The organism is Uliginosibacterium flavum, assembly GCF_040566545.1.
GTDB classification, from domain to species: Bacteria; Pseudomonadota; Gammaproteobacteria; order Burkholderiales; family Rhodocyclaceae; genus Uliginosibacterium; species Uliginosibacterium flavum.
This window is the reverse complement of the sequence record NZ_JBEWZI010000008.1, coordinates 113,324-170,994: the sequence shown is the minus strand read 5'-3', so window position 1 is coordinate 170,994 and position 57,671 is coordinate 113,324. Positions and strand designations below refer to the sequence as shown.

General features: G+C 61.3%; 50 protein-coding genes and 1 other RNA gene (2 of these 51 running past the window's edge). 31 read left to right on the top strand and 20 right to left on the bottom strand.

Annotation, left to right across the window (positions count from 1 at the left end; translation table 11 throughout):
* Positions 1–204, bottom strand: the 5' portion of a protein-coding gene (locus tag ABXR19_RS09525) for a YbdK family carboxylate-amine ligase (protein WP_354600889.1). Its footprint begins 915 nt before the window's first position; the window shows 204 of its 1,119 coding nt (coding positions 1–204); the start codon lies at positions 202–204; the stop codon falls past the left edge of the window.
* Positions 201–1,409, bottom strand: a complete 1,209-nt coding sequence (locus ABXR19_RS09520) for a cation:proton antiporter (RefSeq protein ID WP_354600888.1) — start codon at positions 1,407–1,409, stop codon at positions 201–203. Before ABXR19_RS09520 ends, ABXR19_RS09525 begins: the two co-directional genes overlap by 4 nt.
* 236 nt (positions 1,410–1,645) lie before the next feature.
* Between ABXR19_RS09520 and pyrC the strand changes: the two genes are divergently transcribed.
* The 3 genes from pyrC to ABXR19_RS09505 all read left to right on the top strand — a co-directional run bounded on the left by pyrC (position 1,646) and on the right by ABXR19_RS09505 (position 3,731).
* Entirely contained in the window at positions 1,646–2,695 is a 1,050-nt protein-coding gene (pyrC, locus tag ABXR19_RS09515) for a dihydroorotase (RefSeq protein ID WP_354600887.1), read from the top strand.
* 2 nt (positions 2,696–2,697) lie between these two features.
* Positions 2,698–3,120 carry a hypothetical protein gene (locus ABXR19_RS09510; RefSeq protein ID WP_354600886.1) on the top strand — a complete coding sequence of 141 codons (423 nt, stop codon included), beginning with the start codon at positions 2,698–2,700 and terminating at the stop codon, positions 3,118–3,120.
* A gap of 95 nt (positions 3,121–3,215) precedes the next feature.
* Positions 3,216–3,731 carry a YgjV family protein gene (locus ABXR19_RS09505; protein ID WP_354600885.1) on the top strand — a complete coding sequence of 172 codons (516 nt, stop codon included), beginning with the start codon at positions 3,216–3,218 and terminating at the stop codon, positions 3,729–3,731.
* A gap of 3 nt (positions 3,732–3,734) precedes the next feature.
* Here ABXR19_RS09505 and ABXR19_RS09500 read toward each other — a convergent pair whose 3' ends face one another.
* Positions 3,735–4,955: an HD-GYP domain-containing protein gene (locus ABXR19_RS09500; protein ID WP_354600884.1), complete on the bottom strand. Its 1,221-nt coding sequence runs from the start codon at positions 4,953–4,955 to the stop codon at positions 3,735–3,737.
* Between the two features lie 115 nt (positions 4,956–5,070).
* Between ABXR19_RS09500 and rnpB the strand changes: the two genes are divergently transcribed.
* From rnpB to dnaB, 19 genes are all read left to right on the top strand, one after another.
* Positions 5,071–5,480, top strand: an RNA gene (rnpB, locus tag ABXR19_RS09495) — RNase P RNA component class A.
* Between the two features lie 324 nt (positions 5,481–5,804).
* Complete coding sequence (mraZ, locus tag ABXR19_RS09490) at positions 5,805–6,257, top strand: division/cell wall cluster transcriptional repressor MraZ (RefSeq protein ID WP_354600883.1); 453 nt, start codon at positions 5,805–5,807, stop codon at positions 6,255–6,257.
* A complete protein-coding gene (rsmH, locus tag ABXR19_RS09485) occupies positions 6,254–7,216 on the top strand; it encodes a 16S rRNA (cytosine(1402)-N(4))-methyltransferase RsmH (protein WP_354600882.1) in 963 nt (320 codons plus the stop codon). The genes mraZ and rsmH overlap by 4 nt, the downstream gene beginning before the upstream one ends.
* Positions 7,204–7,479, top strand: a complete 276-nt coding sequence (gene ftsL, locus ABXR19_RS09480; RefSeq protein ID WP_354600881.1) for a cell division protein FtsL — start codon at positions 7,204–7,206, stop codon at positions 7,477–7,479. Before rsmH ends, ftsL begins: the two co-directional genes overlap by 13 nt.
* Complete coding sequence (locus ABXR19_RS09475; RefSeq protein WP_354600880.1) at positions 7,479–9,224, top strand: peptidoglycan D,D-transpeptidase FtsI family protein; 1,746 nt, start codon at positions 7,479–7,481, stop codon at positions 9,222–9,224. Before ftsL ends, ABXR19_RS09475 begins: the two co-directional genes overlap by 1 nt.
* 8 nt (positions 9,225–9,232) lie before the next feature.
* Complete coding sequence (locus tag ABXR19_RS09470) at positions 9,233–10,732, top strand: UDP-N-acetylmuramoyl-L-alanyl-D-glutamate--2,6-diaminopimelate ligase (protein WP_435594314.1); 1,500 nt, start codon at positions 9,233–9,235, stop codon at positions 10,730–10,732.
* Positions 10,729–12,096, top strand: a complete 1,368-nt coding sequence (locus ABXR19_RS09465; protein ID WP_354600878.1) for a UDP-N-acetylmuramoyl-tripeptide--D-alanyl-D-alanine ligase — start codon at positions 10,729–10,731, stop codon at positions 12,094–12,096. Before ABXR19_RS09470 ends, ABXR19_RS09465 begins: the two co-directional genes overlap by 4 nt.
* A gap of 17 nt (positions 12,097–12,113) precedes the next feature.
* The gene (gene mraY, locus ABXR19_RS09460) at positions 12,114–13,202 is read left to right on the top strand and encodes a phospho-N-acetylmuramoyl-pentapeptide-transferase (protein ID WP_354600877.1); all 1,089 of its coding nucleotides are present in this window, start codon (positions 12,114–12,116) and stop codon (positions 13,200–13,202) included.
* Between the two features lie 102 nt (positions 13,203–13,304).
* On the top strand, positions 13,305–14,699 hold the full coding sequence (gene murD / locus ABXR19_RS09455; protein ID WP_354600876.1) for a UDP-N-acetylmuramoyl-L-alanine--D-glutamate ligase: 1,395 nt from the start codon (positions 13,305–13,307) through the stop codon (positions 14,697–14,699).
* The gene (gene ftsW / locus ABXR19_RS09450) at positions 14,696–15,934 is read left to right on the top strand and encodes a putative lipid II flippase FtsW (RefSeq protein WP_435594309.1); all 1,239 of its coding nucleotides are present in this window, start codon (positions 14,696–14,698) and stop codon (positions 15,932–15,934) included. Before murD ends, ftsW begins: the two co-directional genes overlap by 4 nt.
* Positions 15,931–17,010: an undecaprenyldiphospho-muramoylpentapeptide beta-N-acetylglucosaminyltransferase gene (gene murG, locus ABXR19_RS09445; RefSeq protein WP_354600875.1), complete on the top strand. Its 1,080-nt coding sequence runs from the start codon at positions 15,931–15,933 to the stop codon at positions 17,008–17,010. Before ftsW ends, murG begins: the two co-directional genes overlap by 4 nt.
* Positions 17,011–17,179: 169 nt before the next feature.
* Positions 17,180–18,574, top strand: coding sequence for a UDP-N-acetylmuramate--L-alanine ligase (gene murC, locus ABXR19_RS09440; RefSeq protein WP_354600874.1), 1,395 nt, complete (start codon positions 17,180–17,182; stop codon positions 18,572–18,574).
* An 18-nt stretch (positions 18,575–18,592) separates the two neighbouring features.
* Complete coding sequence (locus ABXR19_RS09435; RefSeq protein ID WP_354600873.1) at positions 18,593–19,516, top strand: D-alanine--D-alanine ligase; 924 nt, start codon at positions 18,593–18,595, stop codon at positions 19,514–19,516.
* Positions 19,509–20,363: a cell division protein FtsQ/DivIB gene (locus ABXR19_RS09430; protein WP_354600872.1), complete on the top strand. Its 855-nt coding sequence runs from the start codon at positions 19,509–19,511 to the stop codon at positions 20,361–20,363. The genes ABXR19_RS09435 and ABXR19_RS09430 overlap by 8 nt, the downstream gene beginning before the upstream one ends.
* The gene (gene ftsA, locus ABXR19_RS09425) at positions 20,360–21,589 is read left to right on the top strand and encodes a cell division protein FtsA (RefSeq protein ID WP_354600871.1); all 1,230 of its coding nucleotides are present in this window, start codon (positions 20,360–20,362) and stop codon (positions 21,587–21,589) included. Before ABXR19_RS09430 ends, ftsA begins: the two co-directional genes overlap by 4 nt.
* A 157-nt stretch (positions 21,590–21,746) precedes the next feature.
* A complete protein-coding gene (gene ftsZ / locus ABXR19_RS09420; protein ID WP_435594313.1) occupies positions 21,747–22,883 on the top strand; it encodes a cell division protein FtsZ in 1,137 nt (378 codons plus the stop codon).
* Between the two features lie 220 nt (positions 22,884–23,103).
* Positions 23,104–23,796 carry a 2-C-methyl-D-erythritol 4-phosphate cytidylyltransferase gene (gene ispD / locus ABXR19_RS09415; RefSeq protein WP_354600869.1) on the top strand — a complete coding sequence of 231 codons (693 nt, stop codon included), beginning with the start codon at positions 23,104–23,106 and terminating at the stop codon, positions 23,794–23,796.
* Complete coding sequence (ispF, locus tag ABXR19_RS09410) at positions 23,793–24,278, top strand: 2-C-methyl-D-erythritol 2,4-cyclodiphosphate synthase (RefSeq protein ID WP_354600868.1); 486 nt, start codon at positions 23,793–23,795, stop codon at positions 24,276–24,278. Before ispD ends, ispF begins: the two co-directional genes overlap by 4 nt.
* Before the next feature lie 201 nt (positions 24,279–24,479).
* Positions 24,480–25,886, top strand: a complete 1,407-nt coding sequence (gene dnaB / locus ABXR19_RS09405; RefSeq protein ID WP_354600867.1) for a replicative DNA helicase — start codon at positions 24,480–24,482, stop codon at positions 25,884–25,886.
* A gap of 203 nt (positions 25,887–26,089) precedes the next feature.
* Here dnaB and ABXR19_RS09400 read toward each other — a convergent pair whose 3' ends face one another.
* The 11 genes from ABXR19_RS09400 to ABXR19_RS09350 form a co-directional block, all read right to left on the bottom strand.
* Positions 26,090–27,700: an ABC transporter ATP-binding protein gene (locus tag ABXR19_RS09400; RefSeq protein WP_354600866.1), complete on the bottom strand. Its 1,611-nt coding sequence runs from the start codon at positions 27,698–27,700 to the stop codon at positions 26,090–26,092.
* A complete protein-coding gene (locus tag ABXR19_RS09395) occupies positions 27,697–28,746 on the bottom strand; it encodes an ABC transporter permease (protein ID WP_354600865.1) in 1,050 nt (349 codons plus the stop codon). Before ABXR19_RS09395 ends, ABXR19_RS09400 begins: the two co-directional genes overlap by 4 nt.
* Positions 28,747–28,750: 4 nt before the next feature.
* Positions 28,751–29,791 carry a microcin C ABC transporter permease YejB gene (locus ABXR19_RS09390; RefSeq protein ID WP_354600864.1) on the bottom strand — a complete coding sequence of 347 codons (1,041 nt, stop codon included), beginning with the start codon at positions 29,789–29,791 and terminating at the stop codon, positions 28,751–28,753.
* A 4-nt stretch (positions 29,792–29,795) separates the two neighbouring features.
* On the bottom strand, positions 29,796–31,610 hold the full coding sequence (locus ABXR19_RS09385; RefSeq protein WP_354600863.1) for an extracellular solute-binding protein: 1,815 nt from the start codon (positions 31,608–31,610) through the stop codon (positions 29,796–29,798).
* 62 nt (positions 31,611–31,672) lie between these two features.
* Complete coding sequence (locus ABXR19_RS09380; RefSeq protein WP_354600862.1) at positions 31,673–32,605, bottom strand: response regulator; 933 nt, start codon at positions 32,603–32,605, stop codon at positions 31,673–31,675.
* 51 nt (positions 32,606–32,656) lie between these two features.
* Entirely contained in the window at positions 32,657–33,097 is a 441-nt protein-coding gene (locus ABXR19_RS09375) for a hypothetical protein (protein WP_354600861.1), read from the bottom strand.
* Positions 33,098–33,111: 14 nt separating this feature from the next.
* Positions 33,112–34,560 carry a DUF3999 domain-containing protein gene (locus ABXR19_RS09370; protein ID WP_354600860.1) on the bottom strand — a complete coding sequence of 483 codons (1,449 nt, stop codon included), beginning with the start codon at positions 34,558–34,560 and terminating at the stop codon, positions 33,112–33,114.
* A complete protein-coding gene (locus ABXR19_RS09365) occupies positions 34,557–35,021 on the bottom strand; it encodes a hypothetical protein (protein WP_354600859.1) in 465 nt (154 codons plus the stop codon). The genes ABXR19_RS09370 and ABXR19_RS09365 overlap by 4 nt, the downstream gene beginning before the upstream one ends.
* A gap of 23 nt (positions 35,022–35,044) precedes the next feature.
* On the bottom strand, positions 35,045–39,691 hold the full coding sequence (locus ABXR19_RS09360) for a DUF2339 domain-containing protein (protein WP_354600858.1): 4,647 nt from the start codon (positions 39,689–39,691) through the stop codon (positions 35,045–35,047).
* A 115-nt stretch (positions 39,692–39,806) separates the two neighbouring features.
* The gene (locus tag ABXR19_RS09355) at positions 39,807–40,235 is read right to left on the bottom strand and encodes a hypothetical protein (protein WP_354600857.1); all 429 of its coding nucleotides are present in this window, start codon (positions 40,233–40,235) and stop codon (positions 39,807–39,809) included.
* 200 nt (positions 40,236–40,435) lie between these two features.
* Positions 40,436–41,206 (bottom strand): metallopeptidase domain-containing protein, encoded by a 771-nt coding sequence (locus ABXR19_RS09350; protein ID WP_354600856.1) that lies wholly within the window; start codon positions 41,204–41,206, stop codon positions 40,436–40,438.
* Between the two features lie 148 nt (positions 41,207–41,354).
* Between ABXR19_RS09350 and ABXR19_RS09345 the strand changes: the two genes are divergently transcribed.
* A complete protein-coding gene (locus tag ABXR19_RS09345; protein WP_354600855.1) occupies positions 41,355–43,505 on the top strand; it encodes a WD40/YVTN/BNR-like repeat-containing protein in 2,151 nt (716 codons plus the stop codon).
* 126 nt (positions 43,506–43,631) lie between these two features.
* Here ABXR19_RS09345 and ABXR19_RS09340 read toward each other — a convergent pair whose 3' ends face one another.
* From ABXR19_RS09340 to ABXR19_RS09330, 3 genes are all read right to left on the bottom strand, one after another.
* Positions 43,632–45,416: a tetratricopeptide repeat protein gene (locus ABXR19_RS09340; RefSeq protein WP_354600854.1), complete on the bottom strand. Its 1,785-nt coding sequence runs from the start codon at positions 45,414–45,416 to the stop codon at positions 43,632–43,634.
* A gap of 110 nt (positions 45,417–45,526) precedes the next feature.
* Complete coding sequence (locus ABXR19_RS09335; RefSeq protein WP_354600853.1) at positions 45,527–46,216, bottom strand: pectate lyase; 690 nt, start codon at positions 46,214–46,216, stop codon at positions 45,527–45,529.
* A 692-nt stretch (positions 46,217–46,908) separates the two neighbouring features.
* The gene (locus ABXR19_RS09330) at positions 46,909–47,610 is read right to left on the bottom strand and encodes a pectate lyase (protein ID WP_354600852.1); all 702 of its coding nucleotides are present in this window, start codon (positions 47,608–47,610) and stop codon (positions 46,909–46,911) included.
* 743 nt (positions 47,611–48,353) lie between these two features.
* Between ABXR19_RS09330 and ABXR19_RS09325 the strand changes: the two genes are divergently transcribed.
* Positions 48,354–49,346: a beta propeller repeat protein gene (locus tag ABXR19_RS09325; RefSeq protein ID WP_354600851.1), complete on the top strand. Its 993-nt coding sequence runs from the start codon at positions 48,354–48,356 to the stop codon at positions 49,344–49,346.
* 192 nt (positions 49,347–49,538) lie between these two features.
* On the opposite strand, the gene ABXR19_RS09320 is transcribed toward ABXR19_RS09325, so the two are convergent.
* From ABXR19_RS09320 to ABXR19_RS09310, 3 genes are read right to left on the bottom strand one after another with little or no spacing between them, the layout of a single operon-like run.
* Positions 49,539–50,702 (bottom strand): ROK family transcriptional regulator, encoded by a 1,164-nt coding sequence (locus ABXR19_RS09320; protein ID WP_354600850.1) that lies wholly within the window; start codon positions 50,700–50,702, stop codon positions 49,539–49,541.
* Positions 50,703–50,705: 3 nt separating this feature from the next.
* Positions 50,706–51,239, bottom strand: coding sequence for a type II secretion system protein (locus ABXR19_RS09315; protein WP_354600849.1), 534 nt, complete (start codon positions 51,237–51,239; stop codon positions 50,706–50,708).
* A gap of 2 nt (positions 51,240–51,241) precedes the next feature.
* Positions 51,242–51,730: a type II secretion system protein gene (locus ABXR19_RS09310; protein ID WP_354600848.1), complete on the bottom strand. Its 489-nt coding sequence runs from the start codon at positions 51,728–51,730 to the stop codon at positions 51,242–51,244.
* A gap of 573 nt (positions 51,731–52,303) precedes the next feature.
* On the opposite strand from ABXR19_RS09310, the gene gspG reads away from it, so the two are divergent.
* The 7 genes in view from gspG to ABXR19_RS09275 are tightly spaced (at most 37 nt apart) and all read left to right on the top strand, a layout consistent with a single transcriptional unit that may run on beyond the window.
* Complete coding sequence (gene gspG, locus ABXR19_RS09305) at positions 52,304–52,744, top strand: type II secretion system major pseudopilin GspG (RefSeq protein ID WP_354600847.1); 441 nt, start codon at positions 52,304–52,306, stop codon at positions 52,742–52,744.
* Positions 52,745–52,781: 37 nt separating this feature from the next.
* A complete protein-coding gene (locus tag ABXR19_RS09300) occupies positions 52,782–53,966 on the top strand; it encodes a type II secretion system F family protein (protein WP_354600846.1) in 1,185 nt (394 codons plus the stop codon).
* Entirely contained in the window at positions 53,963–55,648 is a 1,686-nt protein-coding gene (locus ABXR19_RS09295) for a GspE/PulE family protein (protein WP_354600845.1), read from the top strand. Before ABXR19_RS09300 ends, ABXR19_RS09295 begins: the two co-directional genes overlap by 4 nt.
* Complete coding sequence (locus ABXR19_RS09290; protein ID WP_354600844.1) at positions 55,629–56,459, top strand: hypothetical protein; 831 nt, start codon at positions 55,629–55,631, stop codon at positions 56,457–56,459. The genes ABXR19_RS09295 and ABXR19_RS09290 overlap by 20 nt, the downstream gene beginning before the upstream one ends.
* Positions 56,456–57,031: a hypothetical protein gene (locus tag ABXR19_RS09285; RefSeq protein ID WP_354600843.1), complete on the top strand. Its 576-nt coding sequence runs from the start codon at positions 56,456–56,458 to the stop codon at positions 57,029–57,031. Before ABXR19_RS09290 ends, ABXR19_RS09285 begins: the two co-directional genes overlap by 4 nt.
* 5 nt (positions 57,032–57,036) lie before the next feature.
* Complete coding sequence (locus ABXR19_RS09280) at positions 57,037–57,603, top strand: GspMb/PilO family protein (RefSeq protein ID WP_354600842.1); 567 nt, start codon at positions 57,037–57,039, stop codon at positions 57,601–57,603.
* Positions 57,600–57,671 carry the 5' portion of a hypothetical protein gene (locus ABXR19_RS09275; RefSeq protein WP_354600841.1) on the top strand. It continues 477 nt past the right edge of the window, so the window shows 72 of its 549 coding nt (coding positions 1–72); it begins with the start codon at positions 57,600–57,602; the stop codon falls past the right edge of the window. Before ABXR19_RS09280 ends, ABXR19_RS09275 begins: the two co-directional genes overlap by 4 nt.

Below are 57,671 nucleotides of genomic sequence, written 5' to 3'. Positions count from 1 at the left end.
GGTCTGATGGATGCCGGTGCTGACCTCGATCATGCTCTCGGTCATCTCCGGCTTGAAATCGCCGCGATGCGCTTTGCGTTCGATCAGTGCGAGCAGCTCGGTGGCGCCACCGGTGAGGTCGCCATCCAGGCGGCTGACGATCTGCAGTTCCAGTTCGACGCCCAGCGAGAGCGGTGCGGAGTGGGAGAAGTCGAGTTCGCTCATGGCTTGTCTCCGGTTTCGTTGGCGCGACGCAGCGCAAATTGCAGCGCCGGCGGGGCGAGAAATTCCATGATCAGCAAGGCGGTCAGCACGATGGCCGCCAGCTGGGCACCCAGTTCTGGCCAGATTGCAGCGGTGCTTTCTACCCACAGCAACGCGGCGCCTGACATCGGCAGCAAGCCTATCGACAGCAGCGAAGCCTTGCGCAGCGACAGTCCGCTGGGCCGGGCGAACAGGAAGACGCCGACGCCTTTGGCCAGCGCGCGTGCGGCAAGCAGGCCGACAGCGGCAGGCAGCGCCGCCATGAATTGCGCCGGCTGGAGCAGGGCGCCGGTGGCGACGAAAACCACGATCAGGGCGAGGCGGCTGATCAGGCCGAAATCCATCGGTTGCAGACGGTGCTGGCGATCCAGACTGCGGCTGAGGATGCCGGCAAACAGCAGACTGATCACGACCGACAGATCCAGCGTCTTGGCCAGCGCCACGGCAATGATGATCAGCGCAATCGCGGCCAGAGTCTGGCTGTTGTCGCCGGGCTTGATGCGCGCGAGGATGCGCAGCACTGCCCACGCCGCCATGCCACCGAGCAGCATCGAGCCAAGTAGCAGGTAAAGCGGGTGCAGCACGGCGGCGAGTGGCTCGGTCGTTTCGCCATGTTGCCAGGCGTAGGCCACGCCCAGTACCACGAAGCTGTAGCAACTGCCCAGTGCGCTGAGCAGGGCCAGACGGTCGGTGACCTGGCCGCGCGCGGCGCTGTCCTTGCTCACGCCCAGCACCACGGCCGGGCCGGTGGAGGCCGTGAGTGCCGCGATCAGCAGGGCGAGAATGGGCGGCTGATCAAACAGCAGCATCAGCGCGCCGACTGCGACGAAGGCCAGCAGCGATTCGGCCAGACTGGTCGCCAGCAGCCAGGGATTGCGGCGCAGCCAGCCGAGATCGATGCGCTGGCCCAGTTCAAACAGGAGCAAGGCAAAAGCCAGCTCGAACACCAGATGGGCCGAGGGCAGCAGGCCGGCCAGCAAAGGCAGCTCGCGGCCGAAGCTGAGCACTACGCCGGTGGCGACATAGGCACTGATACGCGGCAGGCGCAGGCGACTGGCGATTTCGCCGAGAACGACAGCCAAGAACAGGACGAGGCCGAAGCAGGCGAGGGGATCCAGCGCCAGTGGCCAGTCCGGCCAGAATTGCAGATCAAGCAGAGAATCCATTGCGGGACTCCTTTCTTGTTGGAATGTGAGTGCTGCAAAGCCGCATGGGGCCTTGCCTGGCGAGGCGTATTGCCGGAGAGTGCCGCCGGCAGGCCTTCTTGGTGCTATGTCTGTGAAGACGCCCGTCAGATATGGTCGTAGGGAGTACGACTGCAGCCCGTCCTCAGAGTTCCTTGAGCTGTGCGCGCAACGATCCACTACAATCTGCACAGCTTAACCGTCTTTCGAGAGAACCCATGCAGCAAATCACTTCCGCTCTTACCCTCGTTCGCCCTGACGACTGGCATCTGCATTTGCGCGATGGCGCCTCGCTGCCGGCCACTGTTGCCGATGTGGCCGTGCGTTTTGGCCGCGCCATCATCATGCCCAATCTGCGTCCACCGGTGACGACAGTCGAGCAAGCTGCCGCCTACCGCGCGCGCATTCTCGCGGCAGTGCCCGAAGGTCTCAAGTTCGAGCCGTTGATGACGTTGTACCTGACAGACAACACCTCGGCGGACGAGATCACCCGCGCCAAAGAATCCGGTTTCATCCATGCGGTGAAGCTGTATCCGGCTGGTGCGACGACCAACTCGGATGCCGGCGTGACGTCGATCGAGAAGGTGACAGCCGTGCTGGAACGCATGGAAGAGCTCGGTCTGGCCCTGTGTGTTCATGGCGAGGTGACCCATGCTGACGTTGATGTATTTGACCGCGAGCGCGTGTTTATTGACCGCGTGCTGGCTCCTCTGGCGCAAAGATTCCCGCGTCTGCGTACGGTCTTCGAGCACATCACGACGCGCGAAGCGGCGCAATACGTGAGCGAAGCCGGGCCGCAGGTGGCCGCCACGATCACGGCGCACCACTTGTTGATGAACCGCAACGCGATTTTTGCTGGTGGCATCCGCCCGCATCACTATTGCCTGCCGGTGCTGAAACGCGAGACGCATCGCGAGGCACTGGTGGCGGCGGCGATTTCGGACAATCCGCGCTTCTTCCTCGGTACCGACTCGGCGCCACACGCGCAGAGCACCAAGGAAAATGCCTGTGGCTGTGCCGGTTGCTACACCGCACATGCAGGGATCGAGTTGTACGCCGAGGCTTTCGAGCAGGCGGGGGCCTTGCGCAAGCTGGAGGCTTTTGCGAGCCTGAATGGCCCGGACTGGTACGGCCTGCCGCGCAACGCTGACACGATCACGCTGGTGAAAGAGGCGTGGACGGTACCGGCGACGATTGATTATTTACCGGGCGATCCGCTGGTGCCGCTGCGCGCGGGCGAGACGGTGGCCTGGCGCATCAAGGGGTGAACATGAAGAGGCTGTTTTGTTTGCTAGTTTTGCCTGCCGCCGCGCTGCTGACCGGCTGCGAGAACAACGCGGCCTCCTATGTAATCGACAATACCAAGGATCATTCGATCAGCCTGGTGCGCGAGCAGAGTTTTGCCTGGGTCGGGCCTGTGGAGCAGCGTTTTGTCGTTTCGCGTTTTCCGGAGTGCCAGCGCCGTTATTCGATTGACTCTGCCACTACCACGATGGTGAAGATCGATCTCTACGAAGTGCGCCCGATGCTGTACGCCGCGCAGCAGGGCAGCGCCTGGTATGCACTGGGAACCGAAGAGTGTGTGCTGCAGAAGTTCAAGGAACCGCCACCAGTGATCCCGCCCGGGCGCTTGATTGGCAGCTTTGAGAAACAGGCCGACGGCAAGCTGGTGTTTACACCCATCAAGCCGTGAAGGCCTTCCGGCTTTGCCTACGTAACATAACGGATTGATCCAGACGGCATCTGCTGCGAGACTGGGCGCCATTGCATCATCACGTTTATCTCCCCTTGTCGTCAGATTTCCTTTCTCTGCCGCAGTTGTTTGGCTACGCCACTTTCGTGCTGGGTATGGTCACTTTCTCGCGAAAAAATGACGGCCATTTCAGGCTTTGGCTGACCGCGCAGAATCTGCTTTACGCCGTACACTTTTTTCTGATGGGAAATCCGGCTGCCATGGCCGGGATGTTTCTGTCGGTTATGCGCAATCTGCTGTCTATGCGCACCCGTGCATTGTGGGTCGCCCTGCTGTTGCTCGCCGCTAACGTGGTATTGGGCTTCTTTGTGGTCAAGTCAGTCTGGAATGTTGTTCCGCTGCTGGCTGCCGCGGTGGCGACCCTGTCGATGTTTCGCCTGCAAGGTCTCAATCTGCGTCTGGGTATGCTGACAGCAACCTTGTTGTGGCTGTTGAACAACATCCTGATCGGTTCGATTGGCGGGATCGCGATGGAGGTGGTGATCGCCATCGTCAGTTGCGTGACGATCTTTCGTTTGCGTCGGGATGGGCGGTTGCAGGAACAGGCGTAAATATCAGGCGGTGATGAAGGGGGTAGTGTCAATCTTCCACTTGGCAGGATCTTCGTGGTTGAGGATGCGGTCCGCGCCGCCAGAACCCATCGGGCGCGACAGGTCCAGTTCGTAAGGTTCGACGCGATTGCCTGTCTTGGCATTGAAAACGACGGTCAGTTTCGGTTGCAGCAGGCTGGCGTCATTCTGTTCGATAACGATGCCCAGACGCCCGGACTCCAGTTTGACCAGGGTGCCGACCGGGTAAATCCCCACGCAGCGGATGAAGGCCTGCACCAGTTTCGGGTCAAAGTGGAAGCTGCTCCATTCGTGCAGTTTGCGCAGCGCGTCGGTGGCGGGCATGCCCCGGTGATAGCTGCGATCCGAGGTAATGGCGTCGTACACATCAACAATCGATGACATGCGCACCAGATTCTGGATCTTCTCGGGAGGCAGCTTGTCCGGGTATCCGTTACCGTCCATGCGTTCGTGATGGTGCAGGGTGATGTCCAGCGGAATCGGACCGATTTCGGGCGAACGCAGCAGAATTTCGTAACCATCGCGCGGGTGACGCTTGATCAGGTCAAATTCCTCGTCGGTGAGCTTGCCCGGTTTGTTCAGTACTGAATCGGGCACCAGTGCCTTGCCGGTGTCGTGCAGCAGGCCGCCCATGCCGGCTTGGCGCGTGGTGTCCGCATCGATGTTGAGGGTGCGGCAGAAGGCGACGAGCAGCGCACAAACGCTGACGCAGTGCAGGAAGGTGTAGTCGTCCTTGTTCTTGATGGTCAGCAGGCCGAGGATGGCGCCGCTGTTGCGCAGGATGGATTCGGTGATGTTCTCCACCACATGGTCGATCTGCTCGGCCTCGACTGCACGGCCCAGCCGTGCATCGGCCATCACATTGCGCACCAACGCCTGGGCGCGGCCCTTGATGGCGTGGGCGCGCTGGATTTCTTCGTCGCGCGTAGCGTGGATGATCACCGGCTGCTCGGCGGTGACCAGATCAATCATTTCCTGCTGCAAGGCCTCGCGAACTTCTTCTTCGGTCGGTGCATCCGGCACATCCAGGCCCTTGTCGGTGTCGATGTAAACATTGTGGATGCCGGTGTCGACGATCTTTTCGATCTGTGCATCGTTGCTGATCTTGAACTGGTTCTTCAGGAAGGGGTGGGTCAGCCAGTCGCAATCCAGCTCATGGATGTACATGCCTACACGCAAATCGGAAGAATTAATTTTCTTGATCATGCTGGGCTTTCGCTGCGGATTTTGCGTCGATCACACCATAACGGCATTGGGGGTAAAAAATGAAGGCACAAGGTTTATCCGGCTCCGCAGCGTCACACCCGTATAATCGCGCCGGGAAGTTCGCCAGGCAGTCGCTGTGTGCGCGTGCGTACATGGAGGAAAGTCCGGGCCCCGAAGGGCAGGATGCCGGCTAACGGCCGGGCGCCGTGAGGCGACGGAAAGTGCAACAGAAAATACACCGCCGATGGCTCCGCAAGGAGATCAGGTAAGGTTGAAATGGCGCGTGACCTATAGGTCGCGGATGCGGCGCAAGCTGCATCGGGTAAGAGCCCACCGCAGGACTGGCGACAGGACTGGCTTGGTAAACCCCATCCGGGGCAAGGCCAAATAGGGGGGCGTTGATGTGGCCCGCAGAGCCCCCGGGTAGGCTGCTAGAGGGTTGCGGTAACGTAGCTCCCAGAGGAATGACTGCCCCGTCGGCGCAAGCCGGCGCGACAGAACCCGGCTTATCGGCGAACTTCCCACTTCGTTTATGCCCTCCTGTACAGCCGCGTCTGACGGCTGTCTTCAGGTATTGCCCTCGCAAAGCCACGTCAGTGGCTGCTCTGTGAGCAGGCATGCCGCAAAACCTGTTTTCCCCCGCATCGTCTTTGACGCTCCTTTCGGCTTGCGTGCTGCACGCAAGTCTTTGTTCGTCCATTGGTTTTTCGCCAGCCGTGCTTGACCCGTCTTTTTTTTCGAACTAAAGTGGGGTGACGTGGGATAAAAGGGGTGAAAGTAGGTTGTGTGGTCGCCAAAAATAGCGCCAGCGCCGCTTCACCGTTTTCCCGGGGATTTCGAGGGGATTTGATGTCTTTTCAGGGTGCAACCGCACTGAGTCTTGATGCGAAGGGTCGCTTGACGATTCCGGCGCGGCATCGTGACGCCCTGATGAGCCAGTGTGGCGGCAATCTGGTGCTGACCGCCCATCCTCACGGCTGTTTGCTGGTGTATCCGCTGCCGGATTGGGAGCCGATCCGCGCCCAAGTGCTGGCTGCGCCGAGTTTTGATCGGACCTCCGCGGCGCTCAAGCGCCTGCTGGTGGGGAATGCGCGCGACGAGGAAATGGATGCGGCCGGCCGTGTGCTGGTCGCCCCCGAATTGCGCAGCCTGGCGATGCTGGACAAGCAGGTGCGTCTGGTCGGGCAGGGGCGCGGCTTTGAATTGTGGTCGGAAGAGGCCTGGAGCGCGCAGCAGGCGGAGGCCTCAGCCTTGTTTGCCAGCGGCGCCTTGCCGGCCGGTTTTGAAAACCTCGCGCTGTGAGCGACGAATTCAGTCACATCACCGTACTGCTCGACGAGGCGGTAGCGGCGTTAGCGATCAAGCCGGACGGTGTGTACGTGGATGCGACCTTCGGGCGCGGCGGGCATAGCCGGAAGATTCTGGCCGCACTGGGTGAGCAAGGCCGACTGATTGCGTTTGATCGTGACCCGCGCGCGATTGAGGCCGGGCGGGCTTTGAATGATCCGCGTCTGACGCTGGTGCATGAGCCATTTTCCGAGTTTGCCACGGCACTAGACGCGCTTGGTGTGGCGGCGGTGGATGGGGTTTTGATGGATCTGGGCGTGTCGTCACCACAGTTGGACGACCCGAGCCGGGGTATGAGTTTCAGGTTTGATGCGCCGCTGGATATGCGCATGGATCCAACGCGAGGCGAAAGCGCCGCGCAGTGGCTGACCCACGCTAGCGTGGCCGAGATGTCTAACGTGCTGAGGAATTACGGTGAAGAACGGTTTGCTCATGCGATTGCAAAGGCGATTGATGCTGCTCGGCAGGGGGGCGATGTTGCAACCACAGGCCAGCTTGCCGAGATCGTGGCGGCGACAGTCCGCACACGCGAGCCGGGGCAGCACCCGGCGACGCGCACCTTCCAGGCTCTTCGGATTTGCGTCAACCGCGAGCTTGAGGAATTGTCGCTGATCCTGCCGCTGGCCGTGACGCGATTGAAAACAGGGGGAAGACTGGTGGTGATTGCCTTCCATTCGCTGGAAGACCGCATCGTGAAGCGCTTCATGCGCGATCACGCGAAAGCGCCTGCGCTGCCGCGTGGTTTGCCGGTGCGTGAAGCAGATCGCCCCCAACCGCCGTTGAATCTGGTTGGTGATGCCGTGCGCCCCAGTGAGGGCGAGGTGCGTGCCAATCCGCGCTCGCGCAGCGCCATCATGCGCATTGCCGAACGTAGCAATGCCCGCCTGAGCGGAGGCGACGCATGGCACGCGTGATGGCCGTTCTGATGCTTCTGGTGATTGCCAGCTCCTTGGGCGTGGTGAGCGCGCAGCATCGCTCGCGCACCTTGGTGACGGAGATCGAGCGTGAGCAGGTGCGCACCCGGAACTTGCAGGAGGACTTCACCCGACTGGATATCGAACAGCAAGCCGTGGCCGCCTTGCCGACGGTCGAGAGGCTCGCTCGTCGCGCTTTGCATATGGATACGCCTGGTAAGGATGCCCAGATTTCGCTCGATTTCCTGGGGGAGAGGCGTTAATGAAAAAAGCCTACACCTTCAATCACAATCCACTGCTGTCGGATCGACTGCCGCAGTGGCGTGCCCGCTTTGTGCTGGCGATGTTGTTGCTGGGCTCAGTGACTTTGGTCGGGCGAGCGCTGTATTTGCAGGGAGTGAACAAGGATTTCCTGCAGCGCAAGGGCGAGTCGCGTTATGCCCGTACGCTTGAATTGCCGGCGAATCGCGGCAAGGTCACGGATCGGCATGGCGATACGCTGGCGACCAGTTCTGCGGTCAAGTCTATCGTTGCAATTCCGGATTTGACCAAGGTGTCTCCAGCAGAAGTGGCCCAGTTGGCGCGAGCGCTGGAGATTGATTCGCGCGAAATTCGTCGCAAGCTCGATAGCGGCAAAGACTATGTGTTCATTGCCCGCGAGGTTTCTCCTGAAGTAGCTGAACGTGTTTTGGCGCTCAAGCTACCCGGCATTCAGGCTCAGCCGGAATATCGTCGTTACTATCCTAGCGGTGAAATGGCATCACATCTGGTGGGCTTCACCAATGTGGATGATCGGGGGCAGGAGGGTATTGAGCTGGCGTTTAATGCCGATCTGACCGGAAAGGCCGGCTCGCGTCGGGTGATTCAGGATCGGCGCGGACAGATCGTCGAGGATGTGGAAACCATTCAGCGTCCGCAGGATGGGCACGACATACAGTTGGCTCTGGACGCCAAGATCCAGTATCTGGCGTATAGCGCCTTGAAGCAGGCGGTGTTGACGCACAAAGCCAAGGCAGGGGCGGCTGTGGTACTGGATGCGCGGACAGGTGAGGTGTTGGCACTGGTTAATAGTCCGACTTTCAATCCGAACAATCGCAAGGGGCTTTCGGGCGAGCAGTTGCGCAATAGGGTAATGACCGACAGTTTTGAGCCGGGCTCGACAATGAAGCCTTTTGTTGCGGCGATGGCGCTCGAATCAAACCGGTTTCGACCCGATACGCTGATTGATCTGGGTAAAGGCCGCTTGACGATTGATGGTGCCACCATCGGCGATTCGCATGAGGGCGGCGGGGTGATGAGCGTGAGCCAGGTCATCCAGAAGTCTTCAAACGTAGGTTCTGCAAAAATGGCTCTGGCATTTTCGCCCGAGCATATGTGGGGCGTCTATGACACGCTGGGTTTTGGTCAGCCGCTCAAGATGGGTTTTCCTGGTGAGGTCGGCGGGCGTTTGCGCCCCTGGAAAACATGGCGTCCGATTGAGCAGGCCACCATGGCCTACGGACACGGTGTGTCCGTTACGATGATGCAGCTGGCGCATGCCTATATGGTGTTTGCGCGTGACGGCGAGTTGATTCCCTTGTCGCTGACCAAGGTGGAGGCCGCGCCTTTGCATGGCAAGCAGGTCTTTAGTCCCGAAGTGGCGCGTCAGGTACGCGCCATGCTGGAAACGGTGACTTTGCCAGGCGGCACTGCGGTACGCGCACAGGTGCCTGGCTATCGCGTTGCCGGCAAGACGGGGACGGCTTATAAATTGGTGAATGGGCAATACACCAACAAGTATTTGTCTTCTTTTGTCGGTTTTGCGCCGGCATCCAATCCGCGCCTGATCGTAGCCGTGGCCATTGATGAGCCGGGCGGTGCCCAGCACTACGGCGGCGATGTCGCGGCGCCTGTATTTTCCCAAGTGGTCGGTGGTTCGTTGCGCGCTTTGGGCGTTCAGCCTGATGCGCCGATTGTGCCGATGCAGATGGCACAGCAGGGCTACAGCACACCCAAGGGGGCTATGTGAGTTCGACTATGGCCAGTGCAATCATGGCGCTGTTGCGTGCCGAGGCGGGCGATCTGCATCGGATCTCGGCAGACTCGCGCAAAATCGGGCCGGGGGATGTTTTTCTGGCCTATCCGGGCCACACGACCGATGGACGCCTGCACATTCGCGATGCAGTGAGTCGTGGCGCATCGGCGGTGCTGTGGGAGCGCGAGGGTTTCGAGTGGGATCAGGATCTTCCGACGCCGAATTTGCCCGTGGATAACTTGCGTTGGCTGGCTGGTGACATTGCCGACGAGGTATTTGGCAGGCCGTCTGAAAAATTGTGGATGGTGGGCATTACCGGCACCAATGGCAAAACCTCGATCTCGCAGTGGGTGGCGCGTGCGTTCAATCAGCTGGGACGCAAGTGTGCGGTGATCGGCACTTTGGGTTCGGGCTTTCCGGGGCGTCTGAACGCTACGGGGAATACTACGCCAGATGCCATTGTGTTGCAGGAGGATCTGGCGCGATTTGCGGCGGAAGGGGCGCAGGCCGTGGCGATGGAGGTATCTTCCATCGGCCTGGATCAGGGACGTGTGAGTGGTTGTCACATGGATGTGGCTGTATTTACAAACCTGACGCGTGACCATCTCGACTATCACCACACCATGGATGCCTATGCGCTGGCGAAGGCTCGCCTGTTCGACGCGCCGGGGCTGAAATCCGTAGTGCTGAATTTTGATGACTTGATGGGCGTGGTGCAGGCGCGCCGCCTCGCTGGCAATAGTAATTTGCAGGTCATGGGCTATAGCCTGATTCCCGATAATGCGTCGGCAGCCCCGGCGCATCACATGCTGGTGGCGGAAAATTTGCGCACCCTGCCCAGTGGCATGCGCTTCAATGTGTTGTTTGAAGGCAAGCGTGCCGACATGTCGGTGGGATTGGTCGGGCAGTTCAATGTTTCCAATCTGCTGGCGGTGATCGGGGTGTTGATCCAGTCCGGCTACAGCTTCGAACAGGCCATCGATGTCGCGCGTGAGCTGACCCCGCCGGAGGGGCGCATGCAGACGATTGGTGGCATCGGTGAGCCGCTGGTGGTCGTGGATTATGCCCACACGCCGGACGCTCTTGAGCAAGCTCTGTTTGCACTCAGGAGTACTGTCACCTCACGTCAGGGCAAGCTGATTTGCGTTTTTGGTTGTGGTGGTGATCGCGACGCTGGCAAGCGACCTTTGATGGGCGAAGTGGCGGCACGTCTGGCAGATAAAGTCGTGATTACCAGCGACAACCCGCGCAGCGAGGATCCGCAGGTCATTCTGCTTCAGGTCGCTCAGGGCGCTCCGGCAGCCGAATGTGTGCTGGATCGCGCAGAAGCAATCCGTCGCAGCGTGCTGCATGTCGACGTCAATGATGTCGTGCTGATTGCGGGCAAGGGCCACGAGGATTATCAGGAAGTGCAGGGTCAGAAGCATCATTTCAGCGATGCAGACCACGCTATTGCGGCGCTGACACTATGGAATCGCAAGCAGCAGGAGCCGCGCCCATGATGTCTTTGCAAGAGGCCGCACTGGCGACGCACGGCAAGTTGCTGGGCGCAGATGCGCAATTTTTGGTGGTGAGTACGGATACCCGTGAGGACTTGCACGGCAAGTTGTTCGTCGCCTTGTGTGGTGAGCGTTTTGATGCACACGACTATCTGGATCAGGCTGCGGCGCAAGGCGCGGTCGCGGCGCTGGTAGATTGCCGCGAAGACTTGCAGGCGCCCTTTGGTTTGCCCTTGGTGAAGGTGGCGGATACACGTCTTGCTTTGGGTGCCTTGGCCAGTCACTGGCGTGACAAGTTTTCGATCCCGCTGATTGGCGTCACCGGCAGCAACGGCAAAACCACCGTCAAGGAAATGTGCGCGGCGATCCTGCGCGTCTGGCTTGGCGAAGAGGCGGTGCTGGCGACGCAGGGCAACCTGAACAACGATATCGGCCTGCCGCAGATGTTGTTACGTCTGAACGCTGCGCATCGCGCCGCCGTGATCGAGATGGGCATGAACCATCCCGGCGAGATTGCCTATCTGGCTGCCCTCGCAAAGCCCTCTGTAGCCATTGTGACCAACGCCCAGCGCGCGCATCTGGCCGGCATGGGCGGTCTGAAAGCCGTGGCCGAGGAGAAGGGCGAGATTTATCGCGCACTAGGCCCGCAAGGCGTAGCGATCATCAATGTGGATGACGAGCATGCGACCTACTGGTACGCCGAACATGGCGATGCCGAAGCGATCGGTTTCGGTCTGGACCACGCCGCAGATGTCACCGCGACTTGCGTGGCGCAGGGGCTGGGCAGCCTGGTGCGATTGCGTACTCAGCAGGGCGAGGCCGAGTTCGTGTTGCCGGTGCCGGGCGTGCATAACGTGCGTAATGCGCTTGCGGCCGTAGCCGCCACGCTGGCGGCTGGTGCGCCGCTGGATGCGGTGGTGCGCGGGTTGAGTGGATTCGTTGGCGCCAAGGGGCGTTTGCAGCGCAAGCATGGCTTGCGTGGCGCGACGCTGCTGGACGATACCTACAATGCCAATCCGGATTCGGTGCGGGCCGGTATTGATGTGTTGGCGGAAGCGCCGGGCTGCAAAATCCTGGTGATTGGCGACATGGGTGAGATCGGTGAAATGAGCGCCCAGTATCACGATGAAATTGGTGGCTACGCCAAGAGCGCCGGCGTGGATCGCCTGTTTGCGCTGGGCGAGCAGAGCGCACTGACCGCGCGCAATTTCGGTAGCGGTGGCGAGCATTTCGATACCGTAGAGGACTTGATCGAGGCTGTTCAGGCCGCGCTGGGGCCGGATGTGCTGGTGCTGATCAAGGGCTCGCGCTTCATGCGTATGGAACGTGTGGCAGAGGCTTTGACCCTGCTGAAGAACAAGGACTGACAAGGGTCTACAGACAGATGCTACTAAAACTTGCACTTTGGTTAGGGGAAGATGTCCGGGCATTCAATGTGTTCGGTTACCTTACCTTGCGCGCCATGTTGGCGGCACTGACCGCACTGATGATTTCCTTCATTTTCGGCCCACCACTGATTCGTTGGCTAGCGGCTAAAAAAATCGGTCAGGCGGTGCGTGATGATGGCCCCAAATCACATTTGACCAAAGCCGGAACGCCGACCATGGGCGGTGCGCTGATCCTCATTGCCATCGGCATCACGACCTTGCTGTGGGGTGATTTGTCGAACCGCTACATCTGGATCGTTTTGTTGGTGACTCTGGGTTTTGGCGCGGTCGGCTGGGTCGATGACTGGCGCAAGGTGGTACATCGTGATCCCAAAGGTTTGCCGAGCCGTTGGAAATATTTGTGGACCTCGCTGATTGCCTTGTCGGCAGCCGTGTTCATGGCAATGACGGCGACCACGCCCGAGCAAACCGGGCTGATCGTGCCTTTCTTCAAAGCTGTGTCCTACCCGCTGGGGATTTATGGCTATGTGGCGCTGACCTATTTCGTGATCAATGGCACCAGCCATGCGGTTAATCTGACCGATGGCCTCGACGGTCTGGCGATCATGCCGACCGTGATGGTGGCGGCGGCGCTGGCCATTTTTGCTTACGTTGCGGGTCACATCGGGTTCTCGAAATATCTGGGCGTGCCTTACATCGCCGGGGCCGGGGAGTTGGCTGTATTTTGCGGCGCGATGGTTGGCGCAGGCTTGGGATTTCTGTGGTTCAACGCCTATCCGGCGGAAGTATTCATGGGGGATGTAGGTGCGCTGGCGCTGGGCTCTGCTCTGGGTACCGTGGCCGTCGTGGTGCGTCAGGAAGTGGTGCTCTTCATCATGGGGGGGCTCTTTGTGGCGGAAACCCTGTCGGTGATGCTGCAAGTGGCTTACTTCAAATGGACCGGCGGCAAGCGCATCTTCCGCATGGCGCCCTTGCACCATCACTACGAACTGGGCGGCTGGAAAGAAACCCAGGTGGTGGTGCGCTTCTGGATCATTACCTTGATGCTGGTGTTGTTCGGTTTGTCCACCTTGAAATTGCGATGAGGAAATGATGCGCTTCAAGTGGCCGGGGCAATCCCGCATAAGCAAGCTGAATGCTGCACCCCGCAAGGCGTGCGGCATTTTGCGTTTGCAGGGGATGAGCAAATGAGACCGGATTACAGCGGACAAACTTTTCTGGTGCTCGGTCTGGGCGAGTCAGGGCTGGCCATGATCAAGTGGCTAAGCCGATGTGGTGGCAGGGTATGCGTGGCGGACTCACGTAGCCAGCCGCCGGGTCTGGATGACTTGCGCGAAGCCTGTCCGCAGACGGAAATCGTGCTGGGTGGATTTGCGACGGACTTGCTGGATGGCGTGAGCGCAGTGGCGCTCAGCCCGGGCTTGTCCATCCATACGCCCTTGCTGCGGGAAGCGCGGGCACGCGGGATCACGATTACGGGCGAGATAGAGCTCTTCGCCCAAGCACTGCGGGCGCTGGGCGAGCGTGAACGGTGCAAAATTCTGGCGATTACCGGCACCAATGGAAAGACGACCACCACCACCTTGGTCGGTGAACTTGTGCGGGCTGCGGGGCTGACTTGTGCTGTTGCGGGAAACATCTCGCCGGCCGCACTGGATGAGTTGATGCGCTGCCTGGATCTTGGACAGCTGCCACAGGTGTGGGCGTTGGAGTTGTCGAGTTTTCAGATGGAAACCACGCATGCGCTGAATGCAGATGCGGCGACCGTGCTGAACGTGACGGACGATCATCTGGATCGGCACGCATCAATGAGCCAGTACGCGGTCGAGAAGGCGCGGGTGTTTGAGGGCGTGGGCATGCAGGTGCTTAACCGGCAGGATGAGTATTCCATGGCAATGGCGCGCGCGGGCTGTCATGTTCTGAGCTTCGGTTTGGATCTGCCTTTGGGCGAGGATGACTTTGGCGTACGTGAAATCGCGGGCAAGGCCTGGATGATGCGAGGCGATGAGCCCTTGCTGCCTTGCTCCGAGATGCCCTTGGCGGGCGCCCACAATGTGGCAAATGCGCTGGCGGCATTGGCGCTGTGCACGGCGATTGATTTGCCGATGGCGCCGATGCTGGCGGCGCTCAAGGGTTTTCGAGGTTTACCGCATCGCGTTGAACGTGTCGCGCAGCGTATCGATGGCGTGGTGTTCTACGACGATTCAAAAGGCACCAACGTTGGTGCAACCCTTGCTGCTTTGCAGGGTCTGGGTCGCAAAGTCGTGCTGATTGCCGGTGGCGATGGCAAGGGACAAGATTTTTCTCCCTTGCGTGAAGCTTTTCGTCGGCATGCACGTGCCGTTGTATTGATCGGTCGCGATGCCTCACGCATCGAAGCAGAAACCGCAGGCTGTGGCGTGCCATGCGAGCACGCCAGCAGCATGGAGGACGCAGTGAAAATTGCTAATGAATTTGCGCAGACCGGAGACGCGGTGCTCTTGTCGCCGGCGTGTGCCAGCCTGGACATGTTCCGGAATTACGCGCATCGGGCCGAAGTCTTCGTCGCCGCGGTGCTGGATCTAGATGGAGTCAGTGTGTGAGAAATAGCGGCATTCTTTCCTGGTCAGGGCGCGGGGCGGGGCCGAATCCCTTTGCGAAGCGTGCTTCGAGTCTGGCTTCGGGGCGTCTTGGTGGTGGGGTGCTACGCCCCGGTGAGCTGGATCCGCTGTTGTTCTGGTCGTCTGCCGTATTGTTGATTTTTGGCCTGGTGATGGTTTATTCATCGTCGATTGCGTTTGCCGAGGGCAGTCGCATGTCCGGCCATCAATCGGGGTTTTTCCTGTGGAGGCATGTCGTTTTTTTGTGCATCGGTCTGGTGGCGGGGGCGTTTGCCTTTCAGGTGCCGGTGCGCACCTGGCAGCAGTTGTCGCCCTGGCTTGCAGCGGCTGGTGTGCTGATGCTGATTCTTGTGCTGATCCCGCATATCGGTCGTGAGGTGAATGGTGCGCGGCGATGGATTCCTTTGGGTATTGCCAATATTCAGCCGTCCGAATTGATGAAGCTTTTTGTCGTGCTGTACGCCGCCGACTACACCGCACGCAAGTTGCCAGACATGAAAAGCTTCAAAAGAGCCTTCCTGCCGATGGCCACGATGATTTTGCTGGTGGGCTTCCTGCTCTTGCGCGAGCCCGATTTCGGTGCGTTCGTGGTGATCAGCTGCATTGCTTTCGGCATCCTGTTTCTGGGCGGTTTGAATGCACGTATTTTTGGCCTGTTGCTGGTCGTCGCACTGGTCGGGTTTATTTTGTTGATCTGGCTGTCGCCGTATCGACGCGAACGTTTGTTTGGCTTTTCTGATCCCTGGAAAGATGCGCTGGGTAGTGGCTATCAACTTTCACATGCCTTGATTGCCTTTGGGCGAGGCGAGTGGTTGGGCGTGGGTTTGGGTGCCAGCGTTGAAAAACTCTTTTATTTGCCTGAAGCACATACCGATTTTCTGTTGGCTGTGATTGCCGAAGAGCTAGGGTTTGCCGGCGTTCTGGTTGTTGTCGGTCTGTTTGCGGTGATCGTGCATCGCGCTTTCGCCATAGCGCGCCGTGCGCATCAACTTGATAAACACTTTGCGGGTCTGGTCGCACAAGGCGTTGGCTTGTGGCTGGGCGTGCAGTCGCTGATCAACATGGGGGTGAATATGGGCATTCTCCCTACCAAAGGCTTGACCCTGCCCTTGATGAGTTTTGGTGGATCGGGAATCCTGGCGAATTGTCTGGCCCTCGCGATTTTGCTGCGGATTGATTGGGAAAACCGGCAGGTAACGCGTGGAGGCGTGACGTGAGTACGTCTGCGCCGAAACTTCTGGTCATGGCCGGCGGTACGGGCGGTCACATTTATCCCGGCGTCGCCGTGGCGGAAGCCTTGCGCGCACGCGGCTGGCAGATTGCCTGGATGGGGAATGCGGATCGCATGGAGGGTCGGATCGTGCCGCAGTACGGCTACGAGCTGGCGTGGATTCGTTTCGGGGCGTTGCGTGGCAAAGGCCTGTTGCAAAAACTGTTGCTGCCATTGAATCTGTTGCGTGGATTCTGGCAGGCCTTGCGTGCCATCCGGCGGGTGAAGCCGGATGTGGTCTTGGGAATGGGCGGGTTTGTAAGTTTTCCGGGCGGGATGATGGCGGTTTTGCTTGGCAAGCCTTTGCTGATTCACGAACAGAATTCAATAGCCGGCTTGGCGAATAAAGTCCTGGCCGCAGTGGCTGACCGGGTGGCGACAGGCTTTCCGGATGTGATCAAGGGCGGGCTGTGGCTAGGCAATCCGGTGCGTGCCGAGATCGCTGACGTAGAAGAGCCGGCAGCGCGCTTTGCAGGACGCAGTGGCCCTTTGCGGGTGCTTGTCGTGGGCGGATCCTTGGGGGCTCAGGCTCTGAATGGTGCCGTGCCGCAGGCCTTGGCTCTGCTGCCAGCATTGAATCGTCCCGTAGTGACGCACCAATCGGGCGCGAATCAGCTGGAGGATCTGCGCAAGGCCTACGTCGATGCCGGGGTCGAGGGAGAGTTGCTGCCCTTCATTGATGATATGGCGGCACGCTATGCTGCGGCCGATGTGGTGATCTGCCGTTCCGGCGCGCTGACCGTGGCTGAGCTGGCGGCCGTCGGCGTTGCCAGTGTGCTGGTGCCTTTCCCGCACGCCGTCGACGATCATCAAACCGGCAATGCCCGGTTCCTTTCGGAACGTGGCGCAGCAGAGCTGATTGCCCAGCCGGAACTCAGTCCACAGCGACTGGCCGATTGGCTTGGCCGCGCTACGCGTGAGCGTTTGCTGGCGATGTCCCAGGCCGCCCGCAGCGCTGCTCGCGCTCAGGCCGCAGAAGATGTGGCGAACTTGTGTGACGGTTTGCGTCGGGGCCAAAAATAATGAAATCGCCCATGAGCCAATACCAGCGCCAGAGAGAGTGCGGCAGCGCGTCCGTCAAGACGTGTATTGCAGCGCAAAATTTGCGAAACTGGGTATTTGCTCGTTTTTCCGTTTCAGGGACTCACAACTTGATGAACCACAAAATCAATGCTCGCACTGGAGTGCGCGCATGAAGCACAAGGTTAAACGACTCCACTTTGTAGGCATTGGCGGGGCCGGCATGAGCGGCATTGCCGAGGTGCTGAGCAATCTTGGCTATCAGGTCAGCGGTTCTGATCTGACCGCCAGTGCGGCGACACGCCGTTTGCAGTCCTGTGGCGTCAAGGTCACGATTGGTCATGCGGCAGAGAACGTTGCCAAGGCTGACGCCATCGTGGTATCTACCGCGGTGAAGAACGATAACCCGGAGGTGATCGAGGCGCGTAGTCGTCAGATTCCGGTGGTGCCGCGTGCGCAGATGCTTGCAGAGCTGATGCGGATCAAGCAGGGCGTGGCGATTGCCGGCACGCACGGCAAGACCACGACGACGAGTCTGGTCGCCAGCGTGCTTTACGCGGGCGGTCTGGATCCGACTTTCGTGATTGGCGGGCGGCTGAATGCTGCCAGTGCCAATGCCAAGCTGGGCAGCGGTGAGGTGCTGGTGGCCGAGGCCGATGAATCGGACAAGTCCTTCCTGTTCTTGAGTCCGGTGATATCGGTGGTGACGAATATCGACGCCGATCATATGGATACCTATGGCCACGATTTCTCGCAGTTGCGTCAGGCCTTTGTCGATTTTTTGCACCGCCTGCCTTTCTACGGTGTGGCCGTGCTGTGCGTGGATGATCCGCATGTGCGCGAAATCATTCCCTTCGTGTCCAAGCAGATCGTGCGCTACGGCCTTGATCCGTCGGCGCAGATTCGGGCCGAGAACGTGCGCGCGGTGGGCAGCGAAATGCATTTTGACTGTGTACGCCAGAATGGCATAACCACAAGCATGCCTGTCGTGCTGAACCTGCCAGGGCTGCACAATGTGCTGAATGCGCTGGCGACGATTGCAGTGGCAACCGAGTTGGGTGTGTCTGACAAAGCCATTCAGAAAGGCCTTGCCGAGTTTCGTGGCGTGGGCCGGCGCTTTGAACGTTATGGCGAGGCGAGCTTGCCCTCTGGCGGCAGCTGCACGGTGATCGATGATTACGGTCATCACCCGGTTGAGATGGCGGCAACGATTGCTGCGGCGCGCGGAGCTTTTCCGGATCGGCGCCTGTTGCTGGCGTTCCAGCCGCACCGCTACACGCGGACGCGCGATTGTTTTGAAGATTTTGTCCGGGTCCTCGGCACTGTCGATGCGCTGGTGTTGGCGGATGTGTATGCCGCTGGTGAAGCGCCGCTGGTGGCGGCGGATGGGCGCGCGCTGGCGCGGGCTCTGCGCGTGAGCGGGAAAATCGAACCGGTATTTGTTGAGGATATTGCCGACATGCCGGCCAGCATTCTGGATGCGGCTCGCGATGGTGATGTGGTGATCACGATGGGCGCTGGATCGATTGGTGGTGTGCCGGCGCAGTTGATCGCGACTGCAGCCTGATGGATTGAGGAAGAATTTGTGACGATCGCAGCAAAAAACTTCGGCAAGATTGCCGTGCTCATGGGAGGCCCCTCTGCAGAGCGGGATATATCCTTGCTCTCCGGCAATGCCGTCCTGACAGCCTTGCTGGGTGCGGGTCTTCAGGCACATGCCTTTGATCCGGCGGAACGTTCGGTATGGGAGCTCAAGGAGGCTGGATTTACCCACGCCTTCATCGCCCTGCACGGGCGCTTTGGCGAAGACGGTACGGTGCAGGGCGCGCTGCAGACTTTGGGCATTCCCTATACCGGCAGTGGCGTGATGGCATCGGCTATCGGCATGGATAAATGGCGCACCAAGCTGGTGTGGCTGGCGGCTGGCGTGCCGACCCCCAAGTTCAGGATGCTTGCCCCTGGCGTTGATTTCTCGGGCGTTATGGATGAACTGGGTTTGCCGCTGATCATAAAGCCGGCACGCGAGGGCTCGTCGATTGGCGTCAGCAAGGTCAGCTCGGCGGCTGAGTTTGGTCCGGCCTTTGATGCGGCTTACAAGCTCGATCCGCTGGTGATAGCCGAGGAGTTTGTCAGTGGTCAGGAGATGACTGCGGCAGTGTTTGGCGATGTTGCTCTGCCACTGGTGCGCATCGAGCCGCTGCAAGGCGATTACGACTACCAGAACAAGTATTTTACGGACAATGTGCGTTATCACTGCCCGGCCGGGATTGCACCTGAGATCGAAGAGGCTGTGCAGCAGGATGCGCTGCGGGCCTTTCAGGTGCTGGGTTGTCGGGGCTGGGCGCGCGCCGATGTGATTTTGCGTGCCGATGGCAGCTACAGCTTTCTTGAAATGAATACCTGCCCGGGCATGACGGGGCATTCGCTGGTGCCGATGGCTGCGCGTGCTGCGGGTATCAGCTTCGAGCAACTGTGCCTAAATATTCTGGAGCAGGCAAAACTTGACTGAACACCAACCCGCTTTTGGCAAGCTCAACGCCGCGCAAGCTCGCGAGGCAGGGGCACGTCATGCCAAAGTGGGGTTCTGGCAGCGGCCGGACTGGATGAATCTGGTGTCTGGCGGCCTGATTTTGCTGGCCTCAGTCATGTTCGGGATTGCTGGCGTCAAGGCCGCGATGAAGCAACCTTTGTTTGCGCTGCGCGAAGTGGTTGTGGTTTCGCCCCTGGGGCATGTGACTCACGCGCAGTTGCGCTATGTGGCGACATCGTCCTTGCGCGGAAATTTCTTTACGGTGGATCTGGATCGTGCGCGCAAGGCATTCGAAAACTTGCCCTGGGTGCGCAGTGCGCAACTGCGACGTTTGTGGCCGGGCTCAATTGAAGTGGTGCTGGAAGAGCAGGTTGCAGTGGCCTACTGGCGCAGTGTTGATTCCGGTGACACGCGCTTGGTGAATAGCTTTGGTGAACTTTTCGATGCGGCCGCGAATGACAGCATGCCGGTGTTCAGCGGCCCCGAAGATAGTGGCGCGCAGATGCTCACGCAGATGCGCCACTTCAATGAGGTCTTGCAGCCCATGCAGCGGAAAATTGTGGCGCTGACCTTGTCGGGGCGGCATGCCTGGCAGCTCAAGCTGGATGATGGCATGGTGATCGAGCTGGGCAAGGATATGAGCAGGGACAGGGAAGGGCGTGTGGTCAGGGCGACGCCGGAAGAGCGGCTGGCCCGCTTTGTCGCACGCTGGCCGCAGACGAAGGAAAAACTGGGGAGGCCGGTGCTGATGGCGGATTTGCGCTATCAGAGTGGCTTTGCTGTACGCGTAGCAGGCAGCGAACAAGGAAAAGGCAAACAACAATGAGCAAAGACAGCAAGGATCTGATCGTCGGCCTGGATGTGGGGACGTCCAAGGTGACTGCGATGGTGGCGGAGCTGCGCCCGGATGGCCGTCTGGAGGTCATTGGCGTGGCGACCCAGCCCTCGTCTGGTCTCAAAAAAGGCGTGGTGGTGAATATCGAAGCCACCGTGGATGCGATATCCCGCGTGGTGCAGGAAGTCGAGCTGATGGCCGACTGCAAGATCCGCGACGTTTATACCGGCATCGCCGGCAGCCATATTCGCAGCTTCAACTCGAATGGCATGGTGGCGATCAAGGACAAGGAAGTTACGCCGCTGGATGTGGAGCGGGTGATCGAAGTGGCGCGCGCGATGCCGATCCCGGCAGATCAGCAGATCCTGCACATCCTGACTCAGGAATTCATCATCGACGGCCAGGACGGCGTGCGTGAGCCGATCGGCATGAGTGGCGTGAAGCTGGAAGTCAAAGTCCACATCATCACCGGCGCTGTTTCGGCCGCACAAAATCTGGTTAAGTGTGTGCGCCGCTGCGGTCTGGAAGTGGTGGACCTGGTGCTGCAGCCGCTGGCGTCGAGTTTTTCGACTTTGTCAGAAGATGAAAAGGATCTGGGCGTGTGTCTGGTGGATATCGGCGGCGGCACTACCGATATCGCCGTTTTCACCCAAGGCGCGATTCGTCACACCGCGGTGATTCCAATCGCCGGCGACCAGATTACCAACGATATCGCCATGGCTTTGCGTACGCCGACCGCCGAAGCGGAGGGCATCAAGCTGGATTACGGCGTGGCCATGCAGCATCTGGTAGATCCGAGCGAGGCGATTGATGTGCCAAGCGTAGGGGATCGTCCCTCGCGTCGATTGACGCGGGAAAGCCTGGCCGCAGTGATTCAGCCGCGCGTGCAGGAGTTGTTCGAGTTGGTGCAGGGCGAGTTACGTCGCAGTGGTTACGAAGAATTGCTGTCTTCAGGCCTGGTCTTGAGTGGTGGCACGGCGCAGCTGGTGAGCATTTGCGAGCTGGGCGACGAAGTGTTTCATGTGCCTGTGCGCGTTGGTGTGCCGGCCTATCAAGGCTCATTGGCCGACGTGGTGTGTCAGCCGCAATACGCCAACGTGATGGGCCTGGTGCTTGAAGGCGCAGCCCAGCGCAGGCGTGGTTTACAGGCACGGGATACGCGAAGTTTCCGTCACTCTTTTGAACGCATGAAGTCCTGGTTCGAGAAAAATTTCTGATGCGACACGGACTTGAGCGGGATGTATGGCCGTTCGGGAATAAGTTGTATTCGCCCGGCGTATTTAGTAGTACACTCCGGGTCCATATACTACATTTAGGGTGTTTTGATTCCGGTCAAAATACTTTTACTTCGGCAGCAAAGGAGCGCATATGGATCTGATCGAGATTGTCGAAAAAGAATCGACTGGTACTGTCATCAAAGTGATCGGTGTCGGCGGTGCTGGTGGCAATGCAGTGGATCACATGATTCGCGAGGGTGTGCAGGGCGTCGAGTTCATCTGCGCCAACACCGATGCGCAGGCGCTCAAGCGCTCGCTCGCCTCCCGCAAAATTCAGTTGGGCCAGTCGGGTCTCGGCGCAGGTGCCAAGCCTGAAGCCGGTCGTGCTGAAGCCCTCGAAGCCCGCGATGCCATCGTCGCTGCGCTGCAGGGCGCACACATGGTTTTCATCACTGCCGGCATGGGCGGCGGAACGGGCACTGGCGCAGCGCCGGTCGTAGCCGAGATTGCCAAGGAACTCGGCATCCTGACCGTGGCTGTGGTTTCCAAGCCTTTCGATTTCGAGAATCGTTTCCGTGTTGCCGATAGCGGCGTGGAAGAGCTTTCCAAGCATGTCGATTCGCTGATCGTGGTCCTCAACGACAAGCTGATGGAAGTCTATGGCGACGACGCCAGCATGGAAGAGTGTTTCCGCAATGCTGACGACGTGCTGCGCAAGGCTGTTGGTGGTATCGCCGAGATCATCAATGTGCCCGGTCTGGTGAACGTCGACTTCCAGGACGTGCGTACGCTGATGGCCGAGATGGGTCGTGCCATGATGGGCTCCGCTGAGGCCTCCGGCATGGATCGCGCGCGTATCGCTGCCGAGCAGGCCGCGGCGAGCCCGTTGCTGGAGGGTGTCGAGTTGTCCGGTGCGCGTGGCGTGCTGATCAACATCACTGCCAGCCGTTCGCTGAAAATGAGTGAAGTGCGTGAAGCCGTGCAGACCGTGCGCGCCTTTGCGACTGAAGATGCGACCGTGTTCTACGGCACGGTGTTTGATGACTTCATGGAAGACAGCATTCGCGTGACCGTCTTGGCTACTGGCTTGGGTGCTGGCCGTGTGGTCGCGCGTCAGCCAGTGATCCAGATGGTCAAGACCGGTACGGATAACGTGTCGATGGAAGTCAATTACGACGATCTGGCCATGCCGGCCGTGATTCGCCGCAGCACCCGCAGCACGGTGCAGGCGATGAGCGAAAACGGGATCGGCACTTACGACATTCCAGCCTTCCTGCGCAAGCAAGCTGACTGATCCTGTCCATAAGCGCCAATACCTTTGTCGACTTCGGCTTGCCGTGCAATAGCACTGATCTGCGCCTCGTCTTCGCGGTCTTGGCGCTTCTGAACAGGACAGAAAACCGGGCCTAAGCGCCCGGTTTTTTTACGCCCGAAATTTGTTGGCGCTTGCCGCATAATTGCAGCACTCAGCACTCAGCACTCAGCACTCAGCACTCAGCACTCAGCACTTCTTCATGACACGCTATTTCGCCATCGTTCCCGCTGCCGGTAGCGGCAGCCGCATGGGTGCCGAGCAGCCCAAACAGTATCTGGCGCTGTGCGGCAAGCCTTTGCTTTGGCACGCCATCGCCGCTTTGGCCGCAGTGCCACGCATTGCCAAGGTGTTCGTGGTGCTTTCGCCTGAAGACGAGTGGTGGGAAAGTTTTGACTGGTCCACTTTCGGCACTCGCTTGCAGGTCTTGCGGGTGGGCGGTGCGACGCGGGCGCAGAGCGTCAGCAATGGTCTTTCGGCAGTAGCGGGTCAGGTCGCGGCGGAAGACTGGATGTTGGTGCATGACGCGGCGCGTGCCTGTCTGTCCGTGGCGCAGGTCGATGCCCTGATTGATACGCTGGCGGAGGATCCTGTCGGTGGCCTGCTGGCTGTGCCGGTGGCCGACACCCTCAAGCGCGCCGATGGCGCCGCGCGCGTGGCTGCTACGGTGGCGCGCGATGGCCTGTGGCAGGCGCAGACACCGCAGATGTTCCGGCATGCTTTGCTGAGTCGGGCGCTGGCGGCTTGCCCCGGCGTGACCGACGAGGCTGGTGCCATCGAAGCACTCGGACTGGCCCCGCGTCTGGTGGCGGCCGATGCGACCAATTTCAAGGTGACTTACCCGCAGGATCTGGCGCTGGCCGCGCAGATTCTGCATGCAAGGAGTACGAAATGAGCTTTCCCTTCAGGATTGGTCAGGGGCTGGATGTGCATCGTCTGGTCGAGGGGCGCAAGCTGATTCTTGGCGGTGTCGAGATTCCGCATGACAAAGGCTTGCTTGGCCACTCGGATGCCGACGCCTTGCTGCACGCGATTACCGACGCGATTCTTGGTGCTGCAGGTCTGGGCGACATCGGCCGGCTGTTTCCGGATACCGATCCGGCGCATGCCGGCGCCGACAGCCGTGAACTGTTGCGCGAAGCCATGCGCCGGGTGCGCGAGGCAGGTTGGCTGGTGGTGAACGTGGATGCTACGATCATTGCGCAGGCGCCGAAGATGGCGCCGCATGCGCCGGCGATGGTGCTCAATATCGCCGCCGATCTGGGCGTCGCGCCAGACTGCGTCAACGTCAAGGCCAAGACCAACGAGAAGCTCGGCCATCTGGGGCGTGGCGAAGGCATTGCGACGCAGGCGGTGGCTTTGCTAGCGCGCATTTGAACGCCGGGTAACGCTGCCTGAAGAGCCGCTTTCAGCATTGCTCTACAAGCGGCCTGCCTGTTCAGGCCCGCTGGGCGGTTCTGTGCTGCAGGCATGCCTGAAGCGCTTTGCTGAGCGCGCCTCTCCGCATTGCGCTACTTTCGGCGCACGCTGCCTTCCTGCAGCAGTTAAACTCCGTTCTTTAGAAAAACCGAAACGCCCATGGCCCGCTCTCGCGACAACGACTTTTCCAATCAGCCCCCCAGCTTTGATCCACAGATGGCGGCGCTCAAGCTTCCGCCGCACTCGGTAGAAGCCGAGCAGGCATTGATCGGCGGGGTGCTGCTGGATAACGCAGCTTGGGACCGGATTGCGGATCTGGTGCGGGAAGTCGATTTCTATCGCGACGAGCACCGGCGGATTTTCCATCACGTCGCCAAGTTGATCGAACAGGGCCGGCCCGCCGACGTAGTGACGGTGTTCGAGTCGCTCGACAAAAGCGGCGATGCGCAGCACGTGGGCGGCCTGGCCTATATCGCCGAGATCGCCAACAACACGCCCTCTGCGGCCAATATCCGCCGCTATGCCGAGATCGTGCGCGAGCGGGCCATCCTGCGCAAACTCGTCACCGTGGGCGATGAAATTGCCGCCAAGGCGCTGGCGCCGTCCGGCCGCGATGCGAGTCTGATTCTGGACGAGGCTGAAGCCAATATCTTGAACATTCGCGACGAAGGCAGCCGGCAGAACACCGGCCTGGTGCCCATCCAGCCCGTACTCGGGCAAGTGGTGGATCGCATCCAGGAACTGTACGACCGCGACAATCCGGCGGCCGTGACTGGCGTACCGACCGGCCTGGCCGATCTGGATCAGATGACCTCCGGCTTGCAGCCGACCGACATGATCATCGTCGCCGGTCGTCCCGGTATGGGCAAGACCTCGTTCGCGCTGAACATCGCCGAAAGCGTGGCGCTGGAAGCCCAGTTGCCGGTAGCCGTGTTCTCGATGGAAATGCCGGCCACTCAACTCGTGATGCGTTTCATCTCGTCCATCGGGCGGCTTGATCAGCACCGTCTGCGCACCGGCAAGCTCAATGATGACGAGTGGCAGCGCCTGTCCTACGCGCTGGGTAAGCTGCACGAGGCGCCGATCTATATCGATGAAACGCCAGGCCTCAATCCGATCGACTTGCGGGCGCGGGCGCGGCGACTGCATCGCCAGCATGGCAAGCTCGGCCTGATCGTCATCGACTACTTGCAGCTGATGACTTCGCACAAGGAAAGCGACAACCGCGCCGCCGAGCTGTCGGAAATTTCGCGTTCGGTGAAGTCGCTGGCCAAGGAATTGCACGTGCCGATCATGGCCCTGTCGCAGCTCAACCGAAGCCTTGAACAGCGTCCCAACAAGCGTCCGGTGATGTCCGATCTGCGCGAATCCGGCGCTCTGGAGCAGGATGCCGACATCATCATGTTCGTGTATCGGGACGAGATCTACAATCCGGACACCGAAGACAAGGGCAAGGCCGAGCTGATCATCGGTAAGCACCGGAATGGCTCGACCGGCGTGGTGCCGCTGACCTTCATCGGCGAATACACGCGCTTCGAAAACTACGCGCAAAGCTCGGGGTATTGAGCTTTGTAGATCCAGCCTGATGAAGTTGGAGCGCTGAGTGGAGTGTGCCCAAACGGCTCCTTCCCCTTTTTAGGGGGAAGGTTGGGATGGGGGTTGTCTCGTTCAACAAGGCCAGTCCTTAACTTAAAATTTTACCCCCACCCTTGCCCTCCCCCTTAAAAGGGGAGGGAATGTTAGGGCACGCTGAATTTTTGCGGGCCAGATCAGCAGATGTACGCCTCAGCGCTCGCAATCAGGCTGCGGGTGTAGTCGCTGCGCGGCGTGCTGAGGATTTCATCGAGGCTGCCGGATTCAACAACCCGGCTGTCCTTCATCACCAGCACCGTGTGTGCCATGGCGCGGATCACGTCGATGTCATGGGTGACCAGCACATAGGCAAGGCGGTACTTGCGCTGCAGGTCGGCGAGCAGCTTGAGCACCTGCTGCTGGATCGTGACATCCAACGCGCTGGTGGGCTCGTCCAGCACCACGATCTGCGGTTTCACGATCAGCGCGCGGGCGATCGCGATGCGCTGGCGCTGGCCGCCGGAAAACTCGTGCGGATAGCGCCCGAGCAGCGTGTCGATGCGGTCGTTCTCGTGCAAGCCGACATCCCGCAGTGCGGCGATCACGCGTTCACGGCGCTGAGTCGGCCGGAGTTTTGGCGCGTGGATTTCCAGCCCCTCACCGACGATCTGTTCGATTGTCATGCGTGGTGAGAGCGAAGACAAGGGGTCCTGAAAGACAACCTGAATGCGCTGGCGCAGCGAGCGTTCCTGTTCGCGCCGTCCCTTGCTGCCCGCATCGCCCCATTGCTCCTTGCCCAGCCGCACGACGCCTTGCGCGGGCGTGAGATTGAGGAGTGCGAGGGCCAGTGAAGTTTTACCCGAACCGGATTCGCCGATCACGCCGAGCGTCTCACCCGGCGAGAGCTGAAAGCTGAGGGGCTCGACGGCGGTGAAACTTCCCTTCTTGAACCAGCCCTTGAAGCCGGGCAGGGGAACCGGATAGTCGACGCGCACGCCCTCGGCGCAGAGCAAGGCACCGCGCGCCGCTTCAGCCACATCCCTCCGAGGCCGGCTATTGACGAGCTTCTGCGTATAGGGGTGCTGCGGATCGTCCATCAGCGCGGCTGTCGGGCCTTGCTCCACCAGAATGCCGTTTTCCATGACGACCACCTTGTCGGCAAAGCGGCGCACCAGATTCAGATCGTGGGTGATCAGCAGCACCGCCAGACCGCGCTCGCGGCGCAGTTCATCCAGCAGGTCGAGGATCTGGTGGCGGATCGTCACATCCAGCGCCGTCGTCGGTTCGTCGGCGATCAGTACTTTCGGATCGCAGGCCAGGGCCATGGCGATCATCGCGCGCTGGCGCTGCCCGCCGGAGAGTTGGTGCGGGAAGCTGTCGATGCGCCGCGCGGCTTCGGTGATACCTACGCGCTCCAGCGCAGCGATCGCCTGCTGGCGCGCCTCACTGCGATTCAGACCCTTGTGCAGCTGCAGGGTTTCGACGATCTGAGCGCCGACCGTCATCACCGGATTCAGCGCCGTCATCGGTTCCTGAAAGATCACCGCGATTTCGCCGCCGCGCAGTTGCTGCAGCTCGCGCGCGTTCATGCTCAGCACTTCGCGGCCTTCGAACTTGATGCTGCCGGAGAGTTTCGCGGCTTCGATCAGGCGCAGGCAGCTCATCGCGCTGACCGTCTTGCCCGAGCCGGATTCGCCTACCAGCGCCAGCTTTTCACCCGCAGCAAGGGTGAAGGAGGCTTTGTGCACGACTTCGCGCGGGCCGAAGGCAATCGACAGATCGCGGACTTCGAGCAGGGGCGTACTCATGCCGCGTCCTCCATCTGCTTGCGCGGATCCAGCGCATCGCGCAGCGCATCGCCGATCAGGATCAGCAGCAGGAGCATGCCGACCAGCACCGTGAAGGTCGCCAGCGATATCCACCAGGCATCCAGATTGGCCTTGCCCTGCGCCAGCAACTCACCGAGGCTGGGGGTGCCGGGCGGTGCGCCGAGGCCGAGGAAATCCAGAGCGGTCAGCGAACCGATGGCTCCGGCCATTTCGAAGGGAATCAGGGTCACGACCGGCGTCAGGGCGTTAGGCAGGATGTGGCGGAAGATGATCTTGCGCTTGCTCTGGCCCAGGGCGCGGGCGGCGCGCACGTAATCCAGCGTACGGTTGCGCAGGAATTCGGCGCGCACGTAGGCGGCGATGCCCAGCCAGCCGAAGGCCGCGATCAGCGTCACGAGCAGCGGAATGCTGGGCGAGAACAGGGCGGAGAAGATGATCAGCATGTAGAGCACCGGCATGGCGCCCCAGATCTCGACGGCGCGTTCCATGCCGATATCCGTCCAGCCAGCAAAGAAGCCCTGGATCGCACCGTAGACGACGCCCCAGACGGCACACAGCGCGGTGACGGCCAGCGCAAACAGCACCGAAACGCGGAAGCCGTAAAGCAGGCGGGCCAGCAGGTCGCGGCCCCGGTCATCGGTGCCGACCCAGTTGGCTTGGCTGGGCTGCGCCGGATTCGGTTCGGCCGAGAAATAGTTGATGCTGCTGTAGTGATAGGGATTGGGCGGGAACAGCGCGAAGTTGCCGGGCTTGGCAAATTGCGCGCGGATGAAGGGGTCGAGGTAATCCGTGGGCGTGTGGAAATCGCCGCCGAAAGTCGTCTCGGGTAGGGTCTGTACGATAGGCGCATACCAGTGGCCCTCGTAGCGCGCCAGAATCGGCTTGTCGTTGGAGAGCAGCTCGGCCGCCAGACTGATCACGAACAGTCCCCCGAAAATCAGCAGGCTCCAGTAGCCCAGATGATTGGACTTGAAGCGCTGCCAGGCGCGGCGGGCGGGGCTTTGGGAGGTGGAAGGCTTGCGCATTGCGTCACTCATACTTCACCCGCGGATCAACCCACAGATAGCTTAAATCGCGGATCAGGGTGGTGATCAGTCCGATCAGGGTGAACAGGAAGAGGCTGCCCAGCACCACCGGGTAGTCGCGACGCATGACGGATTCGTAGGAAAGCCGGCCCAGTCCGTCCAGAGAGAACAGGGTTTCAATTAGCAGCGAGCCGCTGAAGAAGGCGCCGACGAAAGCCGCCGGAAAGCCGGTCATGATCGGGATCAGCGCATTGCGGAAGACGTGGCGCCACAGCACCGTGCGCTCGGAAAGGCCCTTGGCGCGGGCCGTCATCACGTACTGTTTGCGGATCTCTTCGAGCACCGAATTCTTGGTCATCAGCGTGATCACGGCGAAGCTGCCCAGGGTCATCGAAATCACCGGCAGGGTGATGTGCCACAAATAATCAAGAATGCGGCCGCCCAGACTCAGGGTTTCCCAGTTGGCCGAGGTCAGCCCGCGTAGCGGGAACCATTGCACGAAGCTGCCGCCGCCAAGCAGCACCAGCAGCAGCACACCCATCACGAAGCTCGGGATGGCAAAGCCGAGCAGCACGATGAAGGTCGTGCCGGTATCAAAGCGCGAGCCCGCGCGCACCGCTTTGGTGATGCCCAGTGGCACCGAGATCAGATAGGTCAGGAAGAAGCTCCACAACCCCAGCGAGATCGACACCGGCAGCTTTTCCTTGATCAGTTGCCACACCGGCTTGTTGTGGAAAAAGCTCTTACCCAGATCGAAGCGCGCGAACTGGCCGATCATTTGCGTGTAGCGCTCCAGTGGCGGCTTGTCGAAACCGTACAGGGCGCGGATTTCTTCGATGCGTTTAGCATCAACGCCCTGGCGCCCGCGATAGGCCCCGCCGCCCGCACCACCGCTCTCACCCACCGCGTTGCGGCCCTGCAGTTGCGAGACCATCTGCTCTACCGGCCCGCCCGGCACGAACTGGATCACCAGAAAAGTGATGGTCAGCACCCCGAGCAGGGTCGGGATCATCAGCAGCAGGCGTTTGAGAATGTAGGACCACATGGTGTCAATCCTTCTTGGGCAGCGCCCACCAGCTTGCGGTGAGCCAGACTTCCGGCTGATAGTACGCGGGCATTACTTCGGGCTGACCGAATTTGCCGCTGCGCCAGGCTACGCGAAAACTGTTGCTGTACCACTGCGGCAGGCTGTAATGGCCAAAGCGCAGCACGCGATCCAGTGCGCGCAGGGCGGCGACCAGTTGCGGGCGGGTCGTGGCGGCCAGCGTCTTGTCCAGCAGGGCATCCACCGCAGGATCCTTGACCCCTGCCAGATTGGACGAACCTTCCGTGACGGCCGCCTGTGACGAGAAGCGGTCGCGCAATTCGCTGCCGGGGGCTTCGCGGCCGGGGATGCGCGTCGTGAGGATGTCGAAGTCGAACACGTCCATGCGCTTTTGCATGATGGCGGAATCGATGATGCGGATGCTCGCCTGGATGCCGAGTTTCTCCAGATTCTTGAACATCGGTGTCAGGACGCGGCCGAAGCTGCCGCCTTGCGATTGTGTTTCCAGAAACTCGATGGTGAAGGGCTCGCCCTTGGTGTTGCGCAGCGCGCCCTCGCGGTAAGTCCAGCCGGCTTCGGCGAGCAGGTCGCGGGCCTGGCGCAGATTGTCGCGCAGGCTGGCAGGGGCGTCGGTGCTGGGCGGCAGGGGCACGGGCTGCGTGAATACGGCTTGCGCAAGCTTGCTGCGCAAGGGTTTCAGCAGGGCCAACTCGTCAGGGCCAGGCAGTCCTTGCGCTTCGAAGTCGCCGCCCGGGAAATAGCCCTGCACGCGGGTGTAGGAGCCGTAAAACAGCTGGCGGTTCATCCACTCGTAATCCATCGTGGCCTCCAGCGCCTCGCGCACGCGCACATCCTTGAACTTGTCGCGTCGCGTGTTGAACAGGAAACCCTGAAAGTCGCTTGAGTTGCGGCTCGGCAGCCGGCGTTTGATGATCTCACCCGAATCGAATTTCGGGCCTACGTAGGCGCGTGCCCACTGCCGCGCAATGAAGACCTGGATGTAATCGAACTCGCCGGCCTTGAAGGCTTCGGTCTGTACAACCTCATCGCTGTAGATGCGGTAATTGATGTGATCAAAGTTGTACTGGCCGCGCCGCACGGGCAGATCCTTGGCCCAGTAATCCGGATTGCGCTCATAGCTGATGTCGCGGCCGAAGGTTTCCGCAGCGATGCGATAGGGGCCGCTGGCGATCGGCTTGTCCATGATCACCTCGTCGAACTTTTTGCCCGCCCCCCAGCTGTGGCTGAACACCGGCAGGCCACCCACGATCAGCGGCAGTTCGGCGCTGCCCTGTTTGAAGTCGAAGCGGATGCTGCGCTCGCTCAGAACGGTGGCGCTCTTCACATCGGCAAGCATGTTGGCATAGCCGGGATGCGCCTCTTTGCTGGTCAGGCGCTCGAAACTGTACTTCACATCCTTGGCCAGCACCGGCGAACCATTCTGAAAACGAGCCTTGGCATTCAGGCGGAAGGTCGCCGAGCGTTTGTCGGCTGCGACGCTCACGTCCTCGGCCAGCAGACCGTAGGCCGTGGTCGGCTCGTCCAGCGTGCCGGTCAGCAGGGTTTCGAAAACCAGATCACCCAGCCCCGGCGGCGAGGTTCCCTTGAGTGTGAAAGGATTGTACTTGTCATACTGGCTGGAGGTCGTCGGCGCCACCAGCGTGATCTCGCCACCCTTGGGCGCAGCCGGATTGACCCACTCGAAGTGCTGGAAGCCGGGCTTGTACTTGATGTCGCCGAACTGGGCGTAGGCGTGCGCGGCCCAGGCGGGAGGCAGCAGGGCGGGCAGCAGGAGTAGAGCGAGCAGGAGGCGATACATGAGGCGCATTCTGCCAAAGATCCGCCAATAAAGTGCACGTCGCCCAAACATCGGCAAGGCACTCATTCCGGCGAGCCCAGACGCAGGCGGTTCAGCGCCAGATTGGCGGCGGCCGTGCGTGTTTCCACGCCGAGTTTCTCGTAGACGTGTTCGAGGTGTTTATTCACCGTGCGCGGACTGGAGCCAAGGATCTCGCCAATGTCCGGGCTGGTCTTGCCTTTGGTAACCCAGTAGAGCACCTCGGCCTCCTTGCGGGTCAGCGTGAAGCCGCTGATCAGCGCTTCGATCTGCGTCGCATCGTTTTCCTCGCGCAGCACCAGCAGCCATTCGCCATCGGCGGTCTGATCGTGCAGGGTGAAAATCAGGCGGCGGCTGTCGCGCACAATGTTCAGCGGCAGGGTCGGCGCGCCGGGCTCGCGGCTCGCGGCCAGCCAGTTGAGGATCGCGTCCGGGGCGTGTTCCTGCTCGGCATCGAAATAGTTGGCGAGCAGGCGCCGGGCCAGCGGGGTTTGCCAGGTGATGCGGGCCGATTCGGGACGCACCGCGATCGTCGCCTGGCCGAAGGCATCCAGCGCACTGCGCGCCTGCTTCATCTGCCGCGCGCTGGCCAGATGGCTGTGCACGCGGGCGATCACTTCGCCGGTGCGTACCGGCTTGGTGATGTAATCGGTGCCGCCTGCGTTGAAGGCCGCGACGACGTGTTCCGTCTCGGTCAAGCCTGTCATGAAAATGATCGGGATATGGCGCGTGGAGAAATCAGCCTTGAGCCGGCGCGCCACCTCGAAACCATCCATGCCCGGCATCATCGCGTCGAGCAGGATGATGTCCGGCAGGCTCTGGCGCGCCCGGGCCAGCGCCGATTCACCATTGATGGCGACCAGCACGGTGAAGCCGGACTCATCCAGCGCATCGTGCAGCACGGCGAGGTTGTCCGGCACGTCATCGACGATCAGCACGATGTCCGTGCTGTTGCGGTCAAGATTCAGGGCGGGCATGGGTTTGGGGTGTTCCTTGGGTCGGAGCGCATTAGCGTGTGTCGGGCATTTTTAATCTCTTCCAATACACGATAACTCTTTGTCGTGTTCCCCGCTCCATGAGCGGAAAACGATTCTATTTGCATAGGGATAGTCGTCGTTGGAGCTTGGTAGCGCTGAGTTTTCGCAGAGACTGGAGCAGCAAAATTGCGCATCACGCCAGAATGAAACAATGCTGTATTGATCTGACGTGATTTTTTCTGCCAGTGACAAGGCGCCATCGTTTAGTTCGTTGAAGTGCCCGTGGTACGTATCGAAGAAGACAGAGACTTCTTGTTCTTCAGTTGTGATTACGAGGGGTTCTTTAATCCTAGGGTTTGGGGCGCGCAAGGACACAATCAGCGCATTTTCTCCGCAATCATCTTCGGCGCGAGCGAACGCTTGCCATTCGGGATGAATCGCAAATAGCTCCTCCGCAACCTGCCGATCAAACAATCCAAGTGATTCAATCATGGCTGGCTCTATCCTCAGGCTTTGTCTTTGTTCATCTGGGTGATCAACTGCCAGGCCATCGCGCCCATGCCCAGCACGCCCAGCACCAGCACGCCCCACAGGGCGATTTTCTTCCAGTCTTTTTCCTCTGACGGAGTCTGTGTTGCGGCCGGGCTGCTGCCTGAAGAGGCGCTCTGGGCGGCGATCTTCACGGCTTCGCTGGCAACGCTGGCGGCGACGATTTCCGGGCTGCCGGGCTGGCCGAAGCCGGGCACCAGCGTGGCAGCACCGAGGGCTGCGTCCTTCGCGTCCTTGTTGCCAACGGCCAGGGTGTAGGGCGGCGTGCCGCTGGCGAGGAAGACCAGCTGCGCCGGTTGCAGTGCGAAGCTCAGCTGCGGGCCTTCACTCAAGGGGTTCAGACGCGGATCGATGCGCAGCACGAATTCCTGCAGGGCGTAGCCGGGCAGGGCGATTTCGCTGTTGCTCCACTCGCGGCTCTTGTCGGTGATGCGGTAGGCCACGCTGCGGGCGAGGCTGCGCCAGTGTCGGCGCTCGCGCCCGGGCGTCAATATCTCGACAGGCAGCAATTGGTTGCCCGGCGGCAGGGTGATGCGCAGGCGCGCCAGTGGCAAGGGCTGCGCCAGACGGAAACGGTATTCGCCGGGCTTCAGATCCGAGTCGCCCTTGCTGGCGGCGAGCGGCGCGGACCAGGTCAGCGGCGCAGCCAGATAGCGCGAGCTGCTCTGCTCGACTTCGGCGCTGGTGAGCTGCGGCGCGTTCGCCGGGTCACGCCAGATCAGGCGCAGGTAGCGGTCACGAAAGCCGTTCAGGGCGATGCTGCGGTTCTCGATGCGCGCACCGTTGTAGTCGAGGCGGGCAAGCTGCACGCCACTCACGAGGCTGTGCCAGTTGCGCAGATCGTCGCTGGATTCCACATCGAGCAGCTGGAAGTCGGCGGCGGCCTTATCCCAATTGAGTTCCAGCGCACGCACCGCACGGCGATCCGTGATCTGGCTCGCGTCCAGCACATAGCCGCGCAGGGGCGCTGCGCTTGCCTGTGCAGCCACCCTGCCTGAAGAGCCTTGCTGGGCGCGGATCTCCACGAGGCTGCCATCGCCGGCCTGTTTCACCACCACCTGCAGCGATTTGCTCTCCGTCGCGCCCGCGGGTGCGTCTGCTGCCTCGCCCCGCAGCGGGAACCAGCGCAGCGTCTGACGCTGCACCTTTTCCTCGGTACTGCCGCTTGCCGCCAGCTGAGCGTAAGGCACCGGCTGGCCGCTGCCATTGAACACGCGCAGATCGCGCAAATCGCCATGCGCCGAGGCCAGGTAGGCCGCCAGCGGCACGCTCAGGCGGTAGTAGGGCGCTGCGGTTTCGGTGCTGATCGGCAGATGCGTGGCGAACTGCGCGGGCTTGTCTTGGGCTAGACAAGGGAGCGTCAGAGTTGCAGCGATGAGAAGCGCGAGGGTTCTTTGCATGATCATGGAGCTTTCTTCTGGACCTGCTTATGGTCTTTGCCAAGTTCTTGACGAAGTTCTTTGAGGATTGTTGTCTCGTCGCTGACAGCGTAACCATGCCATCTCAGCGAAAGTGAGTGGGTTGCTGTATCGAAATTGCCGAGGATCAGCCACTCTTGCCCTTCGCTTACCTGAGGCTTCGGCAGGGCTGGGTTCTCGATGGCCTGACAGAATTCGTTCGGATCAATCAGACCTTCTGCATTGAAGCGAATGGTTTGTGGCAAGGAACCCTTCAGCACTTCTTTTACAACAACCTCGATTTCTTGTTTTCCTGTCTTCAGAGGGCGGATGGAAATGACTCTGCCGATGAAAATCGCAGGGGACATCTTGGTCAATTCCGCTGGCGACCGCATCTGCGGCCGACAGGCTCCGGCGGAGTTCGAAAACATCGCCAGCAAAGCAAAAAATACGGAGCAAAACAATCGCATGACTATGCTCTCTGGAAGCTTGGCTAGGGTTGATCTGATGTTGCCGTCTCGTCTTTGTTCGGCGGCAGCGGCGCGAAGTAGCCCACGACCAGCAGCAGCACGCCCACGCCGATGAAGGAAATGATGCGTTCCAGCCCGCCGCGGTTCGACAGTTCGACGAAGAAGAGCTTGGCGACGACGACCGCGATCAGCACGGCCCCGGTGATCCACACGGCGCGGCGTGCGCGGCGGTGGCCGCTGATCATCAGGCCCAGCGCCAGCAGCGACCAAGCGATGGACAGACTGGCCTGCACGGTCATCGAATGGAGCAGGGCGTGCTGGCTCCAGGCGATGTCGCCCAGATGGTGCACGCCGCGCAACACGACGCAGGTGTAGGTCAGGAAGCTGCCGGCTAGCAGCGCCAGTTGCAGCGGTGTGTGCAGTGGCTGCCAGGCGACCTGTGCCGGATCTTGCACGCGCAGTTGCTGCAGCCATTGCCAGCCCGAGAAGAGGATCAGCACCAGCGCCAGATCCAGCGGATTGAGTAGCGGGAGGAAGGGCAGGGGCGCGGCGTTGCCGGTGGATTGCAGATTGGCCAGGGTCAGCCAGCCGAGCAGGATCATCAGCAGTGGCAGGGTGGCGCTGAAACGGTAGAGCTGCGGATGGGCGGCGGCCGGCCACAGTTTCGGCGGTGTTTTGCGCGCGTTCCACAGCAGCCAGGCGGCCAGTGGCAGCGTCCAACCCAGCCAGCGCCAGGTGCTGCCGGCTTCGCCGAGGGTGAGGAAGACGTAGCGCATTTCCAGTGCAGCCACGCCCAGCCAGACCCAGGTGTTGGCCAGATGCAGGATTCGGTCGCTGCCTTTGCTGAGCAGATTCTCTGCAATGCGCAGCAAGCCGAAACCAGCGATGAGGGCGAGGCCGAAAGCGGCCCAGCCCAAGTTGCCCAGCAGGTTCGTGTTCTGCTCGTAATCGAAGAGGGCCACTTGCGCGATCAGTGGCAGGAGTAGTCCGCACAGGCCGGCGAGCCGCGCCCAGCGCCACTTCGCGGCAATCGGCAGAAGCAGCAAGACGCTGGCCGCCATCACGGCGAGGAATTGATGGGCGAGGGCTTGATCGTCGGCTGCCGTCCAGCGTAGTTCCATCCACCAGCCAAATGCCCACCATCCTGCGGACCACAGCAGAGCCGGGAAGCTCAACCAGTCGCCATCAACCTGCAGTGCATCGGCATCCGTGGCCGCGGGCGAACGCGACCAGGCGTGCAGGCGCCAAGCGACGGCGAAGGCGGCGAGCGCGATGACGATCGGCGTCCAGAAACCGGCGTGGGCGAAAGGCGTGGCGCCCTCCGGTGGCGGCAGGTGGCCGAAGAGGAAGAACACGGCGCTGTTGGCCTTGAGGAAGGCGAGGCCAGCGAGGATTTCCAGCGCCAGCGCGAACCAGAAGGCGGGCTTCAGATTCAGGCGCATCGCGGCCCACATCAGCACGAAGCCGCAGGCCGCCCACACCGCCGTGGCTGTTTGCCAGGGCAGGACGAAGAGCACCGCCAGCGCGATGAAGCCGAGGCCGAAAAGCATGGCCCAAGCCAGACGTTTGACCAGCGCCGGATCGTTCTGCTTGCGTGCTTCGCGCACGGCCGTGCCCAGACTCACCAAGGACGCCAGGCCGATCAGCGAGGCGATGACCAGTCCCTTCCAGCCAGAGCCCGCCAGCACCAGTACGCCACCGGCATCGGCGCGATCCATGTGACTCAGGAACAGCACGCCAGCGGCCAGTTGCACCAGCAGCGCGTTGGCGAGCCAGCCACGGGCCTTGAGCTTCAACCCGACGAAGACCGTAAGCATACCGGCCAGCGCCCAGGCGGCGGCCGTGTGTTCGGCAAGCAGCGTGAGCGGCGCGATCAGGTACAGCGACCACAGACCGAAGCTGCTGAGCAAGGGCGGCAGCGGGCTTTGCGTAGTGTCTGTGCCTTGCTTCGCCAGCAGCGCGGCATTGGTCAGCAGGGTGATGCCGAGCAGGATCGCGGCATCCAGATTGCCGCTGAGGACGGCGTCTTCCGCATGCTGCAGCGAGGCGAGGAAGAGTCCGCCAGCCACCAGTTGCACCAGCAGCGCATTGGCCAGCCAGCCACGCGCCTTCAGGCGCAGGGCGAGGAAGACGGTCAGGCTGCTGGCCAGTGCCCAGGCGCAGGCGGTGTAATCACGCGCGAACTGCATCGGCGCGAGCAGATACAGCACCCACAGGCCCAGCGTGCCGAACAGCGGCAGCAGGGCGTTGTACTTGAACTCGCCATTGTCCTGCGCGCCGCGATGCAGGCGCAGCAGGGCGGCATTGCCCAGCAAGGTGACGCCGAGTAGCAGCGCGATAATCAGATTGCCGGAGATCAGTGTGCCCTCGCCCTGGTGCAGGGTGCCGGAATAGGCCAGCAAGGCGATCAGATGCGCCAGTACGGCGCTGTACACCCAGCCGGTGAGGCGCCATTGCAGGGCGGCGAACACGGCGACGAAGGCGCCAATGGCCAGCGCGGTGGCTGTGCCTTCGGCCAGATAGCTCATCGGGGCCATGGCGAACAGGCTCCACAGGCCGAGACAGCTGAAGACCGGGCCGAAGCTGCCGTCCCAGTTTTCGGATTCCCGTTCCGGGCTTACGTGCTTGCGCAGCACCAGCATGTTGGACAGGAAGGACAGGCCGAGCATCAGCGCGCCCAGCGCCGAACCGGTGAGGATCGTCTCTTGGCCTGCGTCGACTTTGTGGAGGAAGGCGAGCGTGGCGCCGGCCTGCAGCAGCAGCGCAAAGCCGCGTGCGAAGGGGCGATTCTGGCGATGGCCGATCCAGTAGATGCCGGCGGCCTCGACTGCCCAGGCGGCGGAAGTCCATTGCGCGTCCAGACCCAGCGGAATCGCCAGCGAGGCGAAGATCATGCCCAGCGCCAGGAATACTTCGGTGAGCAGGCGATGGCGAGCCGGGTTGCTGCTGTGCGTGAAGCGCGCCAGCACGAGGTAGAACATGCCCAGCGCCAGCGCGCTGAAGGCTGTGCCGTATTCGATATGCTTGATCAATCCGACCTGCAGGCTGAAAGCCACGATGGGCGTGCCGAAGAGGATCGTGCCATCCACGTAACGCTGGGCGGCGTGGCCTTTCTGGGCGAACCAGGCCGACCATTCGGCCGTATCGCGGCCACCCGGTGCGCTCGGGTCATTCAGCATGACGCGGCGCGCAAACAGCAGGCCGATGGTGACGAACATCAGGAAGAACAGGATCAGGAAGGGCTCGGTATTGGCGAAATGCAGGGCCGGATCGTAACTGCGCAGTCCCCAGGACAGGCCGATCAGGAAGGTGCCGAAGAAGCCGACCAGATTCAGCGGGCGCCATGCCTTGAACCAGGCGATGCCAAGGATGCCGGTATTGAGCAGGGCGAAATAGGTGAATAGTGCGACGTGATTGCCGCCGCCGGTCGATACCAGAATTGGCGTGGCGAAGCCGCCCAGCGCGCCGGCTACTGCCAGCGACAGGGAATTCTGCAACACCGCGAGCAGGCCGGACAGAGCCACCACGGCGACCAGCAGGGCAAAGCCGGCCTCGGTCGATAGCAGCGGCTGCTCATGCAGTTTGAGTGCAGCGAAGACCGTGAGGTACATCACCGCCACGGCGCCGCCCTGCATCAGCAGCGCGTAGTCCGGGCGCTTGAGGCGCAAACGCCAGCCCAGCGCCAGTGCGACGAGCGAGGTCGCAGCCACGGCGAGATAGCGCAGTTCCAGCGGAATCACCACGCGCTCCGAGGCGTAGCGCAAGAGGAAGGCCAGGCCGAGGAAGACCAGCAGCATGCCGACGCGGACGATGGTGTTGCCGCCGAAGAGCCAGTCCTTCGCGGCCTTGAAACCGCGTTCGATGAGGGAAGGTTCGGCCGGCGCGCGTGGCGCACGCGGCGGCAGGTGGCGTGCCGGAATGCGTTGTGCGGCGGGCTTTTGTGTGGAGGGTGGCTGTACAACCGCGCGGGGCGTGGCTTGTGGCGCTGATGTGCTGGAGACGCTTGCTGCATGCGGCTCTGCGGCCGGTGTGCTGGCTGGCGGTGTTGCCGGGGCTGTTGGCTCAAGCTTCAGCTCGGGATTGAAAGCCGGCGCTGGCGTGCTCGGGGCGGCCGACACGGTGGGCGTGGCGAGTGGCTTGGGCGGCTCCGCACTGCTTGGCGTTCCCCAAGGCAAGACCACATCGGCCGACGGCAGAGGTGCGTCGAGCAGCTCCAGCGGGCGCTCGTCCAGCGGAATATCCTGACGCAGATCCACGCGTAAAACGCTGGCGACCGGCTCGGCGTCGCGCTGCAGCGGCAGGGCCGGTTCGGGCTTGAGGATAATCGGGGTGACAGGCTGAGTCGCAGCTGCGACGGGATGCGCAGCGGGGGCGGTTGTGCTTCCTTCCCCTGTTTCGGCGAGAGGGACTGAGGGAGAAGGCGCCATTGCGCGGGCTAGCGGTTCTGGCGCAGCAGGCGGCGTCGCTATTGGCTGCTCGCGTAGCGTATCCACATTGCGCTGCAAATCCTTCAGCCGTAATTCCAGCGCTGTGCTGCGCGCCTCGGCGGCTTTCAGGCCTTGTTGCAGTTTGTGGATCTGCTTGTCCTGGCTGGAGCCGCGTGACCAGGCAATCAGGGTGAGGATCGGCAAGCCCAGAAAATAGGCGGCCCCTAGCAGAACCGATAACACGATCAAACCTTCCACAATCACTCCCCCGTCATGTTGTCACGGGATGGTAACAGAGCTGCGCGGAGGGCTTGGTGCAGGGCGGATGGAAGGGCGGTGAAGGCTGTTCCCCGAACGGCTACTCCTGCAACACAGGCGCGGGTGGAGTGGCGAGTTGTTGGGCTGTCCAACGCACTGCGGCATCGTGCGTTTCCACGATTTCAACAGGCATTACGCCCGCGTAGATGTCGCGCCAGATCCGGTCGGTGATGCGATAGCCCTCAACGTCCGGTCCGATCACGTAGCAGGTGCAGGCGCGTCGCCAGTTGCGGGCATGTTCGCGCGCGCCGCTGCGAATGCGCTCGAGCGCATCCGGCGGGCACAGTGCAGCACCGCTGATTTCGATGATCAGCCCCCAGGGGCCGCGCGCGGCGAGTGCTACTACATGCGCGTGCATCAGCTGCTGATACTCGGCGATCAGCTCCGCATTCCAGGGGCCGGCGATCCGGGCAATGAGGATCTGGCCTTCCTCCTGGATCGCGACTGAACCGTGCGTGCGAAAGCTCATTTTCATCTCGTCCGTAAGCGTCATTCAATGCGAAGCGTGCGCGGCAGCATACCTGCAGCTATGCGCCGAGCGCAATTTACCCCCTTGGAGTGGCGCGCGCAGCGGCGATCTGCAGCATGGTCTGGTGCTTAACCAAGCGGGGTGAGGTGGTGCGGGCAGGGTGCCTGCAGAGGTCCATCCAGTGCGGCTCTGCAGGCCGCTTATTTCTTGATCCAGCCAATCTCCCGCGCAGTCTGCGGGCCGATCAGGGTGGCGCCGAGGCTGGCCGGAATCTCTGCGCGGCCTTCATCCACGGGAATCCGACCGCCCATGATTTCTGCAAATTGCTGCGGCAGGCGCGGGTTCAGTTCGGGCTCGGCGTAACCGGCAGGGAAGATCGGCAGACCGTTGCGGGGATCGTATTTGTCGGTGGCGCCCAGGGTGTGCAGCAATTCGTGGGTGGTGACGACGAGGTTGCTGCCGTGCATCTGGCGCGTGGCAAACAGGTGGGCGATGCCGATCTGGCCCTTCGCGAGGCCGGCGGAATCGGGCACTGAGCTGTGGGTGGCCGGATCGTAGTAAAGCTGATACACGCGCACATCCGGGCGGATCGCGGTGGCCGGCGTGTTGCGCCAGGCCCACCAGCGCATCTTCAGGCTCCAGACGATGGCATCGAGCGCGCTGCCGCGCGTGGGCTGCGCGGGCGGCAGACTTTGAATAGCCGGGCCGAGGCTGACGCGCACAGGATAGAGTTTGTTCAGGCCGTGCTGCTTGGCTTGTTCGCCCAGATAGTCGCCGATCGGCTCGATGCTGCTGGCTTGCAGGGCATCGATGTAACGCTGGCTGGCAGCGCTGCCATCGGCGTTGATCGGGAACAGCGCGACCTGCAAGGTGCTCTGCCAGCCCGTGACCTTGGCATTGGCACGCCAAGTGGAGACGGCGACCGTCAGCAGGATGAAGAGGAGGATGCCGATGCGCAGCTTCTTGTACATTTTGTTTCCGATAACATTGTTCGTATTGCAGCGTTTCGCCCGCATCCGCCCGGGGGCATTACAATCCACTGCTGATGTGGCGACAGACCACGCAAAAATCAATAAATCGGAGACATTCTGGCACGCCCGTGCCAGACAAGGAGAGAGCATGCAGATGAACACGAATCGATGCGCGGGTCTGTGTGGCCTGGCGCTGTTGGCGCTGACGGCTTGTGGCAAGGCGAGCGAACCCCTGGCAAGCACTGCGAGCCCGGTCAGCGCCCGCGAAGTGCGCTACCAGCCTGTGGTGATCAATCCGACCTTGATGACGCTGGCGCTGGAGCCGCGCGAGGGCGCACTGCTGGTGGGCGGCAGTGATGGCACGATCTGGCATAGCCGCGATGCGGGCAAGACCTGGCTGAATGCACCCACGCCGGTGAGCGGCAACATTCTGGCGATCACGCCGACGCCGGATGGGCAGGGCCTGTTTGCGGTGGGCGAGCAGGGCGCTATTCTGGCGTCCAGCGACAAGGGGATGAGCTGGCAGGCGCGCCCGAGTGCGGTGGCGCAGAATTTAATGGCCCTGGCTTTTGATGACACAGGCAAGCAGGCGCTGGCGGTCGGGGTGCAGGGCACGATCACTCGTTCGGCCGATGGCGGTGAGCACTGGGAGGCGCTGGATCTGGGCTTGCCGGGCGGGGTCGGCTCGGTGCTGTTTGATCCGGCGCACAAGAGCTGGTTAATCGGCGGCGAGGGCGGCGTGCTGGCCTGGTCCGCGGACGGCGGGGACAGCTGGTCGGCGAGCAATCTGCGGACCGATGCGGCCATCACCCGTCTGCTGCGCGAGGCGTCGGGGGGCGCGCTGCTGGCGGGCACGTCCGACGGCAAGATCCTGCGTTCCGTCGACGGGGGGCGGCGCTGGAGTGTGGTGCTGAGCGTGAAAAAAACCGACTACATCACGCGCATCGTGCAGGCCCCGGCACAGGGCGCGAAGGCAGGTTTGCTGCTGGCGACGACAGCCACCGGCGCGGTGCTGCAATCCCGCGATGCGGGCAAGCGCTGGCGTCTGGCGCGCACGCCGACCGACAAGTATCTGTCCAGCATCAGCGTGCTGCCCGCTGCCCCCGGCGTGGTGCTGGCGGCCGGGGATGGCGGGGTGTTCGTGCGTTCGGCTGACGCGGGGAAAACCTGGTCAAAAATCGAGGCACCGACCCGCCAGAACATCGAGTCCATGATTCTGGAGCCCAAGAGCGGTGCCTTGCTGGCCGTGTCCAAAGGCGCGTTGGTGCTGGCCTCCAGCGACGCGGGGCAAAGCTGGCAGATTCGTCATCAGGCGCAGCCAGAATATGTACACGCCATGGCACGCGATGCGAAGAGTGGCGCCTTGCTGGCCGTGGGCGCGTACCGGATGGTGTCGCGCTCGACCGACGGCGGGCGCAGCTGGCAGGTGAGCACGAATCAGGCGCTGGTGGAGCCGGCCTTTCTGAACGACATGCTGGCCGATCCGAAAAGCGGCGCGCTGGTAGTCGCTGGCGGGCATCGCTCGGTGATGAGCTCAAAGGATGGTGGCGCGAACTGGCGCAACTTCAGCAACGCAGGCGACAGTTATCAGGGCCTGATGCTGGATCCGCGCAGCGGCGCTGTTGTGATGTTTGGCGATCATGGCGCCATCGGGCGGATGGATAGCGTGAGCGCCGAACCGCAGGTGTTGCCCGCTTTTGGTGACAAAGCCCTGTTTGGCGGGCTGGCCGATGGCGCCGGCCGGCTGTGGGTGTTTGGCGAAGAGGGCATGCTGGCGCGCTCCACCGACACCGGCAAGACCTGGCAGGTGGTGGCGCTTGAAGGCGCGCCCAAACTTTTCAGTGGCTACAGCGATGCCAGCGGCACGATCTTGATCGTGTTGGGCGATGGCGGCGCCATCCGGCGATCGGCTGATGGCGGCGCCACCTGGCAGGCCGTCAATAGCGGCACGACGCAGGCGCTGCGCGGGATTGCTGCCAGTGCGAGCGGCACGGCCCTGATCACCACCGGCCCGGATGGCTTGATCCTGCGCTCGGTGGATGCCGGTGCCAGCTGGCAAGCCGTGGACAGTGGCACGCACGAGCTGCTGCGCGCACCAGTGCTGGATGCCGCAACGGGCAACATGCTGGTGGCCGGGCGCGGCGGGGTGGTTCTGCGCTCGATTGACGAAGGCTTGAGCTGGACGCTGGTGGATACGCACAGCACGGCGCGTTACAAACGGGTGTTCGTCGATCCCGGCAGCCAGAGCCTGTTCGCCCACGGCGACCGGCTGGTGCGGCTGGATCCGGTGGTGGAGTGATGGGCAGGTTTTTGTAAACCGGATGCCGCGCAGCGGAATCCAGACTACGCGCGAGTGCCTTGAAGACCCGCACCCAGCTTGATTCTTGCGGCAGGCAGGCTGAAGGCCCAAGCTGCGCGCGGCTCTTCAGGCTAGTGCCTGTACAAGCTCCGTCACCACGCCATCCCAGTCATCGTGCGCGTTTTGGCGGAAAAGGCGCATGCCCGGATACCACGGGCTGTCGGTGCGGCCTAGCAGCCAGCGCCAGTCCGGCTTGTGCGGCAGCAGCAGCCAGGTCGGCTTGCCCAGCGCGCCGGCCAGATGCGCGACCGAGGTGTCGACGCTGATCACCAGATCGAGCTGTTCGATCAGCGCGGCGGTGTCCTCGAAATCCTTGATCTCGTTGCGCAGATCCAACAGCAGGCTGGTGGTGAAGGTGGCGAGATCGGTCTCGCGCACCTCGGGTTGCAGGCTGATGAACTGTGCGTTGCAATTCAACAGCGGGCGCAGGCGCTCCAGCGCGATGCTGCGCTTGTGATCGTTGCTGTGCTGTGGGTTGCCAGACCAGACCAGACCGATCCGCCGCTTGCCGGGGATACACGCGGTCGCCAGCCGTGTTTGCCAGTGCGCCATGCGTGCCGGCTCGGCTGACAGGTAAGGCGTGTGCGCCGGAATGCTGTCGAGCCGGGTGCCGAGCAGGCCCGGCAGGTCGAGCAGCGGCACGCAGAAATCCACCGCCGGCGCTGAGTCGCCGCGCAAAACGATCTGGCGGATGCCCGTCACGCGACTCATCAAACTGTGCAAGGCCGGCCAGGTTTCCAGCACAATTTCCGCATCCTGTGCGGCGAGCAGGCGGGCGTAGCGGCAGAACTGCAGCGCATCGCCCAGACCTTGTTCGGACAGCAGCAGGATGCGTTTGCCGGCGAGCGGCGTTTCGCCATCCCAGCGCGGGGCGGGCAGGGCGCGATCATTCAGGCGGGCCTCTTCGGCCTGTTCGCGCCAGCGATACAGCGGCCAGCCCTGGGAGAAATCACCGAGCAGCAGATGGCACAGCGCGGCGTTCAGGTGGGCCATGACGTGCGCGGGGTTGGCACTGCGGGCGGCGGCGTAACTCTCCAGCGCTTCGCTGAACTTGCCGCACATCTCTAACGCTGCACCACGGTTGTTCCAGGCTTCGGCATGGCCCGGACTGCTCTCCAGCAGCACGTCATATGCCTCAATCGCGGCATCGAAACGGTGCAGGGCACGCAAGGTGTTGGCGCGATTGAAGAGGGCATCTGGATATTTCGGGCGCGTGCTCAGCGCCTGGTCGAAGCTGGCGATGGCATCGTCGAAGCGGCGCAGATCGAAGAGCACATTGCCCCGGTCGTTGAGCGCCTCGGGGCTGTCCGGCCGCTGCGCAAGGATTTCATCAAAGGTGCTCAGGGCCGCGTCAAAACGATTCAGGCGGCGCAGGGCATTGCCCCGCGCAATCCGGGCGCGCAGCAGATCCGGTTTTAGACTGAGCGCCTTGTCGCACGCAGCCAGCGATTCCTCGAATCGTCCCAGACCACGTAGCGCATCTGCCCGGCTGGTGTGCGTATCAGGATTGCCGCCTTGCAGCGTGATTGAACGGTTGAAGCAGGTCAGTGCCTCTTCATTCCGCCGCAACTGGTTCAGGGCGCCGCCGAGGTTGTTCAGAACCATCGGGTCATTCGGCTGCTGCAGCAAAGCACGTCCGATCAGTTCGGCGGCTTCGGCGTGCTGGCCGCGTTGTGCGTGCAATACCCCCAGCATGTGCAGGCTGTCAGCGAAATCGGGCGCCTGTTTCAGGGCTTGCCGGTAAAGCGGCTCGGCCGCATCGAGTTGGCCAGCCTTGTGCCTGGCAACAGCCTGGCTGTGCCACTGCGCAGCAAGGGCGGAGGCTTTGTTTCCGGAAGAACTCTTGTTCATTGCATGCAGAAATGCTTGAACGGGTCTGAATTGTACGGTTTGGGCTTTCGTAAACTGAAAAGCCCCTTCCTCTGAAGAGAAAGGGGCCTGTCTTGCAGAGACTGCAGATATTACTTGTAGGTCACGTCGGACTTGCTGACGTTACAGGCAGTGGTGTTCCACTTTTCGCCAACCTTCGGCGACTCGGAGCCTTTTTGCACGCCCTTGAACTCGATACAGACTGCGTTGCCCTTGCCGACCGTCAGCGTGCGGATGGTGGCTTTGTCACCGAAGTTGGCGTTCACACCGGCCACGCCAGCGCTTGCCTTGGTGATCTTGGTGTTGCTGATGTTGACATAGCGCGGGCCGCCATTGCTGGAGCAGTTGCCGCAGGAGCGATACAGCTTGCCGATGGTGCCGGCAGTGAAACCGCTGATCTTGATCGTGCTGCCCTTGCCGTTGTGCTGGAACACCTTGTCTGAGGCCTTGTCAGCGGAACCGCCAACTACGCTCATGGTCTTGCCCGAGCCGCCCTTCATGGTGGCTGCGTCTTCGCAGACGTCAGGCCATTTCACGTTGGACAGGGTGCAGGAACCTTCACAGTGCACACCGTCGGCAGCGCCGCCAGCCTTCAGGGTGACGTTCTTCAGCGTGCCGCCATCCTTGATCAGGAAGACAGGTTGCTGGCTTTCGCTGCCACCGGCACAGGACGTGCCAACGGTTGCGCCAGAGTAATCCTTGGTGCCGGAGATGGTGGTGGTGGCGGATGAAGCAAATGCAGAAACAGCGAGGACCATGGCCAACAGAAGCTTGCTATACATGAGAGTCTCCAAATATTAAGTACGTTGTAATTGAACGGGGTTTAGCTTGCCCAAAGCAGGAATTTATGTAGGAAAAATACTTACATGTACGCAGTCCAAGTTCCTACAGGATTCTGCGCGTTCCGTGAGTGAAGTGTAACGATGTGTTACGCGATTTCAAGGAAAATTTTTAGCACGAAGACATGGGTTAACCCCTTGTTTTTGTACAAAAATTCATTTTCAGGCGGGAAAAATTGAGGGCAGCTGTTACCGGTGCCTTTTGTCAGGCAGGGCGCAAGCCTTGGTGTGACTTGTTTTCGGTAACGTGAACGGCGCGGCTGGGCGTAGCGGTCAGACAAATTCGCCTGAGCCAATAAAAATGCACACGAATGCCAAAAAAGTCACGATTCGATGCGCCCAGCTTGCAGCGCGGCAAGCACGGCATTGATTTAGGCTCTGTTCGCGATGGTCGTTGGCTATTTTTGGAGAGCCTTGATGCGCCTATCTCTGCGAGGGTTCAAGGCAATCCACTGCAAACCCAGTATGAACGGGGCTTTGGGCGTGGGTGCCTAAAAGTACCAACGGGAAACGCGCACAGAGCCTTGATTTAAAGGGGTAAAAGCAGCTGTGAACGGGCGTTTCAGCTCAGAGAAAACCCCGCCACGCGGGCGGGGTCGTGATCTTGCAACAGCCCCGCAGGGCTGCGGCAGTGATCAGTAGGAGGTCACGTTGGTGGTCTTCACGATGCAATTGGCGGTATTCCACTGCTCACCGATCAGGGGAGACTCGGAACCCGATTGCACGCCCTTGTAGGCGACGCAAACTTTCGGGCTGCCCGACTTGTAACCCTTGATCTGCAGGCCGGTGATGGTGGCGGTGTCGCCGAAGTTGGTGTTGATGCCGACCACGGAGGCCGACACGTTGGCCAGCTTGGTGCTGCTGATCACGACTTTGCGCGGGCCGCCATTGCTGGAGCAATTGCCGCAGGAACGATACAGCTTGCCGATGGTATCTGCGGCGAAGCCGGAGATCTTGATCGTCGAGCCGATACCGTTGTGCTGGAACACCTTGTCAGACGCTTTGTAAGCCGAACCACCCACCACATTCATGGTCTTGCCCGAGCCGCCCTTCATGGTGGCTGCGTCTTCGCAGACGTCCGCCCATTTCACGCTTTGAATCGTGCAGGAGCCAAGACAGTGGATGCCGTCAGCGCCGCCGCCGGCTTTGATCACCACGTTCTTGATGGTGGAGCCGTCGGTGAGGACGAACACCGGAGCCTGGCTTTCGGACGCGCCGTCGCAGGAGGTGCCGACCGTTGCGCCGCCGTAATCCTTGGTGCCGGAAATGGTGGTGGTTGCGGACGATGCAAAAGCAGAAACAGTCAGGACGAGTGCCAACAGAAGCTTGCTATACATATGAGTCTCCAAATATTAACTACGTTTTGATGGAATGGGCATCAGCTTGCCCGGAGCAGGATTTATGCAAAAACGAGTCTTACATTGACGCGATCCTGAAACCTATGGATTTGTGCGCCATCCTTGAGCGAAGTGTATCCATCGAAGGCTTAAGATCAAGGGGAATTCTGGTCTGAAATTACTAGGTTAACCCTATGATTGATCTGAGATTTTTGAATTTTTGCAGGGGAAAATAAAATTTGATGTTACCGGTACCTGTTGTCAGGCAGGCAACAAGCCGCACGGCGCCTTGTTTCCGGTAACTTTGATTCCGCTTGGAACGTCATGTTGTCAGGCAACTTTGCGATATCCCTTCGTCTTTTATGGTTAAGGAGGCGAAAGGGCTTCTTTCCTTCGCATTGTTGCGAGGGCGCGACACTTGGCCGGGGAGGTCCGGACATGAGCACGCCCGATGCGGCGTTCGGGATACCTCAGAGGCCGGTTTCGTTTTTTTCTCAAAGCCAGACCCTTGTCAAAAGATGGTTTTGACGGCAGTTCCTGAAAAGAATGGGGGGAGAACCCTTTTTTTGCGTAATGAGCCTGTTTGCAGTATCGCGGCAGGTGCTTGTGGCGCATCAGGCTTTTATGCATCAAAGCCAATTCCGCTTGAACTTCTATAACTATTCAAGTTGTTGTTTTTAATGTTTTTTGTAGTTTGTTTGAAATGATTGCTGGATCCGCATTCGCAGCAGTTGTCCGAATACATGAATGCCGTGATTGCTGCGGCTGACGGATCAGCCTTGCTGGCTAGTGGCAATGTCGGCTTCCTGATTCATTCGACGGATAGTGGACAGAGTTGGTCGCCGCTTCCTGTCGAATGGCGTCAGCCGATGGTGCCGGCCAATATCTTTAGCCTGATCCTTGCCCCCGATGCCAAGACCCCGATCGGCGCGGGACCGCCCGGTACCCTGACCCGCTCGTCCGATGACGGACGCAGCTGGCAGGTGGTGCATGACACCTTCTTTGAGCAAGGGTCGATCTTTTCGCAAGTGCTGCTGGATGATCGGCGCGAAGCGGTGCTGAGCTTCGAGACCAAGGGCGATGTCTTCCGTTCCGAAGACAATGGTGCGACCTGGAGCAAGACCGGGCTGACGCTGGATAAAACCTTGCTGCGTATTGGCTTGGCCAACCCGGCGACGGGCAGCATCGTGCTGGCCGGCAAGGGCGGGCAGATCCTGCGCTCCTCCGATCAGGGGAAGAGCTGGAGCAAGCTGGAGCTGGGGGCCGAGTGCAACCTGTTTGGCGCTTGGCTGGATCCTGCCAGTGGCGCGATGCTGCTGGTGGGCGAGGGCGGGGTGATCCTGCGTTCCGAAGATGGTGGCCTGCGCTGGCAGCGGATCGAATCACCCGTATCGGATTCCGTGCTGCTTTCCGTGCTGGCCGATCCGGTTTCGGGCGCCTTGCTCATTAGCGGGCGCGGCGGCGTTTTGCTGCGCTCGATGGATGGCGGGCGGCAGTGGCTGCAGGTCAACTCGGGGACGCAGGAGGATCTGCGCCAGTTGCTGCTGGAGCCGCGCACGCAGCATGTGTTCGCCGTCGGGCGCGGCGGCACGATCCTGCGTTCGCGCGATGGGGGCCTGAGCTGGCAGGCTGTGCCCAGCCATACACGGAGTCATTTTCGGAGTGCACGCTTTGACCCCCGCAGCGGAGCCTTGATCGCCGTTGGCGAACGCCTGGTGGTGCTGACGCCGCAGTGAGTATGGCTTGCAGGGAGTGGCTGTAGAGCCGCGCTCCGCTTATGTTTCAGGGCGGTATGCCTGAGTACGCGCGACTGCCTTGCTTGTGCTGGATGGGTGTCCGCACAGGCAGTACGGGAGCGCCTCTGCAAGGTGTTGCTGGTGAAAAAATCGCAAGTCGCCAGCGCTGGTGCATGGCGCGTTGCGGGTCAGTCAGGACAGTGGCCGGACCAGTGTGTACAGCGCGCCAGAGGCTGCACCGAGGGCGACGGCGTTGGGGTCGTAGCGGACGATTTCGATGCGCTGCGCGGCAATGCCGGCTTGTTCGTGTAGCTGCTGAAAGCTCTCGCGGGCAGCGCTGAAGAATTCCTGACTCACTTGAAAGGCCGGGCCGCCAACGAAAAGGCGGGCCGGATCAAATTGCATGCACAGATTGTGCAGCAGCGTGCCGAAGTTGTGCCCGGCTTTGCGCAGCGCCTGAAGAATGGCCGGATCGCCGGCCCGTGCTGCGGCATGAAGTTCGCTGAGCGGGTGGCCGGTCTCGGTTTCGACGGCGTGCAGGGTGGCCAGAGTGTTGGCGCAGCCACGTTTGCCGCAACTGCACAGCGGGCCTGCGGGGTCCATCACCATATGCCCGATGGCGCCGGCCAGGCCCTTGCACCCTTGCAGCAATTCGTAACGATTGGCGATGGCTGAGGTGACCGCCCGGCCGGCGTGGACGTAGATCAGCGGCTCTTCTTCGGCCCGCCGTTCGAATTCGAAGTGGTACAGGGCGACACAGCCGACGGCGCGTTGCACCAGCAGCGGGAAGGATGGTGTGTAGGTCTGGTTCAGGCGGGCCCGCAGCATGTCGCGTACAGGCAGGTTATGCCAGCCGGTGCTGTCGGAATGGCGAAGCACGCCATTCGCCAAATCCACCGGCCCGGGAACGCCGATGCCCATGGCAAAAATCTGGTAACCCGCTTCGTTCAGGCGTTGGCACAGGATGTTTGTCTGGCGTGCGAGGATGTCGAGAACCACCTCTGCGTCACCGGAGTGGGTGGGGGTGATGCTGAGTTCGCGAACTTCGCCGCTGAGCGTGGTGGCGACGCAAATGACGTGTTCGTGGTTGATGTCGGCGCCGATGATGACGCGGCTGGCGTCATCAATATGCAGCGCCACCGGGCGCCGCCCCAGTACGCCGGTGGGCCCCAGTTTTTCTTCTTTGAGCCAGCCGTCGGCAATCAGTTCTTCGACCAGATTGCCAATCGTGGGGCGGGTCAGTTTGAGTTTGTCGGCAAGTTTGACGCGCGAAATTCCGGCATTCAGGCGCACTGAGCGCAATACTGCAAGGCGATTGATGGTGCGCAGGAACTGCTGATTGCCAGAAATGACCATGGTTTATTGCCCGCCGAAATCGCTTGCGCTGCGATCGATTTCACAGCCCTGGTCGGAGCATACGACACCGTAGACGAAAACCCAATCGGAATAGCGGGTCTTGCCTTTGAAGTGAAAGAATTCGTCCGGAAAATTGTCGACGCGGATCGGGGTTTCTTTTGAGCGGCTGTGTACGCCGAGCAGGCCTTTGCCGTCGGGGGAGCGGATCAGTACCCAGTCCAGCTTGCCGGTGAGTGGATCGTTATACAGTTGGCGGATGTGGCGGCGCACACCCGGGAAGCGCGGGTCACGCAGCAGGTCTTCCAGCCGTGTCGGGGCGGCTGCCGGAGCCCCGGGCGGGGCCGCTTCGAAGTAGCTGCGGATGGCGCGCTTGTACTGCAAACCGATGAACAGCAACTCATCTTCGGCCTGGCGGCGGTGGGCGATGCCGCCCATTTGCACGCTGGCGGTAGCCCCCAGACTGATGATGGCGACGACGATCAGCAGCGCCACGTAGCTGAAGCCGCCCAGGCCCGTGCGGAGAATGGGGCGCCGCATGCTTACCATCGGCGGTAGGGAATGCCGTTCAGGCCCTGGATGGTCGAGCGGCTGAAAACGTCATAGACGTCGATACCTTCGCGCGGATCCTCTGCTTCGCTGGCGTAACTGCGCAGGCCCCAGGTCTCGGCATCCGGCAGTTGCGGGTCGTCGGCGAAGGGGTCGCGCGGAATGCGCCGCAGGAAGAACATTTTCTGGCCCTTGGCGTTGCGCTGATCCATCGCGCCCAGCACCAGTTCATTCAGATCCTTGGGATAACCGGAAGAGTCGATGGTGCGCTGGATGGCGCCCTGGTCGGCGGCCAGTTTGTAGGCGTCCAGCGCCGTGCGGATTTCGCGCAAGGCCAGACGCAGCTCCTGCTCCTTGGTGCGCTGGATGGAAACCTGTGCGATGGGCACCACGATGCTGGCGAGCAGGCCGAGAATGGCCAGCGCGACCAGCATTTCGATCAGGGTGAAACCGAGGCGGCGGTGGCGTGGGGCGCTTTGCATGACAAGCCTTGGAGCAGGATTGGGCGGGAGATTACACCTTTCTGAGCAGGCCTTGCAGGCCCGGCCGTCATCCGTAGCTGACGGGTGTGTGTCGAGATGCCTGCAGAGGCGCGCTGGGCGGGCGTCTTCAGGTGTGCAGGCTGACCAGCGAGCTGCTGTGCGGCTGTGCAGGCAGATGATCCTAGAAACCGCAGTTGACCGCTTCCAATCGCTAGCAAGCCCGCATTCGCACTAGTTTTCATCCTCACGGCAACGCTCACCATTTGGGTGAGAGCGCTACGCACCCGATTGAGCCGCGCTGCCGCACGCTGGCTATGTTGCTTCTCCTTGCGGGCAAGGCCCGCCGCGTCGGCGCGCCTTGCCAGCGCACTGCATCACAGCCCACTCGTGAGCGTCCAACTACGGCTTCTAGGATGATGAGGGGAGTGTTGCGCCAGCGCACAAAACCTGAGCGGACGCACGGTGCATTGTGCATTGCCGATTGGAAGTCGGACGGCTTTGTGGCAGTCTATTGCGCATGGAGACGGCTGCCCGCATGGGTGGCCTACAACAGACATTCAACAGGATGCAGACATGACTCAAAAAGCAGCACGGGGGCGCTTTGGTTTTGCCCGTTCACAGGGCTTTACCTTGCTCGAATTGCTGGTGGTGATGGCAATCATCGGTTTGCTGGCAGCGTATGTCGGCCCCAAGTATTTTGCACAGCTGGGGGGGGCCGAGCATAAAACCGCCAAGGCGCAGATCGAGGCTTTTGCCAAGGCGTTGGATACCTTTCGTCTGGACGCGGGGCGTTATCCGACGACGGCCGAGGGCTTGAATGCCCTGATGAGTAAACCCGTTAATGTGCGCACCTGGAGCGGCCCCTATCTGGCCAAGGAAATTCCTCTGGACCCTTGGGGCAAGCCTTATATCTACAAGATTCCCGGCACGCGCGGCCGCGATTTCGATGTGGTTTCGTATGGCAGTGACGGGCAGCCTGGTGGTACCGAAGTCGCAGCCGATATCTTCAACTGATCCCGATACGTCTATTCATTCAGACAGGTAATCGCTGATGCAGTTTGAAGTGCGAGCACTTACCGCAGACAATCGTCTGCAGACTCTGTTGATCGAGGCTGCGGACGTTCCTGATGCGCGCAAGACGGTGGAGGCGCAGCGCCTCAAGGTCGTCAGTCTCAAGGTGCGTAGCAGCCTGCGCGGGCAGTCCAAGCGCGGCGTGTTCTCGCTGGTGATGTTCAGCCAGGAACTGCTGGCGCTGCTGGAGGCGGGCCTGAATCTGGTCGAGGCGCTTGAGGGGCTGATCGAAAAAGAGAATTCGCCAGTCTCCCGCGCCGTGATGGAAACGCTGATCAACCGTATCCGTGAAGGCTCCCGTCTGTCGGATGCCGTGGCGATGCAGCCTGAGTATTTTCCGGCCCTCTTCATCGGCATCGTGCGCGCGGCCGAGCGCACCAGTGATCTGCCACAGGCCTTGAGCCGCTACATCGACTACCAGACGCGTCTGGACACGGTACGCAGCAAGATCATCAGCGCCACGATTTATCCGGCCGTGTTGTTTACCGTGGCGGGCTTGGTCACTCTGTTCCTGATGACCTACGTGGTGCCGAAATTTGCGGCGGTCTACAAAGGCAGCGGCCGTGAAATGTCTTTCATGTCGGCGCTGCTCATGTCCTGGGGCGAGTTGCTCGGTCAGCACACGACACTGGTCGCGATCGTTGTCGTGTCTTTGGTGGCGACAACGGTCTGGTACGTCCGGCGCAACTCGCGGCAGGGGCGCTGGGCGCAACTGGCCAAGCGGATTCCCGGGATTGGTGAGCGGGCACGGATTCTGGAGCTGTCGCGTTTGTACCTGACTCTGGGCATGTTGCTGGAAGGCGGCATCACCATCGTGATGGCCATGGAAATGGTGGAAAGTTCCGTGTCCGCAGAAACCCGGCTCAAGCTGGCGCGGGCGCGGGCTGAAGTGTCGAACGGTGAGCCAGCTTCATTTGCCTTTGAATTACATGATCTGACCACGCCGATTGCCTTGCGCATGCTGCGGGTGGGCGAGCGTTCGGGGCAGCTGGGTGTCATGTTGACGCGTTCGGCGCAGTTTTACGAAGGCGAAAGCGCGCGCTGGATCGAGCGCTTCAGTAAAGTCTTCGAGCCGGTGCTGATGGCCTTTATCGGTATCCTGATCGGGGGAATTGTGGTGTTGTTGTACATGCCGATTTTCGATCTGGCGGGGTCTTTGCAATGAACGAGGGAGCAGGCTTGATCGAGCAGGAAACCATGCGGCTGGCGCGCAGTTCGGCGCTCAAGTCCGGCCGGCCTGTGATGGCTGAACTGGAGGCCATGACGCAGCTGGATCAGCGCGATGTGCTACGGGCTGTTGCCGCGAAATTTCACTGCCAGGTGATCGAGACCGCCGAAATGCTCGACCTGCTGCCGGCCTTCGAGATCCTGCCGCTGGCGCGTGCCCAGCAGCGCGGCTGTGCAGTGCTGCGCAGCAAGCAAGAGGGAGCTCGGCCGGTCGCCGTGATTGCCGATCCGTTTGATGCTGACATGCAGGTATGGCTGGAAAGCGTTGCGGGCACTGCGCTGGAATACCGGCTGGCCTTGCTCTCCGATATTCAGGCCTATCTGGCGCGTCAGGAAGAGTCGATCCGCGCCATCGACAGCATGATCAACGATGGCTCGCTGGGCCATGCGGATGGCAAAACACTGGAAAGCCTGACTTTTGCTTCGGTCAGTGATGCCACCAGCCCGGCGGTAAAACTGGTCAACTCCACGCTTTACGATGCGCTCAAGCAGGGCGTCAGCGATATCCACCTGGAGAGCACGCCGGGTGGTATGGTTTCCAAATATCGTATCGATGGTGTGCTCGACCTGATCGCCAATGTCTCCGGTGGTGCGCTGGCCGAGCAGGTCATCTCGCGTATCAAGGTGCTGGCCGAACTGGATATTGCCGAGCGCCGCGTGCCGCAGGATGGCAGTTTCCGGGTCTCGGCGATGGGCCGCGAAATCGATTTGCGCGTCTCGATCATGCCCAGCATTCACGGCGAAGACGCGGTGATCCGGATTCTCGACAAACAGTCCATGGTCGAAGAACACGGCGGACTGACGCTGGATGCTGCAGGTTTCGATGCGCAGACGCTGGCAACCTTGCGGCGTTTGGTGCAGGAACCATATGGCATGGTGCTGGTGACCGGCCCGACCGGCTCGGGCAAGACCACCACGCTGTACGCCGCACTCACCGAAATCAACACCGGCCGTGACAAGATCATCACCATTGAAGATCCGGTGGAGTACCAATTGCCCGGCATCCTGCAGATCCCGGTGAATGACAAGAAGGGTCTGACCTTTGCGCGCGGTTTGCGCTCGATTTTGCGTCACGACCCGGACAAGATCATGGTCGGTGAAATCCGCGACAAGGAAACCGCCGAGATCGCCGTGCAATCAGCTTTGACGGGCCACTTGGTGCTGTCCACGGTGCACGCCAATAACGTGTACGACGTGTTCGGACGATTCCAGCATATTGGCGTCGATCTGTATTCCTTTGTGTCCGCCCTGAACGGCGTGATTGCTCAGCGTCTGGTGCGCTTGAGTTGCAAGCATTGTGCTGTGCCGTATCGGCCGACGGACGTGGAGCTGGCTGATGCCGGGCTGACGGCCGAGTCGGTGAAGGACTATCACTTCATGAAGGGCCGGGGTTGTGGCGATTGTCGTGGCACGGGTTATCGCGGCCGCAAGGCGGTGGCTGAGGTTTTGACCATGAATCCTGAAATTGCCGAGTTGATTGTGGAGCGCCGCTCGGTGCGCCAGATCATGGAGGCGGCGCGACGCAATGGCACGCGTAGCCTGTACGAAGATGCTCTGAGTCTTGTGGCGACAGGCCAGACCACGCTTGAGGAGGTGCGACGTGTCACGCTTGCGGCATAAACGCTTCTCTATCGGGGTGGGTGGGGACGACATGGCGGTGGTTGACGCCGCGAGCATGCGTCTGTTGACCGCCTTGCCGCTCGCCGAATATTTGCCCGGCGCCGCTTCGCCCGCCACTGCTGACTGGACGCCCTCGCTGGAGGCCTTGCTGGCTCAGGGCGGAGTGCCTGATTCTGCGGAGCTGGTACTGACCGTATCGGATGCCTGGACGCGCTATTTCATGCTCGTCATCCCGGCCGGCGTTGGCAGTCTGGCTGAATTGCGCATGCTTGCGGCGGGGCGTTTCGAAACCCTGTTCGGCACCCCGGCCGATGGTTGGGAACTATCGGCCGACTGGAAGTCCACTGGCCGTGTCCTGGTCTGTGCCATGCCGGCACGTCTGGTTGAGGTGGCGCACGTCATTGCCGAGGCCAGTCACTGGCGGCTGCGTTCCATTCAGCCCCATGCGTTGCGGCTTTTGAATACCTTCCAGACCCAGATTCCGGATGAGTGCTGGCTGTGCTGTTTTGCCGCGCGCGCGGTGGTAGCCATGCTGATTACGGGCGGTGAAGTGCAGCATGTACGACGCTTCCCGTTCGCCAAGGCGCCGACGGCCGAGGCCTTGAATGAGATGCTGGAGGCAGAAGTCCTGCGTGCCGGACTGGATATGCCGGCCCAGCTCTGTGCTTTGGGCATGCTGCCTGAGTTGCCCGCCGATGCTCGCGTCGGGAGCATGCGTCTGGTGCAGGCAAAGGGGCCGAAGATCGTGCGGGCACGCCCCGGGCAGACCGCCGAATCGGTCAGTCTGGCCATGCAGGGAGCGTTCGCATGAAGCCGGTGCATATTGATTTTTGCCGTCAGGGCGCCACCGGACGGAGCAGTTCGGGCTTGTGGATGTTGCTGCTGGCGGGCTTGGTGCTGCTCCTTGCGGGTGGCGCGGTTGGTCAGTCTTTTGTGGAAAAAACCGAGGCCCGCTCTGCCTTGGCTAGCCAGCTGCTGGATGCACGGGCCAGTCTGAATGACGCGGCGCGTGCGCAGGAGCGGGTGCCGGTGGATATGGTTGATTCGATCAATAGTGCGGTGCGCGTGCTGGACTACCCGACGATTGAATTACTGACCCAACTGGAACGCCATGTGCGTCCGGATGTGGTGGTGGTGGCGCTGGAGATGGGCGCGGTGCGGACAAATCTGCGTGTGGTGGTGCAGGCCGCCGCCGCGCAGCAGGTGCTGGATTATGTGGATGCGATCAGGGTCGAGCCAGGCTTCCGGAACGTTGCCCTGACGCGCCAGGAAGGGGCCAACGGTAGTGACGGCCAGGGCGGCTGGCGTTTCACCCTGGAGGTGCCGCAAAGCGAGGCGGTGCCACGTGCTTCGGCACGCATGTCGCGAGGGCGGGAAGAATGACGCGCGTGAAACTGCCTGAATCAAGCCAGTTGCGGCTGGATCTTGAAATTGCCTTCTGGCGCCACGGCTGGCGTTTGCCGACAGCGTTGCTGGCACTGGGTCTGAGCCTGCTCGTCTGGTTGTTCTGGGTGCCGGTGCAGGTCGCTGGCGCCTCCCGTGCTGCGGATCAATTGCAGCGGGCGCAGCACGAGAACACGAACAAGGTGAGTACGGGCGAAGTGCTGGAGCCGCCGCTGCAGGTTTTTCGTAACGCGCTGTTGCCGCAGGATGGTACGACGGCGCAACTGCGCATGGTCTTTCAGCTGGCGGCGAATGCTGGCGTGACGGTGGCACAAGTGGATATGCGGCGTCAGGTGGATGCCGCTGGCGCGTATTCCCAACTGCAGATCGTGCTGCCAGTGCGGGGTGATTATCTGAATATCAAACGGTTCTGTTCGGATCTGCTGCAAGGCATGCCCGCCCTCTCCATTGACCAGATCGTACTCAAGCGTGAGCAGGCAGGCACCGGGCCGGTCGAGGCGCAGATTTCATTGTCCTTGTGGCAAGAGCCTGTCGTGGGAGGCACACGATGATCAATAAACGTGTGTTGATCATGGCCCCATTTCTGCTCGCGGCTGCTTGGCTGGCCTTGTTTGGCGAC

Coding starts and splice junctions, on each gene's coding strand:
- ABXR19_RS09520 (WP_354600888.1), bottom strand. CDS start 1,409: ATGGATTCTCTGCTTGATCTGCAATTCTGGCCGGACTGGCCACTGGCG.
- pyrC (WP_354600887.1), top strand. CDS start 1,646: ATGCAGCAAATCACTTCCGCTCTTACCCTCGTTCGCCCTGACGACTGG.
- ABXR19_RS09510 (WP_354600886.1), top strand. CDS start 2,698: ATGAAGAGGCTGTTTTGTTTGCTAGTTTTGCCTGCCGCCGCGCTGCTG.
- ABXR19_RS09500 (WP_354600884.1), bottom strand. CDS start 4,955: ATGATCAAGAAAATTAATTCTTCCGATTTGCGTGTAGGCATGTACATC.
- mraZ (WP_354600883.1), top strand. CDS start 5,805: ATGTCTTTTCAGGGTGCAACCGCACTGAGTCTTGATGCGAAGGGTCGC.
- ftsL (WP_354600881.1), top strand. CDS start 7,204: ATGGCACGCGTGATGGCCGTTCTGATGCTTCTGGTGATTGCCAGCTCC.
- ABXR19_RS09475 (WP_354600880.1), top strand. CDS start 7,479: ATGAAAAAAGCCTACACCTTCAATCACAATCCACTGCTGTCGGATCGA.
- ABXR19_RS09470 (WP_435594314.1), top strand. CDS start 9,233: ATGGCCAGTGCAATCATGGCGCTGTTGCGTGCCGAGGCGGGCGATCTG.
- ABXR19_RS09465 (WP_354600878.1), top strand. CDS start 10,729: ATGATGTCTTTGCAAGAGGCCGCACTGGCGACGCACGGCAAGTTGCTG.
- mraY (WP_354600877.1), top strand. CDS start 12,114: ATGCTACTAAAACTTGCACTTTGGTTAGGGGAAGATGTCCGGGCATTC.
- murD (WP_354600876.1), top strand. CDS start 13,305: ATGAGACCGGATTACAGCGGACAAACTTTTCTGGTGCTCGGTCTGGGC.
- murC (WP_354600874.1), top strand. CDS start 17,180: ATGAAGCACAAGGTTAAACGACTCCACTTTGTAGGCATTGGCGGGGCC.
- ftsA (WP_354600871.1), top strand. CDS start 20,360: ATGAGCAAAGACAGCAAGGATCTGATCGTCGGCCTGGATGTGGGGACG.
- ispD (WP_354600869.1), top strand. CDS start 23,104: ATGACACGCTATTTCGCCATCGTTCCCGCTGCCGGTAGCGGCAGCCGC.
- ispF (WP_354600868.1), top strand. CDS start 23,793: ATGAGCTTTCCCTTCAGGATTGGTCAGGGGCTGGATGTGCATCGTCTG.
- dnaB (WP_354600867.1), top strand. CDS start 24,480: ATGGCCCGCTCTCGCGACAACGACTTTTCCAATCAGCCCCCCAGCTTT.
- ABXR19_RS09400 (WP_354600866.1), bottom strand. CDS start 27,700: ATGAGTACGCCCCTGCTCGAAGTCCGCGATCTGTCGATTGCCTTCGGC.
- ABXR19_RS09395 (WP_354600865.1), bottom strand. CDS start 28,746: ATGCGCAAGCCTTCCACCTCCCAAAGCCCCGCCCGCCGCGCCTGGCAG.
- ABXR19_RS09390 (WP_354600864.1), bottom strand. CDS start 29,791: ATGTGGTCCTACATTCTCAAACGCCTGCTGCTGATGATCCCGACCCTG.
- ABXR19_RS09385 (WP_354600863.1), bottom strand. CDS start 31,610: ATGTATCGCCTCCTGCTCGCTCTACTCCTGCTGCCCGCCCTGCTGCCT.
- ABXR19_RS09380 (WP_354600862.1), bottom strand. CDS start 32,605: ATGCCCGCCCTGAATCTTGACCGCAACAGCACGGACATCGTGCTGATC.
- ABXR19_RS09375 (WP_354600861.1), bottom strand. CDS start 33,097: ATGATTGAATCACTTGGATTGTTTGATCGGCAGGTTGCGGAGGAGCTA.
- ABXR19_RS09370 (WP_354600860.1), bottom strand. CDS start 34,560: ATGATCATGCAAAGAACCCTCGCGCTTCTCATCGCTGCAACTCTGACG.
- ABXR19_RS09365 (WP_354600859.1), bottom strand. CDS start 35,021: ATGCGATTGTTTTGCTCCGTATTTTTTGCTTTGCTGGCGATGTTTTCG.
- ABXR19_RS09355 (WP_354600857.1), bottom strand. CDS start 40,235: ATGAGCTTTCGCACGCACGGTTCAGTCGCGATCCAGGAGGAAGGCCAG.
- ABXR19_RS09350 (WP_354600856.1), bottom strand. CDS start 41,206: ATGTACAAGAAGCTGCGCATCGGCATCCTCCTCTTCATCCTGCTGACG.
- ABXR19_RS09345 (WP_354600855.1), top strand. CDS start 41,355: ATGCAGATGAACACGAATCGATGCGCGGGTCTGTGTGGCCTGGCGCTG.
- ABXR19_RS09340 (WP_354600854.1), bottom strand. CDS start 45,416: ATGAACAAGAGTTCTTCCGGAAACAAAGCCTCCGCCCTTGCTGCGCAG.
- ABXR19_RS09335 (WP_354600853.1), bottom strand. CDS start 46,216: ATGTATAGCAAGCTTCTGTTGGCCATGGTCCTCGCTGTTTCTGCATTT.
- ABXR19_RS09330 (WP_354600852.1), bottom strand. CDS start 47,610: ATGTATAGCAAGCTTCTGTTGGCACTCGTCCTGACTGTTTCTGCTTTT.
- ABXR19_RS09325 (WP_354600851.1), top strand. CDS start 48,354: ATGAATGCCGTGATTGCTGCGGCTGACGGATCAGCCTTGCTGGCTAGT.
- ABXR19_RS09320 (WP_354600850.1), bottom strand. CDS start 50,702: ATGGTCATTTCTGGCAATCAGCAGTTCCTGCGCACCATCAATCGCCTT.
- ABXR19_RS09315 (WP_354600849.1), bottom strand. CDS start 51,239: ATGCGGCGCCCCATTCTCCGCACGGGCCTGGGCGGCTTCAGCTACGTG.
- ABXR19_RS09310 (WP_354600848.1), bottom strand. CDS start 51,730: ATGCAAAGCGCCCCACGCCACCGCCGCCTCGGTTTCACCCTGATCGAA.
- gspG (WP_354600847.1), top strand. CDS start 52,304: ATGACTCAAAAAGCAGCACGGGGGCGCTTTGGTTTTGCCCGTTCACAG.
- ABXR19_RS09300 (WP_354600846.1), top strand. CDS start 52,782: ATGCAGTTTGAAGTGCGAGCACTTACCGCAGACAATCGTCTGCAGACT.
- ABXR19_RS09295 (WP_354600845.1), top strand. CDS start 53,963: ATGAACGAGGGAGCAGGCTTGATCGAGCAGGAAACCATGCGGCTGGCG.
- ABXR19_RS09285 (WP_354600843.1), top strand. CDS start 56,456: ATGAAGCCGGTGCATATTGATTTTTGCCGTCAGGGCGCCACCGGACGG.